Source organism: Anaerobium acetethylicum (genome assembly GCF_900096945.1).
GTDB lineage: Bacteria > Bacillota > Clostridia > Lachnospirales > Lachnospiraceae > Anaerobium > Anaerobium acetethylicum.
In genome coordinates, this window is sequence record NZ_FMKA01000015.1 from 1 (window position 1) to 57,671 (window position 57,671).

A 57,671-nucleotide genomic window follows, 5' to 3' on the forward strand; every position below is an offset into this window, starting at 1 on the left:
CTCTGCATTTTGATCACCTCACGGATATTTATTATTAGTATAACACAATCTACCAGTTATTTGCATACGTATATACGAAGATGTGAGGAAGAACCATGAAAATGTAGGAAGTTGCAAAACCAAAATGTAGGTTATTGCACCTACATTTTGTAGGTAATTGCAAAGCCTCCTTACGGAATCCATGGAACGGGCAGCGCCTAGTGGTAGCGCCCAAGTCGGAACTGTAAAAATCCATTGCAGACATACATATAAACCAGTAACCTTGTTTTGTTGTAGCAAACAAATAAAACAAGGGAGGAAAGGAGTATGACTAAAATGGATCAGATTCATCGTATCAGAGAGCTCTACTATGAGCAAGGCAAAAATCTGATTGAAATTGCAACCATCATGGATTGTGACTGGCGCACAGTTCGCAAATATGTGGATATGGAAAATTTTAATACCAGCCCACCAACGCCAGAAGTACAAAAGAATGAGTCAAAACTTGACCCATTCAAGCCGCTGATTGACAGTTGGCTGACGGCTGATAAAAAAGCACCAAGAAAACAACGACACACCGCTAAGAAAGTGCACAAGCGGCTTAAGGAGGAAGCAGCGGATTACGATTGCAGCTATCGCCTTGTCGCCTCCTACGTTGCGGTGAAAAAGAAGGAACTTCATCTCAAGCGCCAGGACGGATACATTCCACTGGAACATTCTCCGGGAGAAGGCCAGGCAGATTTTGGTTATGCCGATTTCTATGAGAACGGCAAACTTCATCATGAGGCCAAATATCTTGTGCTTAGTTTTCCCTACAGCAACGGAGGTTATCTACAGCTGAATTATGGTGAAAACATGGAGTGTCTCCTCGAAGGGCTCGTTGCCATGTTCGAGCATACGGGCGGAGTTCCGACAGAAATCTGGTTTGATAACACCCGTACGATTGTTAAAGACATCATCAAAGGTGGCGGACGTAACGTTACAGAACGCTTTCAGCGTTTTTGTGAACACTACCGCTTTAAGCCGGTATTTATGAACCCTGAATCCGGATGGGAAAAGGGGAATGTTGAAAATAAGGTGGGCTATCTTCGTCGGAATGAGCTGGTTCCGGTTCCTGAATTTACAAGCATTGTCGAGAAGAACAAGGAACTGCTCGCTGCCTGCGACCGGGATATGGAACGCGAGCATTATGATGATGACGAGAATCGCTTTATCAGCGAGCTTTTTGAAGAAGATAAAAGAGCACTTCTCCCGTTACCGTCAGTTGCGTTTGACACAGCCCTATACACTACTGCACGTACCGATAAGTATGGCAAGTTTACAGTTGATAATGGCAGACATCGTTATTCGGCATCACCTGCATTTTGTGAGGATACTGTCCGATTACGAATCACCTCTTCGGAAGTAATTGTTATGGATAGCAGCCTCCATGAAATCGTTCGTCACAGGCGATTATACGGTGATGACTTTGAAAGCATGGACTGGATCCCATATCTGAAATACATCGCCCGTAAGCCTCGTTCTCTAAGGAATAGCGGCATCTATGGGATGATGCCGGAAAACATGCAAATCTATATGGACAGCTGTGAAAGCAGTGAACGCGGCAGAGTCCTAAAGATACTTGCAGAACTTACAGAGCGCAGTGGCTTCTCTGGCGCATTAAATACAGTAGACGAAGCAATCCGTTTTCATGCAACAGACCCGGACAGCTTACAGAACCTGTACCGGCGTACTTATGCCGAAGTTCCGTTGTTACCACCACTTGATAATCTAAGCGGTATACCATCGCAGAAAGTCATTCCATTCAGGAATGATTTGGCGAACCTTGATGCCGCCCTCAAGAAGGGAGGTGCATTCAATGGCTGATATACAAGAATCCATTGCTTTATGCTGCAAGCAGTTGCGCTTATCGTCCAACCTGGCAGAAAGAGCCCTGACCCAGGAAGGAGGGACCCATCAGGAATACCTTATAAACCTACTGAGTAATGAAGTCAAGTATCGTCAGGAACGCAGAATCATGAAGCTGCTGAATACTTCTGGTTTTCCCAAACTTTATACCAAAGAGCAGTTCCGTACGGACGAAATTGATTTCCCAGAGGGAATCTCACTCGAGAGTCTGATAAATCTGGATTTCTTTCATTCTGGAAAGAACGTCATCATGTACGGTGGAACAGGAACTGGAAAGACCATGCTGTCTATTCTGATTGGAATATCTGCATGTAATCAGGGAATTCCTGTCAAGTTTTACCGTACAGCCGGACTCATCAACCTTTTCTCGGAAAGTCAGACCAAAGGAACACTGACGTCGTTAAAAAAGAAGCTCGGAAGTGCTGAAATCCTTATACTGGATGAATTCGGTTACGTGCCCTATGACAGAACTGGCGCCCAGTTGCTCTTTGATTATCTTTCGGAAATTCATGAGCAGAAATCCGTGATCCTGAACACAAATCTGGAATTCTCACAATGGGTAAATGTCCTTTATGACCAGAGAATGGCAACAGCGCTCATTGGCCGATTGACGCATCATGTGGATCTGATTCTATTTCCTGGCGTTAACAATCGCTTGCGCGAATCGAGCATAAATGAAGCATTTGCAAGAATAAATACTCAGGAGGCAGGTAACCATGGCTAAAAATAACAAAGTTTTAAAAGAACAAAATATATATCAAAATCTGCAGAATCGATGCTCTGAAATGAGTGATCTCATTTCCAGTCTTGTTGAAGACTGTAACCATTCTGAGGCAGACTTAAGATACCTGAATGAATTCATCCGTTACAAGAAGCTGGATGAAGAATACCAATACTTTCGAGAGAATGCCCATGAAGAGTATGAAGAAGATATGCCCTTCCCGTATCTCACGTTGTGACAATTAAATATGTCTGCAATGGCAATATGCCAGTCCTAATTTGGCTGGCAAACGCCGTTGCAATTACCTACAAAATGTAGGTGCAACAACCTACAAAAATGTTTTGCAATTTCCTACAAAAAGGTCTTGCAAAAAACATCCTTATGGCGCGGCTACATATTTTGAATTAATATTTGAAAAACAAATTTAAAGCTAAAATCCGAAAAAAGCAGCGAAAAAAGCAGCGAAAAAAGCAGCGAATAAACGCCCTGATAAAAAATACGGATTATCCGCCGTTTTATGAGATAGGGTTAAAATAGAAAAGGGCAATTACGTAGCATAGATGATTTGCTTCAATTTTTAAATTGTAAGAATATTATAATTAGAGTTATATCTATCATTATTTTGCTGTTTTTAAAGAGTAACATATATAGTTTCAGACGGAACGGTATGCTTTTGGAGATAAAACAAATAAGTGTAATTTAATGTAAATGAAAAATTAGAGGGGATATAGTGATGAAAAATTTTATTTTAAATTATTTGTTCAAATACATTTTCATATTTTTCTTTATCTTGCTTTTACATTTTATCAAATCATCAAAAGCGGATTTTATTTGGGCATTTAGTATCGTTTGTGGAACAATATTGTTTGATGTACTGATCTGTTTATATAAGAAGAGAAGGAAAGCCAAAACCAATTAGCAATCGTTCCCTATTGTGGCAGAGCATATAATTTGAAAAGGAGACCAGATATGAATAGTAAATTTCATGTTAAGCAAGATAATGATGAGATGGACATTGAAAAGGTTAAGGAATTATTAGCTCAGACTTATTGGGCTAATAAGAGGGATGAAGAAAAAGTAATAAAAAGCATGGAAAATTCTTTGTGCTATGGAGCATTTACTAATGAAGAAAATAGACAAATTGGTTTTGCTCGTGTAATAACCGATTTTGCGACAAATTAATATATTTGTGATGTTATAGTTGATGAAAAGTATCGTGGAATGGGAGTGGGAAAAGCTATACTAGAAATGATCACCAGTGATAATAGATTGCAAGATATGTTAGGAATGCTATTAACAGAAAATGTTCACGGGCTATATCAACAATTTGGGTTCAAAAAGATTGATGGAATTCATATGGGAAAAAGATAAATTTTGTTTTGGATAAGTTTGAAATCGCTATAAATATCGAACTGAATTAGGAGAGAAAATTATGAGTGAAATTAAAAGATACAATATTAATCAGGACTGTGCCTGGTCAGAGATGGTTGAGGCAGGAGATTTTGTTTTTATGAATTTCTGTGTTGGGAATGTGGGGCAACCCTTTGAAGCACAGGTCAATGGAGCAATTGATGATATGGAAAATCGCTTGAAACAGATCAGCTTATCGTTGGATGCTGTTGTAAAGATTGATGTTTTGCTTAGAGACCCATGGAATATTCCTATAATGGAAAAAGTATTCAAACTGCGATTTGATGGAAAATATCCAGCAAGAAAAACAATACAGACCGAATTTGCACATAGTGGAGGACCTGACGGGCTTCATATTCAGATAGATGCAATAGCATATAAAAAATGAGAATAGAATTATTTTCTGCTACTGTGCAATCGTTGGCGATTGAGAACTAAAGATTTTGCAGTAAGGCAGCGATAAATTTAAATTTATGGAGGAAAGTAGCTAATGAATAAATTAAATAAGAAGAAATTAAATGAGAAGAAATGGAAATGTTTTAACAGTGTTTTAAATTTTATGTTGTTCATGATAATATTTAAGGTTTCAGAATTAATAAATGATAATTTTTTTAATGGTGTATTTTGGACGGGGCTATTAGTGGCAATTGTTTTAGCATTTGTATTTTCACCTATAGAAATATTTATTGTCTGTGTTGTAGAAAAGTCTGTTTTTTTAAGAAAGCCATTTGAAGAAAAGGAATGATTTTGAAAACAGTACTTTGCCCACAAATTCTGAAATTTCAAAGAAGTTAATACTGCTACAAGTATGTTTTTAAAAGGCATGGTAATTTCTTTGCCATTTATGATTCCGATGATTATAGGCGGAATTATGAGGATAAAAACACTGCATATAAATTTTAATATAGATCTGGAGCTTGTTGTAAAACTTATCTTAGCAATGATACTAATGCAATTATAGAGGAATGAAACAAATCGAAATTTGTTGGGTGAATAGAGTGAAAATATACAAGAAGCAAACTTGGCAACAAGAAGTAACTGGAACACAAAATTAGAATCTGCGGGAGGGTAAAATTAGGTTTATGAGAAATATATTGATTCTGGAACCGTTTCGTGAGAAACATATAAATTTAATTAAAAGTGCTGCAAAAGAGGATTTTACGATAACGCAGATATCAGGTGATTATGATGAAAAAGAGTTGAAAGATGCTTTGAAAAAAGCTGAGATTGTAATTGGGCAGCCACCTATAAGTTTTTTACAAAATCCAGAGATTAATTGTCCGAAGTTGAAGCTAATTCAGATGACTTGGGCTGGGACAGATCAATACACACGAAGTGATTTGCAATTTCCTAAAGAGTCTGTCAGCCTTGCAAATGCGAGTGGGACATACGGAATAATTATGTCACAATTTGTTGTAGGGATGATTCTTTCGTTAATGCTGAACTTCAAAGATTATCATATACAACAACAGCAGAGAGTGTGGGACAGGCGTGGCCCAATTCAGTCTCTTGATCATGCGAAAGTTCTGATTTATGGAGCTGGAGATATAGGTTCTGCAATTGCCAAACGGCTTAGTGGGTTTGATGCATATATCATTGGTGTGTGCAGAAATACTGATAAGCAAAGAGCATTTTTCAATGAACTTTGTAGCTTAGATGATGCAGAGAGTTACCTTCCTGTTGCTGATGTTGTGATTGGTTGTATTCCCAATTCTGATGAGACGAATGGTTATATGAATTATCGAAGATTGAAGGCTATGAAAAAGGGTGCCATTGTTGTTAATGTGGGGCGTGGTAATTTTATAGACGGTATTGCATTAGATGAGTTGTTAAGTAATGGACATTTGTGGGGTGCGGCATTAGATGTTACCAATCCAGAACCACTACCAAAAGAGCATTTACTTTGGAGTAACCCACGTTGTATGATTACACCACATGCGTCCGGTACTGCATTTGAACATCTGCAGGCGACAGAGAATTTACTATGCGAGATTGTTTGTGAAAATATTTCACGATATTGCAATTGTGAAAAGATAAAGAATAAGATATATTAGGGAAATTCCTGTTTATTGGAGAACTTATGAGGATACACTGAGTAGCAGATAGGAATAGTCGTGTTTTGACAGAAAAAATCAAGGGAGGTATTTATGAATAACACAAAATTAATTATCGTAGAAGGTCTTCCTGGAAGCGGTAAAAGAACTACCGCCAATTTGATATCGGAGCAACTTTGTAAAAAAGGCAAAAAGGTTGTATGTGTAGATGAAGGAATGCCTGATTATCAGGGGAAAATGATAGGAACTATGTTGTATTATTTTGCCGAGAAATATATACAGTCCACGTTGAAAGATGGCTGGAAGGTTGCAATCAATTTAAGGGCATCAGCCGGCAAGGAAGAATTCTATAGAGACCTTGGTTTTTGTATATGTCCTTATGAAAGTATGGGGAGCGGAATGGAAAAAATGATTACAAATGATTAGAAAACTGTTTAGTCTATTTTCATTTTTTCTTAAGTGTTTAAGCAATTACTAACAGTGGGCAGTCACTTGGCAGAGAAAATTCATATTATAGGAGGATAATTAATAAATGAACATAAGAAACGAAGAGACAAAAGATTATAGAGAAGTTGAAGAACTAACTCGCCAAGCGTTTTGGAATTTGCATTCTCCAGGATGCGATGAGCATTACCTTGTGCACGTAATGCGTGGCCATGCAGATTTTATATCAAATTTAGATTTTGTAATCGAGCATGAAGGCCGAATTATAGCCAATATAATGTTTACAAAAGCAAAACTTGTTGAAAAAAATGGTAATGCTAAAGAAATTTTGACGTTTGGGCCACTTAGCGTTTTGCCTGAATACCAAAGAAAAGGGTACGGAAGAATGCTTGTGGAACATTCATTTAAAAAAGCTGTTGAAATGGGATATGATACGATAGTAATCTTTGGAAATCCAGAAAACTACATTCCATTCGGATTTAAAAGTAGCAAACATTATAATATTTATGTTGGTAATAATATATTCCCAACGGCTTTATTAGTAAAAGAACTTTGTGATGTAGCTATTCCGGTTGGTAATTGGGAATTCCACGAAAGTCCAATTTACGAACTTGACAGTAAAGCTGTAGAAGAATTTGATAAAACATTTGAATCTGTTGCAAAAGAATACAAACAGAGCCAAGAACTTTTTTATATTTACAGCCACTCTCAAGTAAATTAACTTAAGATTATGAGCATACTGCGAAGGTCAGTTGATTCACATTGTTTCCCTGTTGTGATTTAATTGAAAGTTTCAAAGTTGCAGAACGAATAAATGCTCAGCTGAAAAATACTGAGTATCAGCTATTTTATTTGACGGAGCCGGATGAAAGAAGAAGGCATAATACAAACTTGCGGAAAGGCGGATTATGAACACAGAAATAAGACGAATAGAAGAAATGTCAATGAATGCACATCCTTCATTAAATACAGTATATTATGATGGATGGCAGCTGCGGTTTGCGGGAGGGTATACCTATAGAGCAAATTCGGTAAATATGTTGTATCCTTCGACGCTGCCAGCCGCCGATAAAATACGGTGCTGTGAAAAGATATACTCGCATCAGAACCTGCCAACCGTATTTAAGATCACGCCGCTTTCCTGCGATTTGGATAGTGCGTTAGCAGAGTCGGATTATTCCATCGTAACCAAAACGAATATTATGGTGATGGACATTCCGCAAATGAATACTGATGGGTTATGTTCCGTTGTGACAAATAATATAAATGAGAACTGGCAAAGCAATTACTGTCTTCTGAACGGTATAAGCGAGGATTCAATTCCATTGGCAAAGAAAATGCAAGGCAACATTCTAAATCAGACACTTTGTGCTGTATTATCCTGCAATAATGAGATCGTGGCCTGTGGGTTATGTGTGATTGAAAATGAGTATGCCGGTCTTTATGGTATTGCGGTATCTGAACAGCACAGACGAAAAGGGTACGGGCAGGATATTTGCGCGTCTCTGATAAGCAAAGCGGCCAGATACGGGGCAAAAAAAGCATATCTTCAGGTTGTCGATGAAAATACAAATGCAATAGAACTGTATAAAAAACTGGGATTTAAAGATAAGTATCAATATTGGTACAGGGTGAAGGCATTGAGCTGAGAAAATTATGAATAAATTATAATTAGTTGTCCAAAAATATGCTGTGACAGAGCTTACTAATAAATAAGAGGTGTTGCTAATGAATAAAAAAGTAGCAGTTGTAACGGGAGCAAGTAGTGGTATTGGAAATGCGGTTTGTAAAACTTTAATAGGTGAAGATTATTATGTTTTGGCAAATGCAAGAACAATAGCTTCAATATTTGATGAGTCGGATCATTTAATACTGAATAATCTTGATATGCTTAATCCGCAGACATCGGAATGTTTGTTAGAGGAAGTCCTGGATAAGTGGAATAAATGTGATGTGCTTTGTGTAAATGCAGGAATTATTGAATCTAATACAATTGAAGACATTAACATTGATAAAATGTGTACAATGATTCGATTAAAAGTAGAAATGTCTTTCAGATTAATTTATACTTTTTTGAAATATTTTAAGAAAGTAGGAAAGGGTCATATTGTTATAATTTCAAGTGTGATGGGAACAAAAACACGTGAAAATTCTGGTGCTTATGCAGGCTGTAATTATGCCTTAGAGGCATTGGCGGAATCGCTTAGAATGGAACTTTGTGATACCGATGTAAAGATCACATGTATTGAACCAGGGCTTGTGGATACAGGATTACATAGGGATTGGGCTGTAAAACCCAAAGAATTACTTGGAATTTCAACAGCATTGCAACCAAAGGATATAGCAGAAGCAGTTTTGGATATTATTAATAAACCGGATCATATTAGAATTCCAAAATATATGATATTGCCAAAAGGACATAAGATTTGATGTGTAGATTATGAGCATACTGCGAAGACGACAAATTTTCATTATTAATATATGCAGTATAAAGGAAAAGTGAATTTTAAAAAAAAGATAAGGGGAGAAGAGATATGGACACAGAAAAAAAGGAATACATGATAGAAGCAATTATTGCTGTATTATTATACCAGTTTATCAGACTCGTTTGTGCTATTTTATTTGATGGGATAGATGAGAAAATTTTTTATATTTTTGATTGTTTAGGAGCTGTTGTAGCAGCAGTGGTAACAGTCAGCTTGTTTAAGAGGTATCTTTCTACTGAAACACGCACTGAATTTAAAAAATTCTTTACATCAGCATACAATTTGAAGTGGTTAGCTGGTGGATATAGTATAAGTTTCTTAAGCCTGATCATTCCTATCTCTATTGCATTAATTATTGTACTTATCTATCCTGCATTTATAAACGAATTTACAGGCAGTGGTGAGGAAAGATATATTGGAAAATTACATTTTATTTTTGCAGTGCTGGCAGGCCCTGTAGTTGAGGAATTCATATTCAGAGGTCTTTGTCTTGAAAAGCTTTTACATACCACAACGGTGAAAAAAGCAATAATTATTCAGGCACTAATATTTGGGATTTATCATGGGAACATAGGACAATTCATTTTAGGAACATTAATGGGGATACTACTGGGTATTGTATATGAGCATTATAGATTTATATGGCCAGGAGTATTTATACATATGGGATTTAATCTTTCCGTTGAGTTATATAAATATTCATTTTCTTCATGGAATTTGAATCGCCTTTTAATTGTCTGGGTAATCCTTGGTCTGCCATCATCTGTGGTAAGTATTTTTGCACTTCGAAAATATCTGAAGCAAAGAAGGGCTTTGAAAGATACTGCCCCGGCATTAACCGCGGAATAAAGCCTCATTTCCGAAATTACGCCAATATACTGATGCTTGCCTGGTCAGAGATGGTTGAGGCAGGAGATTTTGTTATAGAATGGAAAATATAAAATTATTGGGAGATGTTTAATAGTGGATAGTAAAAATAAAATTAAAAAATATATGACGTTATATATGAGCATCGGAATGAGCTTTGGCTTGTCAATGGGATTAATCTTTGGAATGATATTATTTCCAGATAGTATGACTTATGGAATGTGTTTTGGGATACCAATTGGGATGAGTATTGGTCTGGCAATCGGCGCTGCGAAAGATAAAAGACTTTCTGAAAATATGATGAAAATTGTCAGAATAGAAGATGTTTCTGAATCATCCGATGTGCTTATTTATGCAGTTGATAAAAACGGTTTAGAGAAAGAGTATAGGGTTTCTGAGAAAAAAATGAAAACAGAAAAATTTTCGATTGGAAATTGTGTTGCCGAAGAAACAGAGGGTTCTTTGGTGTCATTGGAAAGCAATTAGTTGAATAACAAACAAATTCAAATAAAAGTGGCTGTTGCAAAACTAACATCGTTAGTTTTGCAACAGCCCTTCCTTTGGAATGTATATGAAGATTATGAGGTATGCTTAGTGTGTTTCAGCGGAAGCGAGGCTTCCGTTCTGTTCTAGCGGTCCATCTCGGACTGGCGTCCTGTATTCTGATGGTCGCGGATGATGTTGTTGATTTCCTTTAAATCGGAAGAGGGCAGGTCGCCCGGTATTGTGTTCTTAACGGAGCTTGTAGCGTTACCGTATTCCAGCGCTTTCTGGAAATCGCCAGGGTGGGCAAGGAGCCCGTAAAGCACGCCGGCGACATAGGCATCACCGCTGCCGATTCTGTCGATTACATCGATATTGCGGTAAGGATCTTCCTCGTAGTACTTGTCTTCGCTGGCGCTGTAAATGATGGAGCCGAAGGTATGGCATTTCGGGCTGTGGACGATCCTCTGGGTGGAAGCCACCATGGTAATAGGAAAGTCTTTGGTGAAGCTTTTCATCATTTCTTTTGGGGTGCCTTCTTTGAGGAAGGTAAGCCTTGATGTCTCTTCTGAACAGAAGAACAGGTCGACGTAGGGAAGAATTTCTTCGATGCATGCTTTTGCTTCCTCGCTGGACCAGAGGTTGGCGCGGAAGTTCACGTCAAAGGAGATGAGGGCGCTGCCCTTTTTGAAACGCTTGATCATTTCGATGGCGGTCCTACGTACCTGCTCGCCCAGGGCGAGGGTTATTCCGCTGGTGTGGAAGCAGCGGGTGGAGCTGTATATGGAATCATCAAAATCAGAGATGTCGATTTTATTGATCGAGGTGTACATTCTGTCATAAACGATGCTTGGCTTGCGGGGATAAGCGCCGTTTTCATAGTAGTAGACGCCAAGGCGCGCATCGCGGCTTTCGTCATATACAAGCGCATCATCGCTGACTCCGCAGAAGCGGATTCTGTTTTTTACATAGGTGCCCAGATTGTTTGAGGGCAGTTTGGAGATGATGCCGGTCCTGAGGCCCAGAAGGGATACACCGGAAACGACGTTCAATTCAGCGCCGCCGACCTGTTTCTGTAAAGTCTCTCCTCTGGTGATGCGCTCGTTGTCCGGAGGGGACAGGCGAAGCAGCAACTCGCCAAGTGCCAATAAATCAAACTCTCTTTTTGAATTCATAAGGAACCTCCTGGTTAAAGTTTGGGGGCACTGCATGGACACAGTACCCCGGTTTTTTCAAGTCATCTATTTAGAATTGCTTCCCATGGCAATTGGGAACTAATTAATGCGGGTAGCAGGCGTAATTATTCAGAACTCCTGTTCCGCGAGGTGTTTTAATGCTGATTCTGCATAAAAACCCGAGTTTGGTATGTGCAAAATTGCAGAACCTGCAGTTTTTGTGCATCATCTGTAACTGTGAAGGACATGGTCCTGAATAGTTGCAGATTAACGCTGAACACGTCCTGAAGCGTCTCCGCCAGCTAATGTTTTGATTTCATCAACAGATACCTGGTTGAAGTCGCCTTCGATTGAATGCTTCAGGCAGCTTGCAGCTACTGCGAATTCAATAGTCGACTGAGAATCGTAGTCATTCAGAGAAGCGTAGATTAATCCGCCGCCGAATGAATCGCCACCGCCAACACGGTCAACGATGTGCATCAGGTATTTTTTGCTGAAGAAGAAGTTGCCGCCGTCATAAAGCATAGCAGCCCAGTTGTTGTCGTTTGCAGAGATTGATTCTCTTAATGTGATAGCAACTTTTTTGAATCCGAAACGGTCTACTAACTGTTTTGCAACATCTTTGTAGCCTTCGTGGCTGATTGTACCAGTTGTAACGTCTGTGCCAGTTGCTTTGATGCCGAATACGTCAGCTGCATCTTCTTCATTTGCGATACAAACGTCAACATATTTGCAAAGTTCGCCCATAACCTGGCCAGCTTTTTCTTTTGTCCAGAGTTTTTTTCTGTAGTTAAGGTCACAGCTGATTGTGATTCCTTTTTCTTTTGCTGCTTTACATGCTTCTAAGCAGATTGCAGTAACGTTGTCTCCAAGAGCAGGAGTGATTCCTGTAAAGTGGAACCAGTCAGCGCCGTCGAAGATCTTTTCCCAATCGAAATCAGCAGTAGTAGCTTCTGCGATTGAAGATCCTGCGCGGTCGTAGATTACTTTGGAAGCTCTCTGGCTTGCGCCTTTTTCTAAGAAGTAGATACCTACTCTTTCGCCGCCACGAGCGATGTTGTCAGTCTTAACGCCGAAACGTCTTAATGCATTGACTCCGGCCTGTCCGATTTCGTGTTTTGGAAGTTTTGTAACGAATTCTGCGTCCATACCATAGTTTGCAAGTGAAACAGCAACGTTTGCTTCTCCACCGCCGTATGTAGCGCCATATGATTCAGCCTGAACGAAACGATAGTATCCTTCAGGAGCCAGTCTTAACATGATTTCACCAAAAGTAATTATTTTCTTTGCCATTATTCTAATCCTCCGATTATAGTTGATTGTTTATAGAAGTAACTCAAAATTTATTTCGTAACCAGGTGCATTGCGAAACCGCCGAATTCGCCTTTGAAGTAAATTGCGACTAAATCACCGTTTGGACCATATTTCTTAGTCTCTGGATCGAATTCGAATCCGCGCATTTCCAAATGGTAGATGGCACGTTCGATGTAGTTAGTAGCGATGGCGATGTGGCCGTTTGCTCCTAAGTAAGGTGTCTTCAGAAGTTCGATTCCGGTTCCGGCAAAGATTGAGCTGCTGCCAGTCTTCTTTGCAAATCCGAACATGTTTCCAAAAGTATCAGCAAGCGTATCTGCTTCGGATTCCTCGTTCATATTGATGCCCACATGTTTGAGTGAAAATCCTAACATTGTTGAAACGGCTTCTCTTGTGAGATCAGCGATTTCATCGAATTTTCCAGCTTTGATCAGGTCGTTGCTTACCATCCAGCTTCCGCCGCAAGCGATGATTTTTTTGAAATCAAGGTAGGTAGTAAGGTTTGCTGCGTTGATTCCGCCGGTAGGCATGAATTTCATCTTTGTATAAGGAGCAGCCATGGATTTGATCATATTAAGTCCGCCGGCAGCTTCAGCTGGGAAGAATTTAACGACTTCAAGTCCGCATTCGATTGCCTGTTCGATATCGCTTGGATTTGTGCATCCAGGAGTGATCGGAACTCCTTTTTCAACACAGTATCTTACGATCTTAGGATTTAAACCAGGGCTAACAATGAATTTTGCACCGGCTGCAACAGCGCGGTCAACCTGTTCAGTTGTAAGGACAGTACCTGCTCCGACTAACATTTCGGGAAATTCTGTTGCCATAATGCGAATGGATTCTTCAGCAGCATCAGTTCTGAAAGTGATCTCAGCACATGGAAGTCCGCCGTCGCAGAGCGCCTTGGCAAGAGGAGCTGCATCCTTAGCATCGTTTAATGCGATTACAGGAACAATACCTATTTTGGAAATCTGTTCTAATATTTCGTTCATCTTTATTCTCCTTTAAAAGTTTCATAATGCAAAACTGAGTTTCAAAAATAATTAATTTATGAGGTAAGTATAATGGTGGTGTTCGAAAATGTCAATAGCAAACCTATTGTTTTTTCGGAAAAACAATGATAAAATAGAACAAGGTTTCACCATGCGGAATTATTTCGGGAATCAGGACGTGATGCAAAACATGTTCATTCGCAGCGCGCTCTCGCTTAGATGAAGACGTAGTGGTACGTAAGGCCGCAAAGTACGCGGCCTAAGTACCAACGTCTTCATAAAGCTGCTCATTGAATCATGTTTTGCATCACTGCGTGTTGGATGGCGAATGTGCAAATTGACTAAGCGAAGGTTACAAGAGGGCTTTTGACGCGCTAAGCCTCATGGTAAAGTTTTTTCTGTGAGAAAATAAATGCCCCGCATATGTTATGCTTATATGAGAAAGGAATTGAAATGACGGAAAATAAAGAAAATAAAAACCCTATACAGTCTGCGGAACGAATCTTTGGCGTCCTTGAAACGCTGGCCGAGACGGGTCCTATCGGACTGGTTGATCTGAGCACCAGGCTGGATCTTCACAAAAGTACTGTCCACCGCCTGCTCCTGTCCCTTACCTATATGGGGTATGTGATACAGGATGAGGATACGAATAAATACAGCCTGAGCTTTAAAATTGTAGAACTGTCAGGAAAAATACTGAACAAGGTGGATGTGCTTTCTGTTATCCATCCTTATATTTCGGATCTGGCAAACAGGTGCCGTGAAAATGTGCATTTCGTGCAGCGGCGAGGTGTGGATGTATTCTATCTGGACAAGGTTTCGCCCATCTGCCCACATGAGAGCTCGATCAGGATGGCTTCCCAGGTAGGTTTTATAAGGCCGCTTTACTGCTCGGCTGTCGGAAAAGCGATTCTGGCGCAGATGACGGATGCGGAAGTTGAGGAGATATGGAAGAACAGCGTGATAGAGAAAAAGACGGAATATACGATCACCGATTTTGAGGAGATGAAAAAAGAGCTTGAAGAGGTGAGGAAGAACGGCTACGCCATCGATGATGAGGAAAATGAGCTTGGCGTGCGCTGCATCGCAGTCTGTATTCTGAACCACCACGGAAAGCCGGATAATGCATTCAGCATTTCGGCTCCGGTATCCCGCATGTCGAAGAAACGGATCGAAGAGCTTGCGAAGGAGGCCCTTAAGACAAAAGAGGTCCTGATGAAGGTGCTTGGACATTAGAAGAAAACAAAAAAAATGCAGCCAGGAAAGCAAACTCCATTGCTTTCCTGGCTGCATTTTTTCTATATAATGATGTCGGGATCAAAAAATATTTTGCCCCTGATACCTACGGATTGTTCCGCACTTTGTGCTCCCACAATCCTAAAAACATTCGAAAGCAACCATGTTCGGGCTGCTTTCGAATGTTTTGCGGGTCCTAAAGTCATGTGTTTTCATGCAGGCATGAAGCACATGACCTTGGGGCCCTGGTATCATATAATCAGATGTTATCAAGTTCGCCAACGCGTTCTTCAATGTAGCCTTCGACTGAGTCCCTTGGGATGTCAAGGGCAGCTGAAAATTCTCCGTAAAGAAGATCCTCGGCTTTCTTTTTGTAGCGCTGGTCGATCTGGCAGATGTTCTTTCCTCTGCTCGAAGCGATCCGGCCCTTTTCGCGTACGGCCTTTATGATGCGGATCAGGTCGGTACAGTCGTGGCTGTTCAGAGATGCCTTATAGTTGTCCTCAACAACCCTCAGGCTTCCCACGTTTACGCCTGCTTCGATGGAAGGAATCAGGTCAATCAGCTCCTGCGCCTTTTCGCTTGAAATAACAGGTCTTGTGTAAGTATTCGTATCGACTGGGGCATAAGTTCTGCCGTCGCCATAGAGAGGTTTCAGTTCATAATATAATTTATCTTTGTCGGCTCCCGACATTTCAGGTTTTCCTATGGATGCGATCCGATAGACTCCTGTGGTACCGTACATGATTAGATCGTTAACTTGATACATTATTTGGTCATCTCCTATCCGGTGAAAAAGGTTTGCAATATCCAGCGGTTAAGGCTGAATATTCATTGGTTTATATGAACAGCGTGTAGTTGCGACAACTGGACTTATGCCTGTCAAAACTACACGCTGCCTCACTATTATAACACATAACTCGGAGAATGTCATGCTGGTTTACATAATTAATTCAAAAACTTTTTTTGTTCCCTTTTGAGTTTTTATGGTCTTTGAGAGATCGGAACAGCTTAAAAACAGGAAGGCTAAGGCATCAAAAAACTGCCAATACTATGAAAAAAACGCCAGACGTGGTATAATTCGGATAGTAGAAAGCGAAACAGAACTGGAAAAAACATCATATGATCATTCAGGGAGGGTACTGCTATGGGAGGAAATCAACGAGTCAAGAAAATCAATGTCGTTGTGGCGGTAACGTATGTGGCCATGGTGGCAATAAACGCACTGGCCAACATTCTGCCGATCAACGGGGTCAATACGGGCCAGGTATCAGATTCCTACCCAAACCTTTTTGCGCCTGCAGGGATTACCTTTGCCATATGGGGGGTGATTTATCTTCTGCTTGCCATGTACACCATCTATCAGTTCGGATTTTTCGGCAGTGCCCGGGATACTGCCAGCCAGCGGCTTATGAGTTCTATCGGCCTGCTTTTTTCAATCACATCGGTGGCTAATGGCGCCTGGATTTTTGCATGGCATTACAGGGCGATTGCGGCTACGATGGTACTTATGCTGATTCTTCTTGTCTGCCTGGCAGCAATCAACCTTATGCTCCGAAAGAAACAGCTGACCATGAAAGAAAGATTCTTTATCCGGCTCCCCTTTAGCGTGTATTTTGGATGGATTACGGTAGCGACCATTGCAAATACAGTGGCATTTCTTGTAGACGCGGGATGGGACGGGTTCGGAATACCGGACACTGCATGGGCGGTATTTATCATTGCGACAGGAATGGTAATCGGAACCGTGACTATGCTGGTGAATAAAGACGTTGCATATGGCCTCGTCCTGATCTGGGCATATGCAGGCATCATGCTGAAGCATGTTTCCGCACAAGGTTTTGCAGGGGAGTATATTTCAGTCATCATAACGGTGGCAGTCTGTCTTTTTGTTTTTCTTGCAGCTGAAGTGAGCATGATAGGTGCGGGAATGATGAAGAAGAGGAAATGACCAGATCTGTTGCTGATAGTTCGGACCAGAAGGAGAGTTTAATGAGAAAAAAAGTTAAGCCTGCGCGTGCCGGCATTTTGTGCTGCATCGCCGCAGTTTTTATAATGGCGGCAGGCTGCAGTTTTGCAGAGACAGGAAGCGGGGATTCCAAGAGCGTTAAAGTGGAACAGTCTGGAAATGGTGAAAGGGCTGATACAAGCCGGACGGAGGCTGAAGACCGGACGGAGACTGAAGGCCAGATGGATTCTGAAGGCCAGTCGGGAAATGAAGATCAGTCGGAGGCTGACGTGACCGGGACGGCCGTTCTGAATACAGCAGGGAAAGATGCTCCGTGCATCAGTTCGCCGGACAGCATTACAGTAGAAGATTCCACAGGAACAGCACCGGGTTCGCAGATTGCCGTTGTTGAGGGGGATAACTCCATCACAGTCATAAGCAGCAGCTTCACGGGATATGCTTATGGAAGAAGTGCCAAAGGAACTGACAATGCCGGTATCGTAATCTTCCAGAACGGCTCCGAAGGGGCGACGCAGGGATGCGGAATCTTCAGTGCAGAGGACTCCAGGTTTGAGATTGCGCCGGATTCCGAATATTACGCAACTGCGCCCATGTTCTTCGTAACGAATACCTATGCGGCCATAAACCTTCATGCAACAGACCTCAACTTTGGCAGCGGCATACTTCTGTATGCTGCGGGCAATGATGGGGAATGGGGAGAAGCGGGTTCCAATGGAGCGCATGTGGAGCTGAATGCAACGAACCAGAGGCTGGCGGGAGCGATTACGGCAGACGGGATCAGCACAGTCACCCTGAATATGACAGACAGCATCTTTGATGGAACTGTAAATTCCGGCGATACGGCCAGGGAATTCAACATCACCATGGATAATGAGAGCACCTGGACCCTTACCGGAACTTCTTATATAACAGCGTTCACAAATGAAGATTCCGACTGCTCAAACATAATTTCAAATGGAAATACCGTTTACTACGACGTATCCAACAGTGCGAATGAATGGCTTGAAGGAAAGGTAATCAGGCTGAAAGGCGGAGGGTTTATGAAGCCGGTCAAGTAAGCAGTCAGGGAGGGATGCGTATGGAAATGCGAAACGTTAACAAGAAAATTTCTGCGGTAATCAGCCTTGTGCTGACTGTGGTTCTGGCAATCAGCCTGACAGCCTGTTCCGGATCCAGTGTCAGGGCTGACGACCTTATGGAAGGGATATCGCCGGGTGAGGTGGCAGGAAAAGAGACGGATGCAGGATTTACAGGAAGCATGGCGGATTTTTCCCTGAAGCTTTTTAAAAAGACCATAACAGAGGGTGAGAATTCCCTGATTTCGCCTCTGTCGGTGATGATTGCCCTTGCAATGACCGCCAACGGAGCCGATACCCAGACCCTTGAAGAGATGGAGAAGCTGCTGGGCGGGGACATAGGAATCGACGAGCTGAACGAATATCTCCATACTTATTACAACGGTCTTCCGAACGAAAAGAAATCGAAGCTCAGCATCGCCAATTCCATATGGTTCAGGGACGTGGAGAGGCTGACGGTGGAAAAGGAATTTCTGCAGACGAATGCCGACTATTATGGGGCCGAGATATACAGGTCTGCTTTTGATGCCCAGGCTATTAAGGACATAAATGGCTGGGTCGATCAGAAGACGGAGGGCATGATTGACAGGATTATCGACGAGATCGATGAGGACACGGTCATGTATCTGATCAATGCGATTGTATTTGATGCCGAGTGGGAAAAGATCTATGTGAAAGACAATATACGCAGCGGCGAATTCATGGCTGTTGATGGAACCAGCCAGAACATCGATTTCATGTGGTCGGAGGAATCCCTGTACATTGATGACGGCATGGCGACAGGGTTCATCAAGCCTTATGCAGACGGGAACTACAGCTTCGTGGCACTGCTCCCCAATGAGGAGACCGGGATTGAGGGGTATATTGAAAATCTGACCGGCGAAGGGCTCATGGAGACCATTGCGGATGCTCAGACAACAAAAGTCAATGCAGGAATGCCGAAGTTCAGCTACGCATACGAAATCGAGATGAATGATGCACTGAAGGCTCTGGGAATGCCGACTGCCTTTTCTCCTTCCGACGCCGATCTGAGCCGGCTGGGCAGTTCGACGGCGGGCAACCTCTATATCAGTGATGTACTCCACAAGACCTTTATTTCCGTGGATGAAAAGGGAACAAAAGCGGGAGCGGTCACCAAGGTCGAGATCAAAGAAGAATCAGCCGAGGTGATGGAGCAGGTTATCCTGGACAGGCCATTTGTGTATGCGATTGTGGATCATGCGACGGGTCTTCCGGTGTTCATGGGGACAGTCATGAGTGTTGAATGACAGGAAAAGCATGCCAGTACAGTCGTGAGTGTTGAATGACAGGAAAGCATACCAGGACAGGAAGAGCGTGAACGACAGGAAAAGCATTCCAGACAGCCGGATGCCATGAGAAGAGCATGAGAACCGGCATACACCATTTGTGAGTTTTTTTGGAGGTGGGAATATGAAAAAGATAAAGTGTAACAAAAGAAAAGCCGCAGCAGCACTAAGCATAATCCTTGCAGCCACGTCTGTCCTGGGCATGGCAGGCTGCTCCAGAACCGCGACGGAAACCAAGGCGGAGAGCCTGATGGAAGGCATCACCCAAAAGGAAGCAGTCAAAAAGGAAGCGGATGATAGGTTTATAGCCAGCACGGCGGATTTTTCTGTGGAGCTGTTCAAGATGACGGTCACCGATCAGAAGAACTCCCTTGTCTCACCCTTGTCAGTCATGCTGGCGCTTGCGATGACGGCAAACGGCGCTGACGCGGAAACCAGGACCCAGATGGAGACCCTGCTTGGGGGCACCATAACCACAGAGGAGCTGAATGAATATCTTTTTTCCTATGTAGAAAGCCTGCCAAACGAAGAAAAGTCGAAGCTTGGTATAGCCAATTCCATATGGTTCCGTGAGGATGAGGACCAGTTCAAGCCTGCAACGGATTTCCTGCAAACGAATGCGGACTATTACGGCGCAGATATGTACAAGGCTCCTTTCGACGATCAGACCCTGAAGGACATCAACAGCTGGGTCGATGAGAATACTGACGGGCTCATTGACGGGATTCTGGATAAAATAGACAGCAGCACCATGATGTACATTTTCAATGCCATCGTCTTCGATGCGGAATGGGAACGGGTCTATGCAAAAGAAGACGTTATGGAAGGTGAATTTAAAGATGCCGACGGAAGTACCCAGAATGCAGAGTTTATGTTTTCCAAGGAGAGCCGATATATTGAAACGGACAAGGCGACAGGCTTCATAAAGCCTTATGCGAAAGGTGGATACAGCTTCGTGGCGCTCCTTCCGGAGGAAGGGATGGACATGGGCGAATACATCGACACCCTGACGGGCGATAAATTCAGAAGCATGGTAAAAGGTGCAGAGGAAACCGTAGTCAACGCAACCATGCCGAAATTCAGCTATGAGTATGAGATCAAGATGAATGAAGCCCTGTCTGAGCTGGGAATGCCCGATGCATTTTCTCCCGATGATGCTGATTTCAGCAGGCTTGGAAGCTCGCCTATAGGCAGCCTGTATATTGGGGAGGTCCTTCACAAGACCTTCATTGCCGTAGATGAGCTGGGAACAAAAGCCGGAGCCGTCACCAAGGTCCAGATAGACGTGACATCGGCACGTGACTATGAAGAAGTGGTCCTGGACAGGCCATTCGTGTATGCGATTGTGGATAATGCAACGGGGCTGCCTGTATTTATGGGGACAGTGATGAGCGTGGAATGAGAAGTATAACTGCTGATGCAATTCAATCGAAGGAGGCTGAAATTATGAAAGAGTTTTTAACCAGGAAAAATGTGATTTCCCTGATCGTCATTCCGTTATGTGCGTATCCTGTTTTCTGGCTGTTTTTCTTTTACATGTCCATATCGGCTATACCGGCAAGGCTTCTCTTTGGACGGCCGAACGTAAATCCGATGATCATCAGGAACCTGTCACTTGCGGTGAGCCTGGCAGTTGTACTGCTGGTTTCGTGGTTTGTGTTCAGGGCGAAGGGAAAGGAACTGCTGAAAGCGCTTGTTCTGATGTTCGTGCTGATGGTGGTCTTTACTACTGTTATGAGGCTTTTCGGCATGTGGACATGGCTTTACTATCTGATTGACGGAGTGATTTTTCTGGTAGTCCTGATGTATCTGAATATCAGGAAGAAACCCTGGGTATATTCCTATGCGGCGGTGGTCACCGTACTGTTACTGTTAGGGTTTATTGTTTTTGATATGGCAATGTAATAATTAAAAGCATTCATTTCCTGGAAAGGTGCCCGATGCGGCGGACGATCTGTTCGCTGCATCGGGTATCTTTTTTTGATATATAAGAAATTCCTCGAATTTCCTATATATCAAAAGCGCTCCGCGAGGAGGCGCATGACGCGCAAGAAGAATATGTCGCAGAAGCGACTGCGCGTCAGCGCGAGAGTTTCACAAGCGAAACTCTTTGTTCTGATGTAAAGCGACCATGCTCAACACTCTGATTGGGAACTGAAGTGGCTAAGCTGCTTTGTTGATGAAATCTGATGAGTTCGGATAAGGTTAAATGCCAGGAGACCCGGAATATAAACTTTCTGTACCGGATATAGCAGCATATCTGACAAATAATAAAAAGACTTAATTAAAAAAGCCGATAAAACGGTTGTTGTGGCAGAAAAGCAAGTGTTAATGGAAAAAAATTACATATAAAACTGCAAAAGCAGAAAAAATAAAAATATTTCAAGGAAAGCCAGGAGAGAAAAACAGAATGATATAATTAAACGCATTAACAACAATGGTCGTAAAAGATGATAAATCAGCATATAAAAGCTATAAAAAGCAATATTTTGAGATATATAATTAAAAGAGTTAATAAAATCATTGACACAGAGGGTGCTCGGCGTTATAATTAAGGCAATTAAAAAATACGGAGGTTTCAACTATGAGGAAAGCGTTTATCTGTCCAACAAAATATGTTCAGGGTGAAGATGAGATTTTAAATTTAGGATATTTCATTAAAACATTTGGAACATCAGCACTATTGATTGCACATCCGGATGATGTGAACCGTGTAAAAGACAAGCTTGATTCAACGGCAGAAAAATTTGGTATTACATTTGTGGAAAGCGGCTTCCAGGGCGAATGCTCAAGACAGGAAGTGGCAAGGCTCCAGGAACTTGCAAAACAGAAGAACTGTAACTGTACAATTGGACTTGGCGGAGGAAAAGCCATTGATACTGCCAAATGCGTGGCGGAGGGCGAAGCACTCATTATTGTTCCGACAATCGCAGCGACCGATGCACCGACAAGCCATTCGGCGGTGCTTTACACACCGGAAGGCGCATTTGATGACTATGCATACTTCAAACAGAATCCAAGCGTTGTACTGATCGACACGACTGTAATTGCAAAAGCGCCTACCCGTTTCCTTGTATCCGGTATGGGCGATGCTCTTTCAACTTATTTCGAAGCAAGGGCGACTTCAAGATCCTATTCAAACGTAAATGCCGGACTTCCGTGCGGATTCAGAGAAGGTGTCTGCGGACCTGCAAAAGGAACTAACACTGCATTGGCACTGGCGACCCTCTGCTACCAGACATTGCTGGCAGATGGAGTGAAAGCGAAAGCTGCCTGTGAGGCAAACAAGGTTACCCAGGCCCTTGAAAATATCATCGAAGCGAACATCCTTCTTTCAGGACTTGGATTCGAAAGCGGCGGGCTTGCCGGAGCGCATGCGATCCATGACGGACTTACTATTTTAGAAGGAACACATAAATATTTCCATGGCGAAAAAGTTGCATTCGGAACGATTGCACAGCTGGTTCTCGAAAATACATCTACAGAAGAACTGAATCAGGTATTGGATTTCTGTCTGGAAGTTGGTCTGCCGGTCTGCCTTGCAGATATCGGAGTTGAGAATATATCTGATGAGGAAGTTATGGAAGTGGCTCAGAAGGCATGTATTCCTGAAGAGTCTATTCATGCAATGCCGTTTGCAGTTACAACCGAAGCAGTGGCAGCAGCCATTGTTACAGCAGATAAACTTGGGGCAGCCTATAAAAAGGCAAGAGGTGCGAAATAATGAAAAAAATAATCAACAGACCGGAAACAGTAGTAATCGAGATGTGCAACGGCATTGCCATGGCACATCCGGAACTGGCATTCGATGCGAAATTCAAAGTGGTTAAGAAAAAAGAAATCAACCAGCAGAAAGTCAGCCTGATCAGCGGCGGCGGAAGCGGCCATGAACCGGCACATGCGGGTTTTGTTGGAACAGGCATGCTGGATGCAGCCGTATGCGGTGATGTATTTGCCTCACCTTCACAGATTCAGATCTATCAGTCGATTGTCGGAACGGCAAGCGAAAAAGGAACGCTTCTGATTATCAAAAACTACAGCGGCGACATGATGAACTTTAAAAATGCGGCGCACCTGGCTGAGGAAGACGGCATAAAAGTGGATTATGTCCGCGTGGATGACGACATTGCCGTTCAGGACAGTCTTTATACCGTAGGACGAAGAGGTGTGGCCGGAACTGTATTTGTACATAAGGTTGCGGGAGCTGCGGCACAGATGGGCATGGAACTTGCGGATGTGAAAAAAGCGGCTGAAAAAGCAATTGCAAATGTGAGAAGCATCGGATTTGCACTGACATCCTGTACCGTACCTGCAAAAGGAACGCCTACATTTGAACTCGGCGAAGATGAAATGGAGTATGGCGTAGGCATCCATGGAGAACCTGGAATCCGTAGAGAAAAAGTAAGCAGCGCCGATGAACTGGCCGGCAGAATGGTGACTGCACTGCTGGATGATCTGAAGGTGGAGGAAGGCGATGAGGTTGCCCTTCTTGTAAACGGATTTGGAGGAAGCCCTCTGCAGGAATTATATCTTCTGAATAACTCGGTGCGCAGAGAACTGGATCTGAAAAAGGTGGTTGTCAACCGCGTGTTTGTAGGCAACTATATGACCAGCATTGATATGACGGGCGCTTCTGTTTCAATACTTAAATTGGATGCACAGCTGAAAGAACTGCTGTCGCAGCCTTGTGAAACTCCGGCGTTCCACGTGACAGGACCGGTTGAAGCGGTTCCGTACGTAAATGTCGCAGCACTCAGCGAAGAGGCAAAAGAAGTTTCCTTTACTGTTGAAACACCGGAACAGTATGCGGAAATCAAGGGCGATAAGATTACCCTGGAAAATGTGATGTATATCGTAGACAGAATGAGCGAATGCATTATAAAAAATGAGGTTCCATTCTGTGAACTGGATTCCCATGCAGGCGATGGCGATTTTGGCATGAGCATTGCGAAAGGCTTCAAACAGCTGAAAAGAGAATGGAAAGATATCGTGGAAACGAAATCAGAGAGCATTGGCGAATTCCTGGAAGCATGTTCCCTGGTGATCATGGAATACTGCGGCGGAGCATCGGGACCGATCTGGGGATCTGCATTCCGTGCGGCTGGCAAAAAGATTGGAAATAAAAAAGAAATCAGCGCTGCTGAATTTGCAGAAATGGTACAGGCATCCGTAAAAGGAATTCAGGCTACGGGAGAACGTTCTTTTGGACGAGGCGCTGTAGTGGGAGATAAGACGCTGATTGATGCGCTTGTTCCATATGCGGATACCTGGAGCGGAAACAATACAGGCAAAACGTTAAAAGAAATTTTTGAGGATGCGGCGAAAGCGGCAGTAGCAGGAGCGAAAGCAACTGAACAGATTGTGGCGCGCATGGGACGTGCAGGAACGGTTGGCGAAAGAAGTCTCGGATATCCGGATGCAGGAGCACACGGGCTTGGCGTGATTTTTACTGACATTGCGCAATCCCTGAAGTAAGGTTGGAGCAACTGTGAAGGACAAAGTCCTGAATAGCTGCGAGTAAGGCTGGGTAAAGAGAGCTGCTGGAGAAAACGGTTATAGAAAATCAAGATTTCCGGCAGCTTTTTGAAAGAGTATACAGGAGGAAAATAAAATGAAACAATCATTTGACTATTATATGCCTGCAAAAGTGTGTTTTCGTGCAGGGGCATCCAAGGATGCGGCCCGATTCATAAAAGGCAGCAATGTTCTGATCATATCCGATCCATTTTTGCTGAAAACAGGTGTTGCAGAGGCGATCGGCAACAGCATGACAGGCAAGAATGTTGCCTATTTCGGTGAAATCGAGCCGAATCCTTCCTGTGAAAGCGTGGATAAGGCTGCAGCTGCAGCCCGTGAAATGAAAACGGACTGCATCATAGGCCTGGGCGGCGGAAGTGCCCTGGATGTGGCTAAAATCGTAGCCTGTCTGGCTGATAACGAAGGCAGCATTTACGATTACTATGCAGGCGGAACAAGAACGCTCTCGGACAGGAAAGCTTCGTTGATCTGTATCCCGACGACTGCGGGAACCGGAAGTGAAGTCACAAATGTAGGCGTTTATACCAATAAAAAGGCTGGCATTAAAATGCCGATGGTAAATGATCTGTTTTGGGCAGATGTTGCAATTATTGATCCTGAACTTACCTATACGCTGCCGGCAGCGATTACGGCTTCTACCGGAATGGATGCATTCTGCCATGCAATTGAGGCCTACTGGAACAAAAACAGCCAGCCGATCTGCGATATGATGGCCATGACTGCTTTGAAAAATATTATGGAACACATCAAGACGGCTTATGAGGAACCTGACAACAAAGAAGCCAGAGGTGCGATGCTTGCTGCCAGCCTTTTTGCGGGAATTGCATTCAGCCAGACCAGAACCACAGGAATTCATGCACTTAGCTTTCCGCTGACAACTGAATTTGGAGCCAGCCACGGTATTGCCTGCTCTGTCACGCTGCCTGCATTTATCCGCATCAGTACACAGGGTGAAAAGGAAAAGATGGAATCGTTGGCGTCTTACCTGGGCTATGAAAGTGTACAGAGCCTTGCGGATGGGGTCGAGGAGCTGATGGTGAGCATGAAAATGCCTGTCCGTCTCCATGAAATAGGCGTAAAAGAGTCAGATCTTGCGCATATCACAGAGGTTGGAATGGGAGCGCCAATCATCCAGCTGACACCTGCGATCATGAATGAAGAGACTGTACATGGGCTCTTGAAATCAATTTTATAGGAAGGCGGAGAGGGAATGGAAAAGGTTTCGGTATTAGAGGAAAAAGCCAGAGAGATTCGCAAACTGACAATCAGAGCAATCGGAAAACTTGGGGTCGGACATATAGGCGGAGCATTGACATTGTGCGAAGTGCTGTCAGTTTTATATTTTGACGTCATGAATATAGATGCAAAGGATTCGAAAAAACCGGACAGGGATCGGTTCGTATTATCAAAAGGGCATGGCGGTCCTGCGCTTTATGCGGCGCTTGCCTTAAAGGGATTTTTGAAAATAGAAGATCTGGATACATTGAACCAGCCTGGAACACACCTTCCAAGCCATTGCGACATGAGGCTGACAAATGGAATCGATATGTCGACAGGTTCTCTTGGACAAGGCTTTTCGGCTGCCATCGGTATGGCGCTTGCAGCCAGGATGGACAAACTGCCTATTTATATCTACACCATCATCGGAGATGGGGAAAGCCAGGAAGGCCAGATCTGGGAAGCTGCAATGGCTGCGGGAAGCAGAAAGCTTGACAATCTGATTGCATTCACGGACTACAATAAAATGCAGATTGACGGATATACGGAAGAAATAAACGGACTTGAACCCCTTGATAAAAAATGGGAAGCGTTCGGGTGGCATGTACAGACTGTCGACGGACACGCAGTGAAAGATATCCAGAAAGCGATCGATACTGCTAAAAAGGTCAAAGGAAAACCATCCATGATTATCATGGATACCATAAAGGGCAAAGGCGGATGCTTCTGCGAAAACCTGCTGACATCGCACAATATGCCTGTTGATGAAGAGTCTTGGAAAAAAGCGGTCGAACTGCTGGAAAAGGGGGAGATGTAAATGATACTGGAAGATAGATGGATGAGAGAGACCTACGTGGATCTCCTGCTTGAATATGCAGCAAAAGATGACCGGATCTGTCTCGTGGAAGCAGACCTTATGCGTGCCATAGGCACCCTCAGATTCAGAGATGTCTATCCTGAAAGATGCCAGGATCTTGGCGTGGCGGAGGCAAATATGATAGGGGTTGCGGCAGGCATGTCTGCAATGGGGAAAGTCCCGTTTACCCATTCTTTTACCCCGTTTGCAACAAGACGCGTATGTGACCAGGTAACCCTTTCGGTGGCGTATGCAGGCCTGAATGTCAAGATGGTGGGCAGCGATCCGGGTGTAACAGCGGAACTCAATGGTGGAACCCATATGAGCATGGAAGACGTTGCAATCATGAGGAATATTCCGAATATGATCGTGTTTGAACCGACGGACTCCGCCCAGCTTAGAAAGGCATTTCCGCAGATCATGGACCACTACGGACCTGTTTACATCCGCCTGCTTAGAAGAAATGCAGTGAAAATATTCGATGAAAACTGTGAATTTCAGCTTGGAAAAGGAATCGTTTTAAAAGAGGGCAAAGATGTAACAATCATAGCCAGCGGCATCATGACAGCAGAGGCGATGGACGCAGCGGAAATCTTAAAAGCAGAAGGCATCGATGCTGAAATCATCAATATACATACTGTAAAACCTTTGGATGAAGAACTGATCATAAAAAGCGCAAAGAAAACAGGCGCTGTCGTGACTGCTGAAAATGGTTCCATTATCAACGGACTTGGCAGTGCGGTTGCAGAGTGCATCAGCGAAAACTGTCCGACGATCATGGAAAGGGTTGGCGTAAAGGACCACTTCGGGGAAGTCGGCCTTACGGAATACCTGAAGGAAAAATATGGACTGAAGGCATCGGACATTGTCAAGGCTGCCAAAAATGTAATGATGAAAAAGCAGAATAGCTAAAATATAAGGCAGGAAAAAATTCTGATAGCCTTAAATGGAGAAAAAACCATGCGTTAGGAGGGCGGACTATGAAACTGCTGACTTACAAACAGGACGGTTTTGAAAAAATAGGAGCGATGGATGCTTCGGGAACGAAGGTGCTGCCTTTAGAACAGTTCGGAATCACAAGCAAAACAATGAATGAGCTGGTATGCAGCTCTGAGGATCTGAAAAAACTGCAAGCTGCTGATTTTTCAAATGCTGAGAATCAGATTCTGTATGCGGAAGCAGAAAAATGCGCTCCCATACCCTGCCCGATGCAGGATATCATCTGCCTGGGCATCAACTACAATGCCCATGCCGAAGAGGCTGCAAGATTCAAAAAGGACGCCTTTGGCAGAGAAAAGCCTTTTGCCATATATTTTGGCAAGAGGGTGAATGAAGCCGTGGGAACAGGAGAGGGAATTCCGGCTCACAGGGACATTACGAAACAGCTTGACTATGAAGCGGAGCTGGCAGTCATCTTGTCAAAAGATGCAAAAAACGTGAAGCTGGAAGATGCTTATGACTATGTATTCGGATTTACTGTCTTGAACGATATCAGTGCGCGAGAAATCCAGACCCAGCACAAGCAGTGGTATTTCGGCAAAAGCCTTGACGGCTTTACGCCCATGGGTCCGTGGATCGTGACCAAGGACGAGATCGTGCTTCCGCCTAGACTGAACATCACTTCGAAAGTCAATGGCGAACTCAGGCAGAACAGCAATACAGAACTGCTGATCTTTTCTATTGAGCATGTAATCAGCGAGCTGAGCCAGGGTATTACCCTGAAAGCCGGAACGATTATTTCCATGGGGACTCCTGCGGGGGTCGGAATGGGAATGGATCCGCCGACGTTTCTGAATCCAGGCGATGTGGTGGAGTGCCAGATTGAAGGAATCGGAACTCTTGTGAATGAGATCATAGAATAAGATGTCCGCTAAGGAAGAAAGAAAGGGAACCATATGAAAAAGATTATTATTGGATCTGATAAATCGGGATTTTTATTAAAGGAAGCGGTCAAAACACATTTGACAGAGGCTGGATACGAAGTGTCCGATTATGGAACGCTCAATGAAGAGGAGCCAAAACCTTATTTTGAAGTTGCAGCTGCGGTTGCAAAACGTGTTTCGGACGGAGAAGCTGAAAAAGCGATTCTGATCTGCGGAACAGGAATGGGAATGGCGATCGTTGCAAATAAATTCAAGAATGTCTATGCGGCAGTCTGCGAAAATACATATGCGGCAGAGAAAGCAAGAGCAATTAATGATGCCAATGTACTTACCATGGGCGGCTGGATTACCGGAGAGATTGTCGGGTGTGCCATGGCGGATGTGTTCTTGAATACGGAATTCACCCAGAATCTGGAAGAGTGGAGAGCGAACAATCTTCGCAATGCCAGAATTCAGGTTAAAAATATCGAAAACGAAATTTACGGAAATTAGGAGGAGAATAGTATGAAATATTTTTTAGATAGTGCAAAATTGGATGAAATAAAATATGCTTACGAGAACTACGGGATTGATGGTGTTACAACAAATCCGAAACACATTAAACTGAGCGGAAAACCGTTTATGACCGTGGTAAAGGATATTGCTGCCTGGATCAAAGAAGCGGGCCTTGAAGGAATGGAAAAATTCCCGGTATCATTTGAAATCAATCCTCATCTGGACAAATGGCAGGATATCGTAGAAGCTGCAAAAGAAGTTTCAGCATATTCGCCTAACTATGTAATTAAAATACCATGCTGCGAGCAAGGCCTGATTGCTGCCAGAAAACTGGAAAATATGGGAATTCGTACAAATGTGACTCTTGTATTTTCAGCTTCCCAGGCGATTCCGGTTGCAAAGCTGGGTGCTAAATTCGTTTCACCATTCGTTGGCTGGAAAGAAAACAGTGGGGACAATGCTGATTATATAGCGGACATCGTTGATATTTATAAAAATACCGGATACGAAACAGAAATCATCGTGGCTGCAGTCCGTAACGGCAAACAGATCGCTGATTTCGCTGTCATGGGAGCTGATATCGTGACCTGCGGGCTTGCTGTATACCAGGAGAGCTTTGAACATCCATTTACAACTTTCGGGCTTGGCATTTTCCGCGACGCATGGGATGGAACAGCAAAGGAATAAAGAACGGCTGACAGCACGGATCAGCGGGCTTCAGTGAAAGAAAATCATAGCGAAAAAGCAAATGATAACCAATATTTAGCATGTCGGAGGCGTATGAAAATGAGTGAATTATTAGGTAAATTACATGAGTCAGCGGTGAAATTTCCAATGACGGATATATGGATGGATTCCTGCGGGGAAGAAGAACTGAATTATGGTCTTGAAAGAGGCATCGTCGGAGCAACAAGCAACCCGATCATTGTCGGAGGTGTAATCAAGAATGAATTATCAACCTGGGAACCAAGGATCAAAGAACTGATCAAGGAACTTCCGGAAGCGACTGAGGATGAAATTGCCTGGGCGCTGATCCATGAAATAGGAGCGCTGCGTTCGAAAAAACTGCTCCCGATATTCGAGCAATATAAAGGGTTAAAAGGACGCCTTTCAATCCAGACAAATGCAAAATATTACAGAAGCGCTGAAAAAATGATTGAACAGGCCCTTGTGCTGAACAGCCTTGGCCCGAACATGCAGGTGAAGATGCCTGCAAGCGCAGCGGGAATCAAAGCCATGGAAGAAGCTACTTATAATGGGATCAGCATCAATGCCACGGTTTCCTTTACGGTAGCCCAGGCTGTCGCTGTTGCAGAGGCTGTGGAACGCGGAATTGCAAGAAGGAAAGCGGAAGGCCTTGACTGCTCTGAAATGGCACCTGTCTGCACCATCATGATCGGCAGGACAGATGACTGGATGAAGAAATATGTGGCAAATACAGGCATGGTGATCGATCCTGAATGTCTGGAATGGGCCGGAGTAGCTGTCATAAAAGAGGCTTACCGTATTTTCAAAGAAAGGGGATACCGCACAAGACTCCTTTCCGCAGCAAACAGGAACCACTACCATTGGTCAAGCCTGATTGGAGGCGACCTGGCGCAGACGATCAACTACAGCTGGTACAAAAGGCTTAATTCCTGTGACGTGGAGGTCAAAAGCCGCATAGACGAACCTGTAAAAGCGGAATATATGGCTGAACTGAATAAAATTCCTGAGTTTCATAAATCCTTCAAAGAGGATGGCCAGAAACCGGAAGAATTTGAAACTTACGGAGAATTCAGGAGCACACTTGCAACCTTCATCGGTGGTTATGATGATCTGTGTAAGCTGATCCGCGGATTAATGATCTAATAAAATCCTGATGGAGGAAGTCTATGAAACTGAAGCAAACCGCTCCGCTGCTGCTGCTTGCTGTTATATGGGGCTGCTATTATGTGGCCAGCCATAGGGCGGTAGAAGGATTATCTGTTTTCTCGGTTGGTATTGTGATACGTTTTGTTACGATGCTGCTGCTGGGAAGCGTCATGTGGAAAAAAGGAGAACTTCCGCAGCTGTTAAAGACAAAAGGGGTTTTGAAACGTCTTGTTCTCATAGGAACATTGGGTTTTCTGCTTGATATAACTGCTTTTATAGGATTGACCCTTTCCCCGGCAGGAAGCGGTACAGCATTGCTCAAATGCGATATCCTCTTTGTGAATATTATTTCTGTGCTGATCTACAAGGAACGCTTTACAAAAAGAGACTGGCTGTATACGATCGTCATGCTTTTTGGAGTTCTGATGGTAATGGGCGTGGATGTTACAGAGTTCAAACTGAGTGGAAAAGGGGACATTTTCTTTGTCCTGAGTGCGTTGTTTGTTTCGATCAATGCCTTTGTAATCAAAAGTGTCCAGCTGGATAAAAAAGCGCCGACAATCGATAATGTAGTGGCATTCTACAATAACTTCATTACGATGATTCTGTTCTTTGGGGCAGCGGCTGTTATGGGCACCCTCGGGCAGCTGACAGAGCTCTCGAAAAATCCGGGAACCTTTGCGGCAGTCCTGCTTGCCGGAGTTGGCCAGACCCTGGTCTATATTGTCTACTATTATAATCTGAGACGTTTTCCTGTCTGGATCGTAAAAGTATTTCTCCTGCTGATGCCGATCGTATCTACAATCGTAAGCTTTATCCTGTTTGGCGAAACCCTGATATCGAATCAGTATATCGGGATGATGATTGTACTTGCGGGAGCGTTCGGAGTGCTGATGGAACAGAAGAGAAAATCAAAAATAGCCGAAGAAATGAAAGCGGGTGTCAGAGCTTAGAGATAGCGTAACTATTCAGGACGACGTCCTTCATAGTCACAGATGATGCACACAAAATGCCCTTCCCGGAATTTCCGGGAGGGGCATTTTGTTTGTTGATATAGGAGAACCAATCTCGTTTGAGATTGGTTCTCCTGCATTTATTCGAATGCAGTTCCACCGTTTTCAAAGAAGTAGCTTATGATCGTCGAAAGCGGACCCAGGGTTTCGAGCTGAAGATTGTAATGGCTGAAGCGGACGCAGTCGGTTCTGCCGAATTTGCCAAGCTGTGCAATCAAAGTTTCTTTGAATTCGGCAACTTCAAAAAATTCGCCGTAGAGTATGACGATTTCGGGATCCAGAACCTGTATGGTATTTTGGAGCGCCAGTGAAAAATAGAAAACAGTTCGTTCCACTGCGGCAACCACAGGCTTTTCTTTTGCAACATAAGATTTCAGGATCTTATCGATAGAAAGCGCGGAAGGGTTGCCGTTTGTCAGATTATACAGCAAAGGCGTCGATTCGGGGGTGATCAGGTCTTCCAGGCTCTTTTCGATGGAAGCGTAACTGGCGATGGTCTCCAGACATCCCTGGTTGCCGCACACGCAGGGCTGCCCGTTAGAATCCATGATCATATGGCCGATTTCGACGGAAACCAGGTTGAAGATGCTGTTGGAGTCCTGGGAGCGGTTTCTGGCAGCACCGATTCCCGGGCCGTATTTGACGAAGAGCATGCGGGAGGGACGGCTGGATTTTGCCAGGAAGCTTTCGCCGTTGGCAAGGGCGCAGATGTTGTTGGTCAGTATGACCGGCAAGTTCATCTTATCCTTTACATAAGCCACAACCGGCACGTTCCTTTCCCAGATGTGATAAGAGTTGATGCTGATCCCGTGCTCCATGTCAACGATACCGTTGATGCTGATGCCGATTCCCAGCAGATTGTGGTTTCTGAGCACGTCATAGGACTCTATGCGGTCCTGCAGAATGCTGCATAATTTGTCCAGGATTTTCTCGGATTGATGATGACAGTCGGATATGAATATGGTATCTTTGAAGATGACTTTGCTGTTCATATCGGCGCAGAGAATCCTGAATTTGTGCTGGCTGATATAGACGCCGATTGCGGCGTAATTATCAGCATTCATTTTCAGAAGCACCTCTTTTCTTCCCTTCTGGGAAGAAACGTGATCCGAGAATTCCTCGTGGATCAGGCCGTCTTTTATTAAGTCTGTTGTAATCAGGGTAATGGCAGCTGGCGTCAGGCCCAATTGCGAGGCGATTTCCTTGCGGGAGATGCCCGGTTTCTGATGAATGAGAGTTAAGATGGAACTCCGGTTTTTTCGCTTGACATCAAGCATATTGATTCCATTTGTTTTTGCCATTTGTGTTGCCTCTGTTCTTTCTGTTAATAGTTGATCTCGATGTTGTCTCCGGTTATGCCGACAAAAGCGCCTTTCGATGCAGGGATGCTTTCCGCGTGGGCAATCAGCCATTTGTTCTGCATCCAGAGCAGGTAGTCTTCTTCACATTTTGGAGCCGGGATGGAATCGAGGCCTGCGTTGGTTCCGGCGGGAAGGACGATGATGCTTTTGTATCCGTCGGAGGAGGTTTTGCAGGGGGCGAAATGCAGTGTGGTGGCATAGAGCTCGCAGGCGGTATTTGCCGGAAGGAAGAAAGCTTCCACACTTTCTGAGCTGAGTTCGTTATGGCTGATATTTCTGATGTCGGACAGCAGCAGCACCAGGTCTGTTACGGCGACATCTACTTCTGAACCCTTATGGTATTCCAGTGCGTTCAGTTTGGAACTGTTTCCGTTGCAATAGCCTATCTGTACAGGCATGCCGGCATAGAAACGGCGGGAAAGTTCGCCTGCGACATCGGTTCCCATGAGCTCTGCATCGGAAGCCACATAACAGTTGCCTTCCTCGGGAATCGGTCTGGTCTGCATGATGTCCAGACACTGGTTGAAATCGAAACCGTCCAATACCTTGCCATACTTTGAAAATCGGGCATCAGAGACGGGATAAATCGCAATATGCGGGTTGCGGGCCTTTAAATCCTCTAACATGAAAAATTCCTCCTTGGATATAATTATAATTTTTAAATAATGATGAGTTTTCAAGAAAATATACTGGTTATATTTTAGCATGTATAAATTGACAAAGCAAGAAACATAAGGGTGAAAGGCTGAAAATAATTATAATTAAGGAATTTAATTATAAAAGCAGAAACGGGACGAATGGAAAAATAGGCAAGTTAAATGATTGACAAAAAAGTGAAAATAATCATATAAAATGCTTTACTTTTAGTCAAAAATAATATACAATACATAGTGTAAAGGGTTGAAGGCAACAAAGTGCACGAACAAAGCCGAAAAAAGTGGCTTTCCAATGCAGAAAAGACAGGTTTGGCTGAATTTTTTTTAACCATATAATTAAAAGAATTAACCAAATAAAAAAGAACTTCTTTGTCTGTTAATCAATCCGAAAACCGTAAGCATCAAAGAATAAAGGGAAAAAGGAAGGTAAAAACATGAAAAAGTCTAGTAAAAAATTAATCGCTTTAATTTCAACGGTAGTACTTAGTGTTGGTATGTTCGCAGGCTGCGGAAGCAGTGCAACAGAAGAAACAGACTCTTCAAATGATGGAACCACGAAAGAAGAAACAGGTAAGACAGAAGAGATTGCTTTGACATTCCCATGTATCTGGGTAGGTTCAGACAGTAAAGCCGAAGTATTTGGAAAGATGGTAACTGACTTCAATACTGAATACGAAGGGAAATATCAGGTTAATATCGAAGAACAGACAGATTACGATGCTTACGAAGACAAAATCAGAACACTTATTTCTACAGGCACTGCACCGGATATCTTTACAGTAAAGAGCTTCGCAGATATCCAGCTTTTTGCAGAAGCAGGAAACCTTATGGATTTAAGCACTTTCTTTGAAGACAGTGCAATCGGCGATCGTTTTATTACAGGTGTCTTAGATGATACGGCGATTGATGGAAAAATGTATGCAATGCCTTATGAAAATGCAATTATTCCAATCATGTACAATAATAAATTAATGGAAGCAGCTGGCGTTACTGAACTTCCTGGAAGCTTTGATGAATTATGGGATGCATGCGATAAGCTGAAAGGTACCGGAGTATTTCCGTTAAGTGAAATGACAGGGGACAACGCATGGACATCTATGCTGTGGTATTCCTACGCAGTAGCAGCATGCGGCGGTGCCGATGTATATGATAAAGGCCTTGAAGATCCGGCATTTGTTGAAGCAGCTGAAATCCTTCGCAAAATGTTTGACTATACTTCATCAGATGCAATCGGAGCAGATGCAACCGTTGTCAATGGACACTTCTTTAATGAAAGATCAGCTGTCTATACGAATGGAACATGGATCCTTGGAAGAATCAAATCTGAAGGCGTAGCAGGATTATATGACAGCCTTGCATTAAGCGGTGGCTTAAGCAATGACGGCGAAAACGGCGGAGCATATCTGAATGCAGTCCAGGCTTACATCTGTGCCGGAAAACAGGAAGATCCTGCTAAAGAAGAAGCAGTTCAGGCATTCATGAAATTCATTACTGAAAAAGATAAAATCGTTGAACTGACGAACTCTTCAGGATCATTGTTTGCAGTATCAGTAGATTCGACTGAAATCACAAATACATTACAGGCTGAAATTGTAAAACAGAGTGCAGATGCTGCCTTTACAATCAGAAACTTCAACGCAGCAATGCCTACAGCAGTAGGAAATGCTTTCCCTTCCGCATTGGAAGAGCTGGTGCTTGATGAAATCACACCGCAGGAATTTGTAGAAACGCTTCAGAAAGCGGCTGAATAAGAAACGATAAATAAGAAACTATAATTAACCTGGTACATAACAAAATGTGCGGCGGCAGGTGTCGCCGCACATTCTATTTTTAAGATCAGAGGAGGTTACACTATGAAGCTTCGAAAAGGAGAGAGCCTGGGCGTCATCCTGTTTTTAGCACCGGCACTGTTGCTATTCGTTATGTTCTTCATTTATCCAATATTTAATGTTGTAGGCATGAGCTTCTTTAACTGGAATGGCATTACGGATCCCGTATTTTCCGGTTTCGAGAACTATAAGGACATTTTTACGGATAAGGTATTTATAAGAAGTATTACGAACAACGTCATCTGGGCATTGGCCGCATGCTGCGTCCAGGTTCCCTTAGCACTTTTAATGGCATTGATCTTATCCAGAAAACCACGTTTCTGGCAATCTTTTAGAACAATATACTTCCTGCCGCAGGTTATTTCGGGTATCGCAATTGCAATGCTCTGGTCGGCAGTTTTCAACAGCGAGTTCGGTATGCTGAACGGTCTGCTCAAGATGCTTGGTTTGGGAAAATTTGCGACAAACTGGCTTGGAAATCCCAAAACGGCATTCGCATGTGTCCTCATTTACGGCTTATTCTATATCGGCTACTATATGGTCATCATGATGGCCGGAATTACGAATATTGATGAGAGCTATTATGAAGCGGCAAAAGTGGATGGCGCATCACCAATACAGACTGCGATGCACGTAACGGTTCCGCTGATCAGGTATTCGGTACACACATGCATCACACTGGCTGCCATCTTCGGCCTCCGTACATTTGAACAGGTATATCTGCTCACAAACGGCGGACCTGCAAACAGGACATCTCTTGTCGTCCTGTATCTCTACAACCAGATGAGGGACAACAACTACGGCGGAGCAAATGCATCCAGCGTAATCCTGATCGTGGTCGGAGCAATCGTGATTGTTTCCATCCGAAAAATGTTCAAGTTTGAAGAAGATTAAGGAGGTCTCCAATGAGTAAAAAGGTAAAAGATCAGGAAATGAGTTTTAAATTTATATGGACACCTAAAAACGTGGTGATGAACATTCTGAAATGGATTCTGATCGTATTCTTTGCCGTATATACGCTGTTTCCACTGATATGGCTGGTAATCACCTCCCTGAAGACGAATGCCGAATATTTTGCAAATCCATTTTCATTGCCGGCAGTTCCCCAGTGGCAGAACTTTACGAATGCATTTACACAGGCGAATTTAGGCCAGATGATCTGGAATTCCGTTACAGTTGCTTTCGTGGGAACCATACTGAATGTAGTGGTTGCTTCCATGGCATCTTATGCGATTTCACGTTTTCGTTTCCGCGGAAGGGAAATCATCTTCGCAGCATTTTCCGCAGGTATCATGGTGCCGCTGAATGCGCTTATGGTTCCCTACTTCACGATTTTCAGCAAAATAGGGTTAATTGATAACCTGATGTCACTCAGAATCTTATATGCATCAATCGGTTTGCCGATCTCCATGTTTATCATTCGAGGATTTATGGATGCGTTCCCTGTTGAAATAGAAGAAGCAGCGATTATCGATGGCTGCGGATTTTACGGAAGATTCTTCAGAATGATACTGCCGCTTGTAAAATCGGGACTTGTTACTGCAGGCACCTTCCAGTTCATAACCTGCTGGAATGAATTTGTCTATGCCAACCTCCTGACCTCGTCGCCGAAGCTTAAGACGATCCAGATAGGTATCCGGTATTTTACAAACCAGTTTACCACAGACTATGTGTCCATGTATGCGGCAATTGTAATAGCGATTATCCCTAGTATTCTGATTTATGCGATTTTCCAGAAAAATGTAATTACCGGTCTGACTGCAGGTGCAGTAAAAGGTTAATGGATAGGAGGCACTATGAAATTTAACGTAGAAGAAAATGGGTTTTCCCTGTCATCTCAGGGAAAGACAATACTTGAGCATTCTCCTGAAAGGCCAATGATTTATGTTGGCAAAGGAGAAGAAAGTCTGGAAATGTACCGTGGGAACTTTGATATTGAAGACTATGTGATTGAAAGATATGCTTTGAAACATGCAAAAATCGATCAGGCGGATTCGGCGGTACGCGTGAGCTTTCCAAACGAATTGGAACTGATCATTCAGATAACAGATGGAGCTGCAGTCATGAATATCGTGCTGCTGAACACGGAAATCAACCGTTTCTGGATCAGGGTAGCAGCAGATGCAGATGAAAAATGTTACGGCTGCGGCGAGCAGATGTCATATTTTAACCTTCGCGGACGCTCCTTCCCGCTTTGGACATCGGAACCCGGAGTAGGACGCGATAAGACTTCCTTAATGACCCTGAAGTATGATCTGGAAAGCAAAGGCGGCGGAGATTATTACAATACGAACTACCCACAGCCCACATTCGTATCAACAAAGAAATACTATCTGCACATCGATACAACCGCATACTGTGATTTTGATTTCACGCATTCCGCTTACCACGAGCTGCAGGTCTGGGAAGTTCCGAAACAGATCCGCATCGAATCTGCTCCTTCTTATCTCGAGCTGGCTGGTAAAATCACAGAATTATTTGGAAGACAACCGGAACTTCCGGATTGGATATATAATGGAGCAATTCTTGGCGTACAGGGAGGTACAGAACGTTCTTTCGAGCTTGTTGACCGTTCGATTCACCATGGAATACCGGTTGCCGGCGTGTGGTGTCAGGACTGGGAAGGAAAATTAGTTACTTCTTTTGGCCTTCGCCTGCAGTGGAACTGGCAGTGGAACAAGGAACTGTATCCGAATCTGCCTGAGAAAATGAAGGAATACAAAGAAAAAGGCATCCGCTTCCTGGGTTATATCAATCCGTACCTGTTAGAAGGGACCGCTTTGTATAACGAGGGAAAGGAAAAAGGATATTTTGCAACAAAAGAAGATGGCAGCGACTATCTTGTGGATTTCGGGGAATTCTACTGCGGAGTTGTGGATCTGACCAATCCGGATGCTTATGAGTGGTATAAGAACAATATCAAGCGGGATCTGATCGAGTTTGGCCTGGACGGCTGGATGGCCGATTTCGGAGAATACCTTCCGACAGACCTGAAGCTGAGCAACGGCGTTTCGCCAATGCTGGAACACAACAAGTGGCCGGTAAGATGGGCCCAGTGCAATTACGAAGCATTAGAAGAAACAGGAAAATTAGGCGAGATCGTCTACTTCATGAGAGCAGGCGGAGCCGGCATTCAGAAGTACTGTCCGTTGTTATGGGCAGGCGACCAGAGCGTGGATTTCTCCATGCATGACGGCCTTGCAACAGTCATTGTCGGCGCTTTAAGCGCGGCTATGATGGGATGCGGCCTTCATCACAGCGATATCGGCGGATATACTTCGATCTATGATAATCTGCGTACCAAGGAACTGTTCCTGCGCTGGACAGAAATGGCGGCCTTTACGCCGGTCATGCGTACCCATGAGGGCAACCGTCCGGCTACGAATTTCCAGTATTACGACGATGTTGAGACCATGGAAATATTCGCAAGGCTTACAAAGGCTCATGTGGAACTGACACCTTATATCAAAGAGCTTGTGAAGGAAAATGCAGAAAAAGGAATTCCTGTACAGAGGCCTCTGTTCATGCATTATGAAGAAGATGAAAATACTTATGATATCCAGACTTCCTACCTGTTTGGACCTGATATGCTGGTGGCACCAGTTTATCTGGAAGCCCAGACGAGCAGAGAGCTCTATCTTCCGGAAGACGAATGGATCCATTTGTGGACTGGAAAAAGCTACAGAGGGGGAATTGTTACTGTTGAGACTCCGATCGGGTATCCGGCGGTATTTTACAGGAAAGAGTCCTCGAGGGCGTCATTATTTGAGAGCATAGGAAAGAACTATTAGGCGGAATAATTTGTGACTATGAAGGATCTAGTCCTGAATGGTTTCAACAAGTTCACGATTACTGGAAATTCCAGAAGAAAGGTGGTTTTTAACATGTCAGAGTTTCAAGTGGCTTATATCCCTGTTGGGGTGCCGACTTTCCATATAGAGAGCGCACAGGCGGAATTTGAAAAATCAAAAGAGCTCATCTCCGGTTTAACGGCTCATGGAGTATATCCTGAAAAGATGCTGCTTTCCATAGAGGATCTGTGTGCATATCTGGACACGATCAACCCGAGCTTGATCATCCTGCAAAACATTACATTTGCCAATTCGGCTTATCCAAGCGAAGTGTTAAAAAGATTCTCCTGTCCTGTCCTTCTCTGGACACTGAGAGAACCTGTTATCGACGGAGGGCGTCTGAGGCTCAATTCCCTGACCGGCGCATATTCGGCAGGCAATTCCCTGATGTCATTCAGGGATGGGAACTTCGAGTACATATTCGGCGGTACAGATGAACAAAAAGTGATCAGCAAGATCAATGCAACCATACAGGCGGCAAAGCTGAAAACGGAACTGGGCAGCCTGAAGCTGGCGTCAGTCGGCCACACGCCTCAGGGATTCGGATTTGGACGTGCTCTGGACATCGACATGCTGAAGGTGTTCGGCGTGACACTTGAATCCATAGAAGCGCGGGAGCTGATCAACAAGGCGATCGGATTTACGGATGAAGAGTGCGAGTCCTTCTTGCAGGAAACAAAAGAACATACTGTCGGCCTTGATGCCACTCCGGAAAAGAACCGCAAAGACTTTGCACGCTTATACAAGGCATACAAAGACTATGTGACGGAGAATAAGATCGGCGCGCTTTCTTCTCGCTGCTGGCCGGACTTTTTCACAGCCTTTGGAACGCCGGTATGTACCGTGCTTGCAATGCTGAATGACCTTGGGATTCCGGCAAGCTGCGAAGCTGACGCCTATGGCGCATTATCCATGTACATGGGAACACAGCTTACAGGCGCTCCTGTTTTCTTTGGTGATCCGGTATCATTAGATGAAGAAGAGAACACGATTACATTCTGGCACTGCGGCACAGCGGCATGTTCTCTGGCAAACCCGGATACAGGCGCCCAGGTCGGCGTACATCCCAACCGTAAGCTGGGACCTACCATGGAATTCGGCTGCAAGCCTTGCGAAAAGGTGACAGTATTCCGCATCGGACGTAAGGCGGACGGAGCCTTCAGATTCTTTCTGCTTTCTGGCGAAGCGCTGGATAAGCCGAAGCAGTTCAGCGGGACTTCGATTGTTGTAAAAACGGAAGCGCCATCTGATGAAATCGTATGCAGAAGCGTGAAAGAAGGCTGGGAGCCGCATTTTATCGTTATCTACGGGGATGTGAAAGAGCAGCTGGAAGTGCTGGCTCATATGCTGGGTATTGAAGTGTGCAAATACTAAACGGCTGACGGCATGCGTCTGGGGAATGAAGATGCACCTGGTGAAGGAAGGTGCATGGGGCGCGATGCTGAAGGTTTGAGGGTATGGTATAGGAATAGAGTGATTGTTTGAAAAGATAAGGGACCGGCCGCAAAAGTAGTTTTGCGGCTGGTCTTTTTCGGGTTTTTCGTGAATCTTCCGGGAATGGGTTGGGGAGGGGGAGCTGATGTGGCGAAGCCGCTTTATTCGTAAACGGGTTCTGTGATATACTGTAGATATAAGTTAACGATTCAGTTATCCTGTACCGCAAGGCATTTTTATGCTGGATTTGTATAAAAACCCGAGAAATGCATGCGCAAAATTGATGGTTCTGCAATTTTTGTGCATCATATGTGACTATGAAGGACATAGTCCTGAATAGTTACGATATAACAAAGAACCACGCGTAGAAACAGAAAGGAAATAAGCAAGAATGTTATATGAGAATACCACACGGGGAACTTTTTTGGCCAGGCCCAACAGGTTCATCGCCCACGTTGAAATAGATGGCAGGGAAGAAGTCTGTCATGTGAAGAATACAGGAAGATGCAAAGAGCTGCTTCAGCCGGGAGTTTCAGTTTTCCTTGAGAAAAGCAGCAACCCTGCCAGGAAGACGAACTTTTCGCTCATCGGGGTGGAAAAAGGAAACCGTCTGGTCAACATGGACTCACAGGCCCCCAACAAAGTCGTTCACGAATGGCTGAAAAAAGGAAACCTGTTTCCTGGTGCCACAAAGATCAGGCCGGAAACAAAATACGGAAATTCCAGATTCGATTTTTACATAGAAGAAGGCGACAGGAAGATCTTCATGGAGGTAAAAGGGGTCACCCTGGAAAACCAGGACGTGGTCCAGTTCCCGGACGCCCCAACCGAGCGGGGAGTGAAGCACATCAGGGAACTGTGCCAGGCTGTCCGGGACGGCTATGAGGCCTATGTATTCTTCGTGGTGCAGATGAAAAATGTGAACTATTTCACGCCCAATATGGAAAACCACAGGGCTTTCGGCGAGGCCCTGATCGAGGCGGAAAAATGCGGGGTCAATATCCTGGCTTATGACTGCCATGTGACGGAGGACTCATTGGATATAAGGGACAGGGTGGAAGTGCGGCTGGAGGCGCCGGGAGGCTTGGAAGACCAGAATAGGCTGGAATCTATGGATAGTCTGGAAGACCAGAACGGTTTGGAATCCCCGGAAAGCATGGAAAACCAGAACGATCCAGAATCTCAGGAAGGCCTGGACGGGCAAGAGGTTCAGACCCGCCTGGGCAGGCTGGCAGCCCTGCTCCTGGCCTGGTACGATGCCAACGCCCGCATCCTTCCGTGGCGCGAAACAGCCACCCCATACAGGGTCTGGATATCTGAAATCATGCTGCAGCAGACAAGGGTCGAAGCCGTGAAACCCTACTTTGAACGGTTTATGAATGCTCTCCCGATGATACAGGACCTGGCAGAAATCGAAGAGGAAGCCCTCCTGAAACTCTGGGAAGGCCTGGGCTACTACAACAGGGCCAGAAACCTGCAGAAGACAGCGAAAATAGTGGTCAAAGAATATGGCGGGGAGCTTCCGCCTTCCTATGAGGAACTGCTGAAGCTTCCCGGAATCGGGAGCTATACGGCAGGCGCCGTCTCCTCTATCGCATACGGGATTCCGGTGCCGGCAGTGGACGGAAACGTTCTGAGGGTGATTTCCAGGGTCATGGCAAGCGACGAGGATATCCTGAAGCCCTCTGTGAAAAAGAAGATGGAGGAGGACTTGCTGGCTGTCATGCCTCAGGACAGGCCGGGAGCCTTTAATCAGGCTTTGATGGAAATCGGCGCCATGGTCTGCGTCCCAAACGGAATGGCGAAATGTGAAGAATGTCCATTGAACCAGATCTGCAGGGCAAAGGAGCTGGGAATCGTTATGGAGCTGCCTAAAAAAACACCAAAAAAATCCAGGAAAATCGAGAAAAAGACCGTTCTGGTCATCAGATCAGGCGATAAGGTGGCCATCAGGAAACGTGATAAAAAGGGCCTTCTGGCCGGATTGTATGAGTTTCCAAATGTGGAAGGCCATCTGTCGGAACAGGAAGCACTTGAGCTCGTAAAGAAAATGTCCTTTTCTCCTATCAGGATCCAGAAGCTGGAGCCGTCGAAGCATATTTTTACCCATAAGGAATGGCATATGATTGGGTATGTGGTGAAGATAGAGGAAGCGGAGATGATGGAGACAGGTGGGATCACGGGGACAGTTGGAATCATGGGGACAGATGAGATCATGATGACAGATGAAATCATGGAGCCTGACGAGGTTCGGGAGAAGCCGGAGGAAAATGACGATACGGTGCCGGCAGACTGCATTTTTGTCGAGGCAAAGGAATCGGAAGAGGCTTATCCTATCCCGACGGCGTTCCAGGCATATACGAAGTATATGAATATAAGGCTGGGGAATGAGAAATATTAATGTTCACTTCGTGAATATGAACGCGCTTAGCGATGCGCGAAAATGGTGCTAAGCTCAACATTTCGCGCTACAGGACTCGGGTTTTCTACGACGTTCGTTTCTCCACATGCACAAAAAACACCTCGCGCAAGCTGATATGAGAAAAATAACTGAAAAATATCCGTTAAAAAAGTAACTATCTAAAAACCTTGACTTTATTGTCAACCGTAGAATACAATAAACAATACATGACCCGACACTTTCAGCATCAGACAGTGTTGGGTCTTTGATTTGAACCTGGCAAGCAGCGTAAGCGGATTATGAATATCTGCTATGAACATGAAGGAGCATAAAAATGAAATTACACACAAGAATACTTTTATATTTAACCGGTCTGGTGATCTTGGCATTCGGAGTCGTGCTGAACACGAAAACGGGCCTCGGGGTATCGCCGATCAATTCGGTTCCTTATAGCATCTCCACCATAACAGGCCTGAGCCTGGGTACGGTGACTGTGATCATGTATTCGGTCTATGTGGTTCTGGAGAGCCTTCTTCTGGGAAAGGATTTCAAACCGGTTGTCCTTCTGCAGCTGCCCTGCGGTATGGTTTTCGGCAGATTTACGGATATGTTCGTATCCATGATTACCATCAAGGCAGAATCCATGGCAATGCGCCTGGTGCTTCTGGCAATGGCAATATTCTGCACTGCCTTGGGAGTCGTGATCACAATCAGAATGAACATCGTGCCGATGGCTCCGGATGGACTGACCCAGGTCCTGGGAATGAGGCTGAAAAAAGATTTCGGTTTTGCGAAAAACCTGTTCGATTTTGTTTCTGTTATTGCCACATTGGCTATAGGCCTGATCTTTGGAGGCAGAATCATCGGAATCGGACTGGGAACGGTGATTGCGGTTGTTGGAATCGGAAGAACGATCAGGCTGATCAATGGAGTCATAAATTCAGTTAAGAGAAGGCGCGAACAGACAGAACAGCCGCAAGCCGGTGACACAGGGTGTCTGGATGGTGAATCATGATGAACAGGCAGATAAATTACCAGAACCCTTAAATAGCGAAAACAGAAACAGGACCACTTCGGAGTTTTGGAAGTGGTCCTGTTTCTGTCTATTCCGCCAGCTTTTTGATTTCGTTCACAACTTCAATATCCGCCGGAAGCCAGTCGACAGAGTCGATTTCCTGGATGCCCAGCCATTTGGAATCGCTGTGCTCCAAAAGGGTCAGATTTCCGTTGGTCACCGAGCACAGATAGCAGTGCATGGTAAGGTGGAACGCAGGATAGTCATATTCAATGGTCATAAGGAATCTGTCCACTGAAATGTCGGTTTCCAGTTCCTCGCGGATTTCCCGGACGAGGGCGTCTTCCGGAATCTCATCAGGTTCGATCTTTCCACCGGGGAATTCCCACCAGCCTTTGAACTCGCCGTAGCCACGCTGGGTGGCGAATATTTTATTGTTCTTTTTGATAATTGCTGCAACAACGTTTATGGTTTTCATTGTGTGGTCTCCTCGTATGTTGATTCTAACTGATTTTAAAATAAATGGCAGAAAAGGCAGAGGTATGCTGAATTCAAAGCTGCTTTTTATGAGATGGGTTTATTATAGTATTTGTGGGAGGGAATTTCAATGGGGTTGTCTTGGGAAAAATGGTACCTGACACCATAAACTTTGACACCATAAACTTTATTTAATGGTGTCAGGTACCAGAATGGGTACCAGAATTACGTTGGAAAGAACACAGATGAGATTGACAAAAGAGCGATCCCTAGCTACAGTGAATATAGAGAGAAGTCCGGTATATCAAACCCGGATGATGGGAAAAAGATTCTGTAATGAGTGATAAATATAGTTATGTTATGATACTGAATACCAGGAAGGGGCAATGAAAATGAATTATAAAGACTATCCTGCCATGTCAAGAGCGGCACGAGGCTTGGAAAAAGCAGACCTGGTACTGAAGAACGGAAAAGTACTGAACGTATTCACGGAAGAATTCGTGGAGGCCGATGTTGCAATCTGCAATGGAACGATTGTGGGCGTCGGATCCTATTCGGGAGTCAGGGAGATTGACTTGCATGGCAAATATGTTGTACCAGGATTTGCGGACAGCCACCTTCATCTGGAGTCCACGCTTGTGCAGCCCTTTGAACTGATCAACGAAGCCCTCAGATACGGGACCACGACTTTTATTGTGGATCCCCATGAATCGGCAAACGTGGCGGGACTGGACGGAATCGATTATATACTGGACCAGACCTCCGATGTGGCGGCAAACGTTTACGTGATGGTGCCGTCCTGCGTTCCGGCTGCGCCATTTGAGGATAACGGCTTCATCCTGAACCCGGCTGAAATGAAGAAGTACCTCGACAATAAACGGATCCTGGGACTTGGCGAAGTGATGGACTGCAAGGCGGTCATTGACGGCGAACCTCTGATGATGGAAAAGCTCGAGATGTTCCAGTCAAAAAATATGGACGGCCATGCCCCGTTTCTGAGCGACCAGGATCTGGCGGCTTATGCGCTGGCAGGAATCAGAACGGACCACGAATGCTGCGATTACGAATATGCAAAGAAGGAATGCGGAAACGGCATTTATGTGCTTATCCGGGAAGGAAGCGCCGCAAAGAACCTGGAGGCTATCGTTACGGGAATCGTAGCGGACAACGCACCCATGGAACGGTACTGCTTCTGCACGGATGACAAGCATATCGAAGAAATAAAAGAAGAAGGCCATATAAGCGCCAACGTGAAAAAGGCAGTCAGACTAGGGATTCCTCCTGCGAAGGCCCTGAAAATGGCCAGCTGGCAGGCGGCCTCCTGCTACGGCCTGAAGCACCTGGGAGCCATAGCGCCCGGGTACCAGGCAGACCTGGTATTGCTGGACGACCTGGAAGAGTTCCGGATATCCGGTGTGTTCCACAAGGGCAGGAATATCGAGGAATATGAAGCGAAAGTCAGAATCAGCTGTCCGGATAGGATCAGGAATACCGTTCGGGTAACGGATTTTGACAAGAGCAGACTGGAAATCCGTTCCGATGGAAAAGAATTTCCTGTAATCGGCATCATATCTGGCCAGATCGTCACGAAGAAGCTGCTGGAAAAACTGCCGGAAGAAGAGGGAAGGTTTGTTCCGGATGAAACCTATAGCAAAATTGCCGTGGTCGAACGGCATAAGGGCACCGGGAAAGTGGGCGTCGGTGTGATCAAAGGCTTCGGAATCAAGCACGGGGCAATTGCCTCAAGCGTGTCCCACGATTCCCATAATATCATCGTAGTCGGCGACAATGATGAGGATATGGTGGCGGCAGTACAGGAACTGGTGGAAAAGCAGGGCGGATATACCATAATCAGCGGCGGCAGATCGGTCGGAACCCTTCCGCTTCCGATCATGGGGCTTATGAGTGACGCGGGGCATGAAGAGGTTGGAGAAAAACTAAAAGGCATGATTCAGAAGGCCCATGAAATGGGCGTGAATCCGGGAATAGATACTTTCATCAATCTGTCCTTTATGGCGCTTTCTGTGATACCTGAAATCAGGATTACTACACGGGGGATCTATGATGTTGTGGAAAACAGGTTCTATGGGCGGGAAGGATGCTTTGATAAAAGCTGTTTTTGATTGCAGAAAGTGAATAATAGAAGCATAAATAAGTCCAGGTTTTTTGATATGACCATATCAATATCATTTGCCCTGGACTTATTTTAATAGGTGCAACTTATGCCCGATTATCCAATTCAGTTTCATAGAGGATAAACTTCTAATTGGAAAAATGGGAAAAATGGTACCTGACACCATAAACTGCAGTTTATGGTGTCAGGTACCAGAATTGCTAAGCAATAAACCATCTTGCTGAAAATATTTATATTAGTAAAGAAAATTATAAATAAATTTACCAAAGCAAAGATTTTTGGTATAATGATGACAGAAATATTTTAGGAGGTAAAGAAAATGGGAATCCGATATGATGGGCTTTTCATAATGCTCAAAGAAAATGGAATCACAAAAACAGGCCTTCAGAAACGTCTGGGTCTGTCTTCCGCAACCATGGCAAAGTTATCGAAGAATGAGAATGTGGCAATGAAGGTCATTGAAGATATCTGCAGAGAGCTGAAATGTCAGCCGGGCGACATCATGTCAATGACCAGCGATTCACCGCCAAACAAGCTGCTCTCTGTTCTTAAGGAAGAGAAGGAAATGAAGCTGAAGGGCGGAATCTACCACCAGACACAGATCAAACTGGCCTACAATTCAAACCGCATCGAAGGCAGCATGCTTTCAGAGGATCAGACAAGATACATCTATGAGACAAATACAATTGAAGTGAAGGCGGATAAACCAACAAAAGTAGATGATATCATTGAGACGGTCAACCATTTCCAGTGCTTCGATTATATGATCGACTGTGCAGAAAGCGAGCTGACGGAAAGTATCATGAAAGAATTTCACCGGATTTTGAAAAGCGGTACTTCGGATAGCCGGAAAGACTGGTTCCGTGTAGGCGATTACAAAGCAAGACCTAATGTAGTGGGAGATATGAGGACAACGGCACCCGCCAAGGTTCAGGGCGAAATCAGAAAACTGCTTGAGGAATACAATGAAAAGAAGAGCATTAATATCGATGATATCATAGAGTTTCATTATCGGTTTGAGACAATCCATCCATTTCAGGATGGCAATGGACGGGTGGGGAGGATGATCCTGTTCAAGGAGTGCCTCAGACATCACATTATTCCGTTCATCATTGATGAGGAACATAAACTGTACTATTATAGGGGACTGAAGGAGTATCCGAATGAAAGAGGGTATCTGACAGATACGTGTCTTTCGGCTCAGGATAGATATCGCGAGCTGATGAAATATTTTTTTGAGGAAGAATGAGCTGATGTATCCGTTAGGGTGTAGAACTTGAATAGAGCCAATAATGGTCAAAAGAAAAATGAAGGGACTATCCGTTTCCATCCCTTTTTTTGTATGTTAAAATGAAATTCATAAGAAAAATGGTACCTGACACCATAAACTGCAGTTTATGGTGTCAGGTACCAAAATTATGGTGTCAGGTACCAAAATTTGTGCTCTGCCATAAGGCAGAGCACTTGCTTAATTATTGAGTGTAAATTGCTAATTTTCGGAATCAATACTAAATATGGGCTGCAGATGAGTGTGACAAATCATGGAGCAATTTTAATGAATTTATTAAGTACAGGATCGGAACTGTCAGGCTGATTGCTGCAGTATATGAGCAGAAAAGTGGAAGAAAAATGGAGGTTTTCTCAGATCTTCCAGGGGTTCAGTTCTATTCGGGAAACTTTTTGAAAGGCGAAAAAGGGAAGAATGGTGCTATATATGAAAAAAGACAAGGCTTTTGCCTTGAAACCCAATATTTCCCCAATGCCATTCGTGTAGGCCATTTCCTTTCTTCAATCCTGAAGAAAGATAAGGAATACCATTCAAGAACGATTTATAAATTTGGAATGGATATCTAAAGAGGTAAATAAGTGGAAGAACATGCTGACGAAACTCTTGCCAAATGGTTGAAATTTGTATATAATGCACAAAAACAATAAGTATAAAACATATAAAACGGCGAAACGAACATAACTCAACTAAAAACATGACATATGTCATGTTGATAATCGCCCGGAACAAGTATACTGTAAACAATCGAGAGGGAAAAATGCATGAGCTCAATGAACAAAGAAGAACTAATGAAAGAGTACACAGTAGCTGGAGAATGGATTGCTGGGATGGCACAGTCCTATTTAGATCAATGCAAATTATTGAAGATACAAAAAGGTGAAACTATTTTTCGTGGAGGCAATGAGTTGCAATATGTTTATATTATCTTTCGGGGAACTGCTACGATATCCAGCAGCAATATAAAAGGTGATGAGATGAATGTGGTTTTTGCTGAACAAGGAACCATGATAGGAGAGGTGGAAACCATAATCGGATTGGAGTGGCGGATATTCAATGCGAGTGCCTTTACAGAGTGTGTTCTTTTTGCGATTCCCCATGTGGTATTTAGGAAATGGAGTGATCAGGATGTTGATGTCTGCAGAAAATTGAACCACATGTTTGCACAGAAACTGTATAAAGTAGCGTCTGCGGCAGTGCATTATAATCAGGCAAAAGCCGAGATCCGATTGAAACTATTTCTCATTTACCATGGGGAAGGAAAGGTTAAAGAGACCAGAGAGGAATTGGCAAAGGTATGTGGAGTCAACGTAAGAACAATATATAGAATAATAGAGAAAATGGAAAATGATGGTTTTATCAATATAAAAAATGGAAAAATTGAAATTACAAAAGCACATATTTCTAAAATGCAAAAGCGCATTGCGGAAGAATAGCAAAGTTTATTTTTTTGATACCCGCTAAGAGAGCAGTGAAATCAGAATCCCTATCCAGCGAGGCATAATCAATAACGGTGGTCATGACGGCGGTTGTTGCAGCTTCTGGACAAGGGATTTTTGACTGTAAAAACCGCAAACGACACATTGGAAATTTCCTGGTAAAGCAGTCAGAGCGACTAGTGCACTGACACATTGATATCTTGATAAATAACTTGCCTTAGTTTCCATCTGCGGCGTTGTCGTCAATCAGCGTAGCCACCGCTACGCCTCATTCCTCCGTCTTGCAGAATGAAAACTAATTCAGCGTTATTTGTTTAAGTGTCAATGTGTCAGCACACCAGAGTTATTACGAAGCGATAGGAGTAGGATATATGGAAACATCAATAAACCTGAAAGATATTTTTGACATGGAACAGTGGGAAAGTTTGCAGGATGCATTGGCACATGAGACTAAGATGGCGATTGTTATGGTGAATTATAAGGGAGAGCCTGTGACGAAGCACAGCGAATGCCATGAGTTCTGCAAGCAGGTCAGGAAGGATGAAAAACTGAAATCATACTGCCAGAGATGTGATGCCATAGGCGGATTCGAGGCTATGAGGAACAAGGGACCTTTTGTTTACAGATGCTATTTTTCCATTGTGGATATTGCCATTCCAATCGTAGTGAATAAACGATATGTTGGAGCTGTTATGGCGGGTCAGGTCAGGATTCTGCCGGAAGAACAGGAAGAGGTGGAGGAGATCCTGCATCCCTCTAATCAGCGCCTGATTGATAGTAAGAAGGAGGAACTGGAGGAGCATTATAGTAAACTCCCGTTCCTTTCCCGTGGAAGAATCAGGGTAATTGCAAATATGCTTCACTATTTATGTAACTATCTCTGTGCAGAGTCAGCAAAAAAACAGGAGGCTATGGTTATTCAGAAAGCAGCTTTCAGCAATCAGGGGGCTATGGCTATTCAGCAATCAGTTTTCAGCAATCAGCTGGCATATGCGGAGGAGGATGTTGATGCGGGCTGGATTATTGATGCGGAGGTAAGCGAAGCGGGCGCAGGAAAAGATGAAATATCCAGCTACATGGGGAGCGGCTACGATTCCTATCATGAAATCATTAAAAAAGTATTCCATTACATCTTCATGCATAAAGAGGAACGTCCTTCTCTAAAAGACATGGCGGATCACTGCCACGTCAGTGTGGGATATCTGAGCCACCTGTTTTCTAAAGAGGTTGGAGAAAACTATTCTGTATTTATACAAAGGTTAAAAATTGACTGGGCAAAGGCGATGCTGGAGACTACAGATGTCGGAATTGCAGAAATTAGTGAAAAACTGGGTTTTGGCGATACGGGATATTTCATAAAGGTATTTAAAAAGCATGTGGGAGCAACTCCCCTGGTGTATAAGAATTACAGCAGGATAAAATAGTATTTTCGTGTTAATTAATAAACGAAGAGCATAAAATTACGATTATCCGAAATAAACGCAAAAAATCACCATGAAACAGTCATATTTCATAGCTCCGTCCTCTCATGTAAAAAACGAGCCCCTATGGTACGATAATTGTGCCGGCAGAAAAGAAAAGGGAGGACAACTGATATGAGAAAAGCTTTTATTTCTCCAAGCAAATATGTTCAGGGAGAGAATGAAATCGTAAATTTAGGATATTTTGTTCAGACATTTGGAGACTCTGCACTTCTAATCGCACATCCGGATGATGTGCAGCGCGTAAAGGAAAAACTGGATCAGACTGCAGAAAAGTTTAACGTTACATTTGTGGAGAGCGATTTTAAAGGAGAATGTTCCAGACAGGAAGTAAAACGCTTACAGGAATTGGCAAAGGAAAAGAAGTGCATGTGTACCATCGGATTAGGTGGCGGAAAAGCAATCGATACTGCAAAATGTGTTGCTGAAGGAGATGCTTTGATTATTGTCCCGACTATCGCGGCTACGGATGCACCGACCAGCCACTCGGCAGTTTTATATACACCAGAAGGAGCTTTTGATGACTATGCATACTTCAAGCAGAATCCAAGCGTGGTTCTGGTTGATACGACAGTGATTGCCAAGGCGCCGACCAGATTTCTTGTAGCCGGAATGGGAGATGCATTATCCACCTATTTCGAAGCGAGAGCCAATGTGCAGTCTTATGCCAACGTGAATGCAGGTCTTCCATGCGGTTTCAGGGAAGGGCTCTGCGACGGGGCAAAAGGAACGCAGGCAGCATTTGCACTGGCGACCTTATGCTATCAGAACCTGCTGAAGGATGGTGTAAAAGCTAAACTTGCCTGTGACGGAAATGAAATTACTCCGGCGCTGGAAAACATTGTAGAAACAAATATCCTGCTGTCAGGAATGGGATTCGAAAGCAGCGGCCTTGCAGCAGCTCATGCGATCCATGATGGCCTTACCATTCTGGAAGGGACCCATAAATACTATCATGGTGAAAAAGTGGCATTTGGTACCCTGGCACAATTGGTTATGGAAAATGTACTTTCCGAGGAGCTTGAAGAGGTGCTGGGATTCTGTACATCATTAGGATTGCCTGTGTGCCTGGAGGATATCGGAGTAAGCGAAATTACAGATGAAGAACTTCGCGAGGTTGCTGAAAAAGCATGTATCCCTGAAGAATCCATCTATGCGATGCCATTCCCAGTTACTGTGGAAAGTGTCATGGCAGCGATAAAAACAGCGGATGCAATCGGGAAAAAATATAAAACGACTGGACAGATATAGTATCCTTCAGACGGATTGACAGCATAAATCAGAAATAAGGGAATGAGGAGAGTAAGAGCATGAGAAAGATAATGAACCGCCCGGAAACTATGGTAATCGAAATGTGTAATGGGATTGCTATGGCTCACCCGGAATTGGAGTTTATTCCTAAATTTAAAGTCATCAAAAAAAGAGAGATCAATAAAGATAAAGTAAGCTTGATCAGCGGAGGCGGCAGTGGACATGAGCCGGCCCATGCTGGATATGTAGGAAAAGGCATGCTGGATGCTGCCGTATGTGGGGATGTTTTTGCATCACCCTCGCAGGTGCAGGTATATCAGGCTCTCAAAGCGACAGCAAGCGAAAAAGGCACCCTGATGATCATCAAGAACTACAGCGGCGATATGATGAATTTCCAGAACGCAGCTAATCTGGCATCGGAAGATGGAATAAAGGCAGATTATGTGAAAGTGGATGACGATATCGCTGTTCAGGACAGTTTATATACCGTCGGAAGACGCGGTGTTGCAGGAACGGTATTCGTACATAAGATTGCAGGCGCGGCAGCAGAAAAAGGCTATTCCCTGGAAGAGGTAAAAAAAGCTGCTGAAAATGCAAATGCCAATATCAGAAGCATTGGATTCGCATTCAGCTCCTGCACGGTTCCGGCTAAAGGAACACCTACTTTTGAAATTGAAGATGGCGAGATGGAATACGGGGTAGGAATTCATGGCGAACCAGGGATTCAGAGAGAGAAGATTATCAGTGCAGATGATCTTGCGCAGAGAATGGTAAGTGCTCTGATAAAAGAACTGAATGTTGTGGATGAAGAAGTTGCGGTGCTGATCAATGGATTCGGAAGCACTCCCCTGCAGGAGCTTTATGTCCTGCATAACGCAGTAGCCCGTCTATTGAACGAAAAAAACATACCGGTCTACCGTACGTTCGTAGGAAATTATATGACGAGCATAGACATGTTTGGAGCATCTGTGACTTTTATGAAAATGAACCCGCAGCTGAAAGAATTGCTGGATGAAGAGAGTGATACCCCGGCAATGAAAGTGTCCGGCCATGTAAAAAGCGTGCCATATGTGGATATGCGTACTGAAAGTGAAGAGAACAAAGAAATTTCATTTGAGATGACGACCAATAAGGAATTTTCCAAAGTGGAAAGCCAGAAATTCTCGTTATACAACGCAATCTATCTGATTGATAAAATGGGCGATTCCATAATCAAACATGAAGTTCCTTTCTGCGAACTGGATTCCTTTGCAGGGGATGGCGACTTTGGCATGAGCGTGGCAAAGGGATTCAAGCAGCTGAAACGCGAATGGAATGATATTTTAGAAAACCATGCCACGAATATAGGAGAATTTTTGGAAGCATGCTCCATGGTCATTATGGAATATTGCGGCGGTGCATCAGGGCCGATCTGGGGTTCTGCTTTCCGTGCAGCAGGTAAAAAAGCTGGTGACAGAAAAGAAATGACGGTATCCGAATTTGCCGATATCATACAGGCTGCCGTAGAAGGAATCCAGAAAACCGGGGAGCGCTCATTCGGAAGAGGAGCTGTGGTAGGTGATAAAACTTTGATCGATGCGCTGGTTCCGTGTGCGGACGAGTGGAAAGTATCCGCTCAAAAAGGCCTGAGCTTCAAAGAAGCATTCGAAAACGGTGCAAAAGCGGCTGTTGAAGGTGCTGAGAAAACAAAAGAAATAGTTGCCCGTATGGGACGTGCTGGTACCGTAGGGGAAAGAAGCATTGGCCATCCGGATGCCGGAGCATTTGCGCTGGGCGTAATTTTTACAGAATTATCCCAGGCGATAATTGAAGATTAAGCGGGAAAATGGTAGTTTGTGTATGTAACCAGGTATAAGGAATTCAGAAAAAAGATTTGCTCACTTTAGTTAATTTAACTTATGGAGGAATGTATATGAAAAAGATAATTGCTTTAACACTGAGCTTACTGGTTTTAATTGGTTCACTGGCAGGATGCGGTAATTCAGACGGTAAGGGTACGACAGAAACAAAAAGTACTGAAACTACAGAAGCTGGAACAGGTAAAGAATATGAACCATACAAGATTTCCATGATCACACAGCTGACCGGCGATAATACGTTTGGCGGAAATGAATATAAGAACGGTGCTGAACTGGCAATCAAGCAGCTTGGCGGCGAGATCAACGGGCGTAAAATCGAAATGGTTTTCGCAGACGGTCCTACTCAGGAAGCTACGTTGGCCGAATTTGAACGTTTATATAACAATGGTTCAAGAGCATTTGTAAGTGGTTATGGATGTATTGCTGACCGTGCGTTTGCATCCATGGTGGATGAGATGGAAGCTACATATTTAAGCCTTGCATGGGATGCTGACCTGATTCAGGGAGAAAGTGATTACTTCTTTAGGATTGGTGCCAATGTAACTGACTTTGCCAAAGGCGCAATTGAACAGGCGGCTAAGATTGGAGAGGACTATCTCAAAATTCCTGCAGATGAGTTAAAAGTTGCCTTTGTGTATAACACGAGACTTGCTCATGTTATGGAACCGATGAAGGAAAAAATGGCTGAATTGGGAATAGAAGCAGTTGTATTTGAAGGATACCCAACAGATACCAAAGACTTTGTACCGATCATCACCAAGATGCAGAGTGCGGAATATGATATCTTCATCCCATTACAGGGTGTAACAGACGGAACACCTTTCCAGAAGAAGATGTTTGAGCTGAACTATACACCGCCTGTAACCTTCGGAGCTGGCGTATACTATGACACACCAATATTTGCTGAGCTTGGAGATGACATCACCAACGGAATCATGACACAGTCTTATACAACTCCTTATATTGCTGATGATGCGGCAGCGGGTATTAAAGAATTCAGAGAAGAATATGAACAGATCTATGGCCATGCTCCATTGACTCATGCACTCCAGGCCTACGGAGGAGTCTATATCTATGCGAAAGCACTCGAGAGTCTCGATCCTGCTGATTGGGATGATACAAAAAAAGTTGCGGCAGCAGTGAAGGCACTTGATTTGGATTTCGGAGAGCTTCCTTGGTATTGGGGCGTTAAATTCGATGAACTCAATTCGAATACGAGGGCTAATCAGTTTATTACAAATCAGTGGATTGATGGCAAGCTGGAATGCGTATATCCAGAAAATTTAAAAACCCGTGATGCAATTGTACCTTGGAAATAATGAACTGATTCAATAAAAAGTATGTTGATTGAAGCAGCAAGGCTGATAGAGAAAAAACAATCTGTTCTGTCAGCCTTGCATGCTCAATGAAGAAATGCAAGTAATCTTTATCTTTATAGAAAGGAAACGGCATGATGAATTCTTTGATATTTTCATTGTGCAAGGTGACTATATGAATTTGTCAGCATATATAAATATTATTTTCAACGGTATTTGCATAGGAGGATTATACGGACTCACATCAAGTGCATGGTCTTTTCAATGTGGAGCCCTGAAGTTTGCGAACTTTGCTTACGGCGCCTCTTTAATGGCTACCATGTATCTTACGTATTTTGGGATTAGAGAATGGAACATACCTGCCTTTATTGTAATGCCTCTTATACTCATATTTAACTTCGGCCTCGGAATGCTCATGAGAAAAGTACTGCTTAAGAACGAGAATCGTGGTACACAGATCATTACGACGATGGCACTGAATTTGATTATTATCAACCTGGTTACATTTGTTTTCACAGGTTTTCCAAGAGATATGGCGTTACTTGAAAAGCGTTTGTATATAACGGAAACGATCAGTATTGGTGCAACCCAGTTTACCGCATTCTGCTTATCGGCAGTTATACTGATTGGTTTTAATACTTTCCTGAAGAAAACATGGACCGGAAGGGCAATCAGATCAGTTGTTCAGAATCGTGATGCGGCAACCCTGATGGGTATTCAAAGTGAAAAAATACTGGATCAAGCATTTGCGCTAAGCTACCTTCTGATTGGGATATCGGGAATGCTTCTTATTACGATGTTCCAGGCGGAACCGAACTATGGAAACTATATTCAGACCATTGCATTTGTGGTATGCGTATCCGCAGGCCTTGGAAGTTTAAGCGGAGCGTTCGGAACGGGTATATTGGTCGGTGTGATATCCGCTTTAATACAGACATTATTAGGTTCACAATGGAATGATATCGTCCTCTTTGGATTGTTTATTGTCATCCTTTTAGTCAGACCAAATGGTATCTTTGTAAGTAAGAAGAATGTTGCAAAAACATTCTAATGGGGAGGAGGTAACAGCTATGAAAGGTATTATTCAAAAATATTTCTCAACAAAAAGATTGATTTTATTAATAATTGCAATGGCAATTCTGATTTTCATTCCTGCTTTGGAAAACCGCAGACTGCTCAATATAGCGATCATTGCTCTGATGTATGTTACATTAGGTGAGTCCTGGAATTTACTGTCAGGCATGTCGGGCTTGTTCTCTATAAACCATGCGCTGTTTTTTGGCCTGGGCACCTATGGTGTGACCTTCGGTTTAAACAAATTAGGTTTTTCAGTTCTGGGTTCCATCCTTCTGGGATTGGCAATGAATCTTGTAGCTGCTACGATAGTAGGATACATAGGCACTAAATTATCGGGATTATACTTTACAATGGCATTTATTGGTCTTTGGCAGACAGTATACACATTTTCATATCAATTCTTTTCGATTACTGGCGGATCCCTGGGTCTTTCCATGCCGAGAGAGTTGCTGTTGTCAAAAAGAACATTGTATTTTATTGCATTGATTATGGCAATTGCATCCATGATATTTTACCAGTTTATTCGA

54 protein-coding genes (1 of these 54 running past the window's edge) are annotated in these 57,671 nt (G+C 43.9%); 47 read left to right on the top strand and 7 right to left on the bottom strand.

Annotation, left to right across the window (positions count from 1 at the left end; genetic code table 11):
• Positions 1–315 precede the first annotated feature (315 nt).
• The 14 genes from istA to BJR36_RS11910 all read left to right on the top strand — a co-directional run bounded on the left by istA (position 316) and on the right by BJR36_RS11910 (position 10,355).
• Complete coding sequence (gene istA / locus BJR36_RS11845) at positions 316–1,845, top strand: IS21 family transposase (protein ID WP_207648860.1); 1,530 nt, start codon at positions 316–318, stop codon at positions 1,843–1,845.
• Complete coding sequence (locus BJR36_RS11850) at positions 1,838–2,611, top strand: ATP-binding protein (protein ID WP_091234545.1); 774 nt, start codon at positions 1,838–1,840, stop codon at positions 2,609–2,611. Before istA ends, BJR36_RS11850 begins: the two co-directional genes overlap by 8 nt.
• The gene (locus tag BJR36_RS11855; RefSeq protein ID WP_091234547.1) at positions 2,604–2,846 is read left to right on the top strand and encodes a hypothetical protein; all 243 of its coding nucleotides are present in this window, start codon (positions 2,604–2,606) and stop codon (positions 2,844–2,846) included. The genes BJR36_RS11850 and BJR36_RS11855 overlap by 8 nt, the downstream gene beginning before the upstream one ends.
• Before the next feature lie 731 nt (positions 2,847–3,577).
• Positions 3,578–3,790 carry a GCN5-related N-acetyltransferase gene (locus BJR36_RS20720; RefSeq protein ID WP_242875546.1) on the top strand — a complete coding sequence of 71 codons (213 nt, stop codon included), beginning with the start codon at positions 3,578–3,580 and terminating at the stop codon, positions 3,788–3,790.
• Between the two features lie 3 nt (positions 3,791–3,793).
• Positions 3,794–3,979, top strand: a complete 186-nt coding sequence (locus BJR36_RS21160) for a GNAT family N-acetyltransferase (protein WP_408605721.1) — start codon at positions 3,794–3,796, stop codon at positions 3,977–3,979.
• Between the two features lie 61 nt (positions 3,980–4,040).
• Positions 4,041–4,406 (top strand): RidA family protein, encoded by a 366-nt coding sequence (locus BJR36_RS11870; protein WP_091234553.1) that lies wholly within the window; start codon positions 4,041–4,043, stop codon positions 4,404–4,406.
• A gap of 102 nt (positions 4,407–4,508) precedes the next feature.
• Positions 4,509–4,763 (top strand): hypothetical protein, encoded by a 255-nt coding sequence (locus tag BJR36_RS11875; RefSeq protein WP_091234556.1) that lies wholly within the window; start codon positions 4,509–4,511, stop codon positions 4,761–4,763.
• Between the two features lie 337 nt (positions 4,764–5,100).
• Positions 5,101–6,072 (top strand): D-2-hydroxyacid dehydrogenase, encoded by a 972-nt coding sequence (locus BJR36_RS11880; RefSeq protein ID WP_091234558.1) that lies wholly within the window; start codon positions 5,101–5,103, stop codon positions 6,070–6,072.
• Between the two features lie 93 nt (positions 6,073–6,165).
• Positions 6,166–6,498 (top strand): hypothetical protein, encoded by a 333-nt coding sequence (locus BJR36_RS20965; RefSeq protein ID WP_091234560.1) that lies wholly within the window; start codon positions 6,166–6,168, stop codon positions 6,496–6,498.
• Positions 6,499–6,604: 106 nt separating this feature from the next.
• On the top strand, positions 6,605–7,237 hold the full coding sequence (locus BJR36_RS11890; RefSeq protein WP_091234563.1) for a GNAT family N-acetyltransferase: 633 nt from the start codon (positions 6,605–6,607) through the stop codon (positions 7,235–7,237).
• Positions 7,238–7,424: 187 nt separating this feature from the next.
• A complete protein-coding gene (locus tag BJR36_RS11895; protein WP_091234566.1) occupies positions 7,425–8,165 on the top strand; it encodes a GNAT family N-acetyltransferase in 741 nt (246 codons plus the stop codon).
• Between the two features lie 79 nt (positions 8,166–8,244).
• Positions 8,245–8,946 (top strand): SDR family oxidoreductase, encoded by a 702-nt coding sequence (locus BJR36_RS11900; protein WP_091234568.1) that lies wholly within the window; start codon positions 8,245–8,247, stop codon positions 8,944–8,946.
• A gap of 104 nt (positions 8,947–9,050) precedes the next feature.
• Positions 9,051–9,851, top strand: a complete 801-nt coding sequence (locus BJR36_RS11905; protein WP_091234571.1) for a CPBP family intramembrane glutamic endopeptidase — start codon at positions 9,051–9,053, stop codon at positions 9,849–9,851.
• A gap of 114 nt (positions 9,852–9,965) precedes the next feature.
• Positions 9,966–10,355, top strand: a complete 390-nt coding sequence (locus BJR36_RS11910) for a hypothetical protein (RefSeq protein ID WP_242875550.1) — start codon at positions 9,966–9,968, stop codon at positions 10,353–10,355.
• 143 nt (positions 10,356–10,498) lie between these two features.
• Here the strand turns inward: BJR36_RS11910 and BJR36_RS11915 are convergent, their stop codons facing one another.
• From BJR36_RS11915 to eda, 3 genes are all read right to left on the bottom strand, one after another.
• Positions 10,499–11,527, bottom strand: a complete 1,029-nt coding sequence (locus BJR36_RS11915) for a sugar kinase (protein ID WP_091234575.1) — start codon at positions 11,525–11,527, stop codon at positions 10,499–10,501.
• A 267-nt stretch (positions 11,528–11,794) separates the two neighbouring features.
• Positions 11,795–12,820, bottom strand: coding sequence for a sugar kinase (locus tag BJR36_RS11920; protein WP_091234578.1), 1,026 nt, complete (start codon positions 12,818–12,820; stop codon positions 11,795–11,797).
• 50 nt (positions 12,821–12,870) lie between these two features.
• A complete protein-coding gene (gene eda / locus BJR36_RS11925; protein ID WP_091234581.1) occupies positions 12,871–13,833 on the bottom strand; it encodes a bifunctional 4-hydroxy-2-oxoglutarate aldolase/2-dehydro-3-deoxy-phosphogluconate aldolase in 963 nt (320 codons plus the stop codon).
• Between the two features lie 453 nt (positions 13,834–14,286).
• Here eda and BJR36_RS11930 point away from each other — a divergent pair, with 453 nt between their 5' ends.
• A complete protein-coding gene (locus tag BJR36_RS11930) occupies positions 14,287–15,069 on the top strand; it encodes an IclR family transcriptional regulator (protein ID WP_091234584.1) in 783 nt (260 codons plus the stop codon).
• 259 nt (positions 15,070–15,328) lie between these two features.
• Here the strand turns inward: BJR36_RS11930 and BJR36_RS11935 are convergent, their stop codons facing one another.
• Positions 15,329–15,838, bottom strand: coding sequence for a CarD family transcriptional regulator (locus BJR36_RS11935; protein WP_091234587.1), 510 nt, complete (start codon positions 15,836–15,838; stop codon positions 15,329–15,331).
• 378 nt (positions 15,839–16,216) lie between these two features.
• Between BJR36_RS11935 and BJR36_RS11940 the strand changes: the two genes are divergently transcribed.
• From BJR36_RS11940 to BJR36_RS12010, 15 genes are all read left to right on the top strand, one after another.
• A complete protein-coding gene (locus BJR36_RS11940; RefSeq protein ID WP_091234589.1) occupies positions 16,217–17,020 on the top strand; it encodes a tryptophan-rich sensory protein in 804 nt (267 codons plus the stop codon).
• A gap of 41 nt (positions 17,021–17,061) precedes the next feature.
• On the top strand, positions 17,062–18,096 hold the full coding sequence (locus BJR36_RS11945) for a hypothetical protein (protein WP_091234592.1): 1,035 nt from the start codon (positions 17,062–17,064) through the stop codon (positions 18,094–18,096).
• A 20-nt stretch (positions 18,097–18,116) separates the two neighbouring features.
• On the top strand, positions 18,117–19,382 hold the full coding sequence (locus BJR36_RS11950; protein WP_091234595.1) for a serpin family protein: 1,266 nt from the start codon (positions 18,117–18,119) through the stop codon (positions 19,380–19,382).
• A gap of 163 nt (positions 19,383–19,545) precedes the next feature.
• On the top strand, positions 19,546–20,823 hold the full coding sequence (locus tag BJR36_RS11955; RefSeq protein WP_091234598.1) for a serpin family protein: 1,278 nt from the start codon (positions 19,546–19,548) through the stop codon (positions 20,821–20,823).
• A 44-nt stretch (positions 20,824–20,867) separates the two neighbouring features.
• Positions 20,868–21,326, top strand: coding sequence for a hypothetical protein (locus BJR36_RS11960; RefSeq protein WP_091234600.1), 459 nt, complete (start codon positions 20,868–20,870; stop codon positions 21,324–21,326).
• 679 nt (positions 21,327–22,005) lie between these two features.
• Complete coding sequence (locus tag BJR36_RS11965) at positions 22,006–23,145, top strand: glycerol dehydrogenase (RefSeq protein WP_091234602.1); 1,140 nt, start codon at positions 22,006–22,008, stop codon at positions 23,143–23,145.
• On the top strand, positions 23,145–24,896 hold the full coding sequence (gene dhaK, locus BJR36_RS11970; RefSeq protein WP_091234605.1) for a dihydroxyacetone kinase subunit DhaK: 1,752 nt from the start codon (positions 23,145–23,147) through the stop codon (positions 24,894–24,896). Before BJR36_RS11965 ends, dhaK (BJR36_RS11970) begins: the two co-directional genes overlap by 1 nt.
• 136 nt (positions 24,897–25,032) lie before the next feature.
• Positions 25,033–26,154 (top strand): iron-containing alcohol dehydrogenase family protein, encoded by a 1,122-nt coding sequence (locus BJR36_RS11975; protein WP_091234608.1) that lies wholly within the window; start codon positions 25,033–25,035, stop codon positions 26,152–26,154.
• Between the two features lie 15 nt (positions 26,155–26,169).
• Entirely contained in the window at positions 26,170–26,994 is an 825-nt protein-coding gene (locus tag BJR36_RS11980) for a transketolase (protein ID WP_091234611.1), read from the top strand.
• On the top strand, positions 26,995–27,945 hold the full coding sequence (locus tag BJR36_RS11985) for a transketolase family protein (protein WP_091234612.1): 951 nt from the start codon (positions 26,995–26,997) through the stop codon (positions 27,943–27,945).
• Between the two features lie 68 nt (positions 27,946–28,013).
• Positions 28,014–28,895: a fumarylacetoacetate hydrolase family protein gene (locus BJR36_RS11990; protein ID WP_091234616.1), complete on the top strand. Its 882-nt coding sequence runs from the start codon at positions 28,014–28,016 to the stop codon at positions 28,893–28,895.
• A 33-nt stretch (positions 28,896–28,928) separates the two neighbouring features.
• Positions 28,929–29,408, top strand: a complete 480-nt coding sequence (locus BJR36_RS11995; RefSeq protein WP_091234619.1) for an RpiB/LacA/LacB family sugar-phosphate isomerase — start codon at positions 28,929–28,931, stop codon at positions 29,406–29,408.
• 12 nt (positions 29,409–29,420) lie between these two features.
• Positions 29,421–30,098, top strand: coding sequence for a transaldolase family protein (locus BJR36_RS12000; RefSeq protein WP_091234622.1), 678 nt, complete (start codon positions 29,421–29,423; stop codon positions 30,096–30,098).
• A 99-nt stretch (positions 30,099–30,197) separates the two neighbouring features.
• On the top strand, positions 30,198–31,262 hold the full coding sequence (locus BJR36_RS12005) for a transaldolase family protein (RefSeq protein WP_091234624.1): 1,065 nt from the start codon (positions 30,198–30,200) through the stop codon (positions 31,260–31,262).
• Between the two features lie 23 nt (positions 31,263–31,285).
• Complete coding sequence (locus tag BJR36_RS12010) at positions 31,286–32,218, top strand: DMT family transporter (protein WP_091234627.1); 933 nt, start codon at positions 31,286–31,288, stop codon at positions 32,216–32,218.
• A gap of 140 nt (positions 32,219–32,358) precedes the next feature.
• Here BJR36_RS12010 and BJR36_RS12015 read toward each other — a convergent pair whose 3' ends face one another.
• Positions 32,359–33,579 carry an ROK family transcriptional regulator gene (locus tag BJR36_RS12015; RefSeq protein WP_091234630.1) on the bottom strand — a complete coding sequence of 407 codons (1,221 nt, stop codon included), beginning with the start codon at positions 33,577–33,579 and terminating at the stop codon, positions 32,359–32,361.
• Between the two features lie 23 nt (positions 33,580–33,602).
• Positions 33,603–34,265: a DUF4867 family protein gene (locus BJR36_RS12020; protein ID WP_091234632.1), complete on the bottom strand. Its 663-nt coding sequence runs from the start codon at positions 34,263–34,265 to the stop codon at positions 33,603–33,605.
• 464 nt (positions 34,266–34,729) lie between these two features.
• Here BJR36_RS12020 and BJR36_RS12025 point away from each other — a divergent pair, with 464 nt between their 5' ends.
• From BJR36_RS12025 to BJR36_RS12060, 7 genes are all read left to right on the top strand, one after another.
• Positions 34,730–36,046: an ABC transporter substrate-binding protein gene (locus tag BJR36_RS12025; RefSeq protein ID WP_091234635.1), complete on the top strand. Its 1,317-nt coding sequence runs from the start codon at positions 34,730–34,732 to the stop codon at positions 36,044–36,046.
• 102 nt (positions 36,047–36,148) lie between these two features.
• Positions 36,149–37,018, top strand: a complete 870-nt coding sequence (locus tag BJR36_RS12030) for a carbohydrate ABC transporter permease (protein ID WP_091234636.1) — start codon at positions 36,149–36,151, stop codon at positions 37,016–37,018.
• A gap of 11 nt (positions 37,019–37,029) precedes the next feature.
• On the top strand, positions 37,030–37,905 hold the full coding sequence (locus tag BJR36_RS12035; RefSeq protein ID WP_242875551.1) for a carbohydrate ABC transporter permease: 876 nt from the start codon (positions 37,030–37,032) through the stop codon (positions 37,903–37,905).
• A 15-nt stretch (positions 37,906–37,920) separates the two neighbouring features.
• The gene (locus tag BJR36_RS12040) at positions 37,921–39,915 is read left to right on the top strand and encodes an alpha-glucosidase (RefSeq protein WP_091234639.1); all 1,995 of its coding nucleotides are present in this window, start codon (positions 37,921–37,923) and stop codon (positions 39,913–39,915) included.
• Positions 39,916–40,008: 93 nt separating this feature from the next.
• Complete coding sequence (locus BJR36_RS12045; protein WP_091234735.1) at positions 40,009–41,349, top strand: fucose isomerase; 1,341 nt, start codon at positions 40,009–40,011, stop codon at positions 41,347–41,349.
• Positions 41,350–41,800: 451 nt separating this feature from the next.
• Positions 41,801–43,810 carry an A/G-specific adenine glycosylase gene (gene mutY, locus BJR36_RS20070; RefSeq protein ID WP_139133550.1) on the top strand — a complete coding sequence of 670 codons (2,010 nt, stop codon included), beginning with the start codon at positions 41,801–41,803 and terminating at the stop codon, positions 43,808–43,810.
• A 334-nt stretch (positions 43,811–44,144) separates the two neighbouring features.
• Entirely contained in the window at positions 44,145–44,825 is a 681-nt protein-coding gene (locus BJR36_RS12060) for a YczE/YyaS/YitT family protein (protein ID WP_207648859.1), read from the top strand.
• An 88-nt stretch (positions 44,826–44,913) separates the two neighbouring features.
• Here BJR36_RS12060 and BJR36_RS12065 read toward each other — a convergent pair whose 3' ends face one another.
• The gene (locus BJR36_RS12065) at positions 44,914–45,303 is read right to left on the bottom strand and encodes a (deoxy)nucleoside triphosphate pyrophosphohydrolase (RefSeq protein ID WP_091234642.1); all 390 of its coding nucleotides are present in this window, start codon (positions 45,301–45,303) and stop codon (positions 44,914–44,916) included.
• A gap of 385 nt (positions 45,304–45,688) precedes the next feature.
• Between BJR36_RS12065 and ade the strand changes: the two genes are divergently transcribed.
• From ade to BJR36_RS12115, 10 genes are all read left to right on the top strand, one after another.
• On the top strand, positions 45,689–47,425 hold the full coding sequence (gene ade / locus BJR36_RS12070) for an adenine deaminase (protein ID WP_330387914.1): 1,737 nt from the start codon (positions 45,689–45,691) through the stop codon (positions 47,423–47,425).
• 360 nt (positions 47,426–47,785) lie between these two features.
• Positions 47,786–48,685: a Fic family protein gene (locus tag BJR36_RS12075; protein WP_207648862.1), complete on the top strand. Its 900-nt coding sequence runs from the start codon at positions 47,786–47,788 to the stop codon at positions 48,683–48,685.
• Positions 48,686–49,029: 344 nt separating this feature from the next.
• Positions 49,030–49,290, top strand: coding sequence for an aldose epimerase family protein (locus BJR36_RS12080; protein WP_278276589.1), 261 nt, complete (start codon positions 49,030–49,032; stop codon positions 49,288–49,290).
• Positions 49,291–49,494: 204 nt separating this feature from the next.
• Positions 49,495–50,157 (top strand): Crp/Fnr family transcriptional regulator, encoded by a 663-nt coding sequence (locus BJR36_RS12085; RefSeq protein WP_169823677.1) that lies wholly within the window; start codon positions 49,495–49,497, stop codon positions 50,155–50,157.
• A 374-nt stretch (positions 50,158–50,531) separates the two neighbouring features.
• Positions 50,532–51,584 carry a PocR ligand-binding domain-containing protein gene (locus tag BJR36_RS12090; RefSeq protein WP_091234652.1) on the top strand — a complete coding sequence of 351 codons (1,053 nt, stop codon included), beginning with the start codon at positions 50,532–50,534 and terminating at the stop codon, positions 51,582–51,584.
• Positions 51,585–51,755: 171 nt separating this feature from the next.
• On the top strand, positions 51,756–52,892 hold the full coding sequence (locus BJR36_RS12095) for a glycerol dehydrogenase (RefSeq protein ID WP_091234654.1): 1,137 nt from the start codon (positions 51,756–51,758) through the stop codon (positions 52,890–52,892).
• A gap of 59 nt (positions 52,893–52,951) precedes the next feature.
• Positions 52,952–54,709 (top strand): dihydroxyacetone kinase subunit DhaK, encoded by a 1,758-nt coding sequence (gene dhaK / locus BJR36_RS12100; RefSeq protein ID WP_091234656.1) that lies wholly within the window; start codon positions 52,952–52,954, stop codon positions 54,707–54,709.
• Positions 54,710–54,804: 95 nt separating this feature from the next.
• Positions 54,805–56,070, top strand: coding sequence for an ABC transporter substrate-binding protein (locus BJR36_RS12105; RefSeq protein ID WP_169823678.1), 1,266 nt, complete (start codon positions 54,805–54,807; stop codon positions 56,068–56,070).
• A gap of 172 nt (positions 56,071–56,242) precedes the next feature.
• A complete protein-coding gene (locus BJR36_RS12110; RefSeq protein WP_169823679.1) occupies positions 56,243–57,118 on the top strand; it encodes a branched-chain amino acid ABC transporter permease in 876 nt (291 codons plus the stop codon).
• A 19-nt stretch (positions 57,119–57,137) separates the two neighbouring features.
• On the top strand, positions 57,138–57,671 hold the 5' portion of the coding sequence (locus BJR36_RS12115; RefSeq protein WP_169823680.1) for a branched-chain amino acid ABC transporter permease. Its footprint extends 450 nt past the window's final position; 534 of the gene's 984 nt are visible here — the first part of the coding sequence; the start codon lies at positions 57,138–57,140; its stop codon lies off the right edge, out of view.

Bases quoted from the DNA above. Each gene is read 5' to 3' on its own strand.
- BJR36_RS11890 (WP_091234563.1), top strand. From the start codon at position 6,605: ATGAACATAAGAAACGAAGAGACAAAAGATTATAGAGAAGTTGAAGAA.
- BJR36_RS11855 (WP_091234547.1), top strand. From the start codon at position 2,604: ATGGCTAAAAATAACAAAGTTTTAAAAGAACAAAATATATATCAAAAT.
- BJR36_RS11945 (WP_091234592.1), top strand. From the start codon at position 17,062: ATGAGAAAAAAAGTTAAGCCTGCGCGTGCCGGCATTTTGTGCTGCATC.
- BJR36_RS11895 (WP_091234566.1), top strand. From the start codon at position 7,425: ATGAACACAGAAATAAGACGAATAGAAGAAATGTCAATGAATGCACAT.
- BJR36_RS11905 (WP_091234571.1), top strand. From the start codon at position 9,051: ATGGACACAGAAAAAAAGGAATACATGATAGAAGCAATTATTGCTGTA.
- BJR36_RS11880 (WP_091234558.1), top strand. From the start codon at position 5,101: ATGAGAAATATATTGATTCTGGAACCGTTTCGTGAGAAACATATAAAT.
- BJR36_RS12105 (WP_169823678.1), top strand. From the start codon at position 54,805: ATGAAAAAGATAATTGCTTTAACACTGAGCTTACTGGTTTTAATTGGT.
- BJR36_RS12110 (WP_169823679.1), top strand. From the start codon at position 56,243: ATGAATTTGTCAGCATATATAAATATTATTTTCAACGGTATTTGCATA.
- BJR36_RS20965 (WP_091234560.1), top strand. From the start codon at position 6,166: ATGAATAACACAAAATTAATTATCGTAGAAGGTCTTCCTGGAAGCGGT.
- BJR36_RS11940 (WP_091234589.1), top strand. From the start codon at position 16,217: ATGGGAGGAAATCAACGAGTCAAGAAAATCAATGTCGTTGTGGCGGTA.
- BJR36_RS11870 (WP_091234553.1), top strand. From the start codon at position 4,041: ATGAGTGAAATTAAAAGATACAATATTAATCAGGACTGTGCCTGGTCA.
- BJR36_RS11960 (WP_091234600.1), top strand. From the start codon at position 20,868: ATGAAAGAGTTTTTAACCAGGAAAAATGTGATTTCCCTGATCGTCATT.
- BJR36_RS11930 (WP_091234584.1), top strand. From the start codon at position 14,287: ATGACGGAAAATAAAGAAAATAAAAACCCTATACAGTCTGCGGAACGA.
- BJR36_RS12085 (WP_169823677.1), top strand. From the start codon at position 49,495: ATGAACAAAGAAGAACTAATGAAAGAGTACACAGTAGCTGGAGAATGG.
- BJR36_RS12060 (WP_207648859.1), top strand. From the start codon at position 44,145: ATGAAATTACACACAAGAATACTTTTATATTTAACCGGTCTGGTGATC.
- BJR36_RS12000 (WP_091234622.1), top strand. From the start codon at position 29,421: ATGAAATATTTTTTAGATAGTGCAAAATTGGATGAAATAAAATATGCT.
- BJR36_RS11915 (WP_091234575.1), bottom strand. From the start codon at position 11,527: ATGAATTCAAAAAGAGAGTTTGATTTATTGGCACTTGGCGAGTTGCTG.
- BJR36_RS11965 (WP_091234602.1), top strand. From the start codon at position 22,006: ATGAGGAAAGCGTTTATCTGTCCAACAAAATATGTTCAGGGTGAAGAT.
- mutY (WP_139133550.1), top strand. From the start codon at position 41,801: ATGTTATATGAGAATACCACACGGGGAACTTTTTTGGCCAGGCCCAAC.
- ade (WP_330387914.1), top strand. From the start codon at position 45,689: ATGAAAATGAATTATAAAGACTATCCTGCCATGTCAAGAGCGGCACGA.
- BJR36_RS11955 (WP_091234598.1), top strand. From the start codon at position 19,546: ATGAAAAAGATAAAGTGTAACAAAAGAAAAGCCGCAGCAGCACTAAGC.
- BJR36_RS11950 (WP_091234595.1), top strand. From the start codon at position 18,117: ATGGAAATGCGAAACGTTAACAAGAAAATTTCTGCGGTAATCAGCCTT.
- BJR36_RS11995 (WP_091234619.1), top strand. From the start codon at position 28,929: ATGAAAAAGATTATTATTGGATCTGATAAATCGGGATTTTTATTAAAG.
- istA (WP_207648860.1), top strand. From the start codon at position 316: ATGGATCAGATTCATCGTATCAGAGAGCTCTACTATGAGCAAGGCAAA.
- BJR36_RS11875 (WP_091234556.1), top strand. From the start codon at position 4,509: ATGAATAAATTAAATAAGAAGAAATTAAATGAGAAGAAATGGAAATGT.
- BJR36_RS12015 (WP_091234630.1), bottom strand. From the start codon at position 33,579: ATGGCAAAAACAAATGGAATCAATATGCTTGATGTCAAGCGAAAAAAC.
- BJR36_RS11990 (WP_091234616.1), top strand. From the start codon at position 28,014: ATGAAACTGCTGACTTACAAACAGGACGGTTTTGAAAAAATAGGAGCG.
- dhaK (WP_091234605.1), top strand. From the start codon at position 23,145: ATGAAAAAAATAATCAACAGACCGGAAACAGTAGTAATCGAGATGTGC.
- BJR36_RS12020 (WP_091234632.1), bottom strand. From the start codon at position 34,265: ATGTTAGAGGATTTAAAGGCCCGCAACCCGCATATTGCGATTTATCCC.
- dhaK (WP_091234656.1), top strand. From the start codon at position 52,952: ATGAGAAAGATAATGAACCGCCCGGAAACTATGGTAATCGAAATGTGT.
- BJR36_RS11980 (WP_091234611.1), top strand. From the start codon at position 26,170: ATGGAAAAGGTTTCGGTATTAGAGGAAAAAGCCAGAGAGATTCGCAAA.
- BJR36_RS12025 (WP_091234635.1), top strand. From the start codon at position 34,730: ATGAAAAAGTCTAGTAAAAAATTAATCGCTTTAATTTCAACGGTAGTA.
- BJR36_RS12045 (WP_091234735.1), top strand. From the start codon at position 40,009: ATGTCAGAGTTTCAAGTGGCTTATATCCCTGTTGGGGTGCCGACTTTC.
- BJR36_RS12090 (WP_091234652.1), top strand. From the start codon at position 50,532: ATGGAAACATCAATAAACCTGAAAGATATTTTTGACATGGAACAGTGG.
- eda (WP_091234581.1), bottom strand. From the start codon at position 13,833: ATGAACGAAATATTAGAACAGATTTCCAAAATAGGTATTGTTCCTGTA.
- BJR36_RS12035 (WP_242875551.1), top strand. From the start codon at position 37,030: ATGAGTAAAAAGGTAAAAGATCAGGAAATGAGTTTTAAATTTATATGG.
- BJR36_RS11900 (WP_091234568.1), top strand. From the start codon at position 8,245: ATGAATAAAAAAGTAGCAGTTGTAACGGGAGCAAGTAGTGGTATTGGA.
- BJR36_RS11850 (WP_091234545.1), top strand. From the start codon at position 1,838: ATGGCTGATATACAAGAATCCATTGCTTTATGCTGCAAGCAGTTGCGC.
- BJR36_RS12040 (WP_091234639.1), top strand. From the start codon at position 37,921: ATGAAATTTAACGTAGAAGAAAATGGGTTTTCCCTGTCATCTCAGGGA.
- BJR36_RS12095 (WP_091234654.1), top strand. From the start codon at position 51,756: ATGAGAAAAGCTTTTATTTCTCCAAGCAAATATGTTCAGGGAGAGAAT.
- BJR36_RS11985 (WP_091234612.1), top strand. From the start codon at position 26,995: ATGATACTGGAAGATAGATGGATGAGAGAGACCTACGTGGATCTCCTG.
- BJR36_RS12065 (WP_091234642.1), bottom strand. From the start codon at position 45,303: ATGAAAACCATAAACGTTGTTGCAGCAATTATCAAAAAGAACAATAAA.
- BJR36_RS12005 (WP_091234624.1), top strand. From the start codon at position 30,198: ATGAGTGAATTATTAGGTAAATTACATGAGTCAGCGGTGAAATTTCCA.
- BJR36_RS11975 (WP_091234608.1), top strand. From the start codon at position 25,033: ATGAAACAATCATTTGACTATTATATGCCTGCAAAAGTGTGTTTTCGT.
- BJR36_RS12010 (WP_091234627.1), top strand. From the start codon at position 31,286: ATGAAACTGAAGCAAACCGCTCCGCTGCTGCTGCTTGCTGTTATATGG.
- BJR36_RS12075 (WP_207648862.1), top strand. From the start codon at position 47,786: ATGCTCAAAGAAAATGGAATCACAAAAACAGGCCTTCAGAAACGTCTG.
- BJR36_RS12030 (WP_091234636.1), top strand. From the start codon at position 36,149: ATGAAGCTTCGAAAAGGAGAGAGCCTGGGCGTCATCCTGTTTTTAGCA.
- BJR36_RS11935 (WP_091234587.1), bottom strand. From the start codon at position 15,838: ATGTATCAAGTTAACGATCTAATCATGTACGGTACCACAGGAGTCTAT.
- BJR36_RS20720 (WP_242875546.1), top strand. From the start codon at position 3,578: ATGAATAGTAAATTTCATGTTAAGCAAGATAATGATGAGATGGACATT.
- BJR36_RS11920 (WP_091234578.1), bottom strand. From the start codon at position 12,820: ATGGCAAAGAAAATAATTACTTTTGGTGAAATCATGTTAAGACTGGCT.